General features: G+C 65.2%; 50 protein-coding genes (1 of these 50 running past the window's edge). 15 read left to right on the top strand and 35 right to left on the bottom strand.

Features of this window, described 5'->3' with window-relative positions; genetic code table 11:
• From ASD28_RS03010 to ASD28_RS02975, 8 genes are all read right to left on the bottom strand, one after another.
• Nucleotides 1-2,787: the 5' portion of an NAD-glutamate dehydrogenase domain-containing protein gene (locus ASD28_RS03010; RefSeq protein ID WP_229412376.1), read on the bottom strand. It extends 1,971 nt beyond the left edge of the window; the window shows 2,787 of its 4,758 coding nt (coding positions 1-2,787); it begins with the start codon at nt 2,785-2,787; the stop codon falls past the left edge of the window.
• A 190-nt stretch (nt 2,788-2,977) separates the two neighbouring features.
• Nucleotides 2,978-4,333 carry an N-succinylarginine dihydrolase gene (gene astB / locus ASD28_RS03005; RefSeq protein WP_056123790.1) on the bottom strand — a complete coding sequence of 452 codons (1,356 nt, stop codon included), beginning with the start codon at nt 4,331-4,333 and terminating at the stop codon, nt 2,978-2,980.
• 5 nt (nt 4,334-4,338) lie between these two features.
• Entirely contained in the window at nt 4,339-5,823 is a 1,485-nt protein-coding gene (gene astD, locus ASD28_RS03000) for a succinylglutamate-semialdehyde dehydrogenase (RefSeq protein ID WP_056123787.1), read from the bottom strand.
• Nucleotides 5,816-6,847 (bottom strand): arginine N-succinyltransferase, encoded by a 1,032-nt coding sequence (astA, locus tag ASD28_RS02995; RefSeq protein ID WP_036234611.1) that lies wholly within the window; start codon nt 6,845-6,847, stop codon nt 5,816-5,818. Before astA ends, astD begins: the two co-directional genes overlap by 8 nt.
• Nucleotides 6,848-6,872: 25 nt before the next feature.
• On the bottom strand, nt 6,873-7,913 hold the full coding sequence (locus tag ASD28_RS02990; RefSeq protein WP_056123784.1) for an arginine N-succinyltransferase: 1,041 nt from the start codon (nt 7,911-7,913) through the stop codon (nt 6,873-6,875).
• An 84-nt stretch (nt 7,914-7,997) separates the two neighbouring features.
• On the bottom strand, nt 7,998-9,239 hold the full coding sequence (locus ASD28_RS02985; protein WP_056123781.1) for an acetylornithine/succinyldiaminopimelate transaminase: 1,242 nt from the start codon (nt 9,237-9,239) through the stop codon (nt 7,998-8,000).
• A gap of 193 nt (nt 9,240-9,432) precedes the next feature.
• Nucleotides 9,433-10,371, bottom strand: a complete 939-nt coding sequence (locus tag ASD28_RS02980; RefSeq protein WP_056123779.1) for a GlxA family transcriptional regulator — start codon at nt 10,369-10,371, stop codon at nt 9,433-9,435.
• A gap of 18 nt (nt 10,372-10,389) precedes the next feature.
• Nucleotides 10,390-11,307, bottom strand: a complete 918-nt coding sequence (locus tag ASD28_RS02975) for a DMT family transporter (protein WP_056123777.1) — start codon at nt 11,305-11,307, stop codon at nt 10,390-10,392.
• A gap of 98 nt (nt 11,308-11,405) precedes the next feature.
• On the opposite strand from ASD28_RS02975, the gene ASD28_RS02970 reads away from it, so the two are divergent.
• The 5 genes from ASD28_RS02970 to ASD28_RS02950 all read left to right on the top strand — a co-directional run bounded on the left by ASD28_RS02970 (nt 11,406) and on the right by ASD28_RS02950 (nt 15,050).
• Nucleotides 11,406-11,876, top strand: a complete 471-nt coding sequence (locus ASD28_RS02970; RefSeq protein WP_056123774.1) for a MarR family winged helix-turn-helix transcriptional regulator — start codon at nt 11,406-11,408, stop codon at nt 11,874-11,876.
• A gap of 1 nt (nt 11,877) precedes the next feature.
• On the top strand, nt 11,878-12,159 hold the full coding sequence (locus ASD28_RS02965) for a hypothetical protein (RefSeq protein ID WP_056123771.1): 282 nt from the start codon (nt 11,878-11,880) through the stop codon (nt 12,157-12,159).
• Nucleotides 12,160-12,188: 29 nt separating this feature from the next.
• Nucleotides 12,189-13,025: an HDOD domain-containing protein gene (locus ASD28_RS02960; protein WP_056123767.1), complete on the top strand. Its 837-nt coding sequence runs from the start codon at nt 12,189-12,191 to the stop codon at nt 13,023-13,025.
• 195 nt (nt 13,026-13,220) lie between these two features.
• The gene (locus ASD28_RS02955) at nt 13,221-13,739 is read left to right on the top strand and encodes a porin family protein (RefSeq protein ID WP_056123763.1); all 519 of its coding nucleotides are present in this window, start codon (nt 13,221-13,223) and stop codon (nt 13,737-13,739) included.
• Between the two features lie 348 nt (nt 13,740-14,087).
• Nucleotides 14,088-15,050 (top strand): MerR family transcriptional regulator, encoded by a 963-nt coding sequence (locus ASD28_RS02950; protein ID WP_056123760.1) that lies wholly within the window; start codon nt 14,088-14,090, stop codon nt 15,048-15,050.
• 178 nt (nt 15,051-15,228) lie between these two features.
• Here ASD28_RS02950 and secF read toward each other — a convergent pair whose 3' ends face one another.
• The 5 genes from secF to queA form a co-directional block, all read right to left on the bottom strand.
• Nucleotides 15,229-16,251, bottom strand: a complete 1,023-nt coding sequence (secF, locus tag ASD28_RS02945) for a protein translocase subunit SecF (protein ID WP_056123757.1) — start codon at nt 16,249-16,251, stop codon at nt 15,229-15,231.
• 12 nt (nt 16,252-16,263) lie between these two features.
• A complete protein-coding gene (gene secD, locus ASD28_RS02940) occupies nt 16,264-18,153 on the bottom strand; it encodes a protein translocase subunit SecD (protein WP_056123752.1) in 1,890 nt (629 codons plus the stop codon).
• Nucleotides 18,154-18,208: 55 nt separating this feature from the next.
• Nucleotides 18,209-18,541 carry a preprotein translocase subunit YajC gene (yajC, locus tag ASD28_RS02935; protein WP_056123750.1) on the bottom strand — a complete coding sequence of 111 codons (333 nt, stop codon included), beginning with the start codon at nt 18,539-18,541 and terminating at the stop codon, nt 18,209-18,211.
• Between the two features lie 127 nt (nt 18,542-18,668).
• Complete coding sequence (gene tgt, locus ASD28_RS02930) at nt 18,669-19,808, bottom strand: tRNA guanosine(34) transglycosylase Tgt (protein ID WP_056123746.1); 1,140 nt, start codon at nt 19,806-19,808, stop codon at nt 18,669-18,671.
• A 3-nt stretch (nt 19,809-19,811) separates the two neighbouring features.
• Nucleotides 19,812-20,855, bottom strand: coding sequence for a tRNA preQ1(34) S-adenosylmethionine ribosyltransferase-isomerase QueA (gene queA, locus ASD28_RS02925; RefSeq protein WP_056123744.1), 1,044 nt, complete (start codon nt 20,853-20,855; stop codon nt 19,812-19,814).
• Between the two features lie 149 nt (nt 20,856-21,004).
• On the opposite strand from queA, the gene recG reads away from it, so the two are divergent.
• Nucleotides 21,005-23,089, top strand: a complete 2,085-nt coding sequence (recG, locus tag ASD28_RS02920) for an ATP-dependent DNA helicase RecG (protein WP_056123741.1) — start codon at nt 21,005-21,007, stop codon at nt 23,087-23,089.
• Nucleotides 23,090-23,157: 68 nt separating this feature from the next.
• Here the strand turns inward: recG and ASD28_RS02915 are convergent, their stop codons facing one another.
• Nucleotides 23,158-23,418, bottom strand: coding sequence for a hypothetical protein (locus tag ASD28_RS02915; RefSeq protein WP_056123737.1), 261 nt, complete (start codon nt 23,416-23,418; stop codon nt 23,158-23,160).
• 124 nt (nt 23,419-23,542) lie between these two features.
• Nucleotides 23,543-24,211: a DJ-1/PfpI family protein gene (locus ASD28_RS02910; protein ID WP_056123735.1), complete on the bottom strand. Its 669-nt coding sequence runs from the start codon at nt 24,209-24,211 to the stop codon at nt 23,543-23,545.
• 87 nt (nt 24,212-24,298) lie between these two features.
• Between ASD28_RS02910 and ASD28_RS02905 the strand changes: the two genes are divergently transcribed.
• The gene (locus ASD28_RS02905) at nt 24,299-25,276 is read left to right on the top strand and encodes a GlxA family transcriptional regulator (RefSeq protein WP_056123732.1); all 978 of its coding nucleotides are present in this window, start codon (nt 24,299-24,301) and stop codon (nt 25,274-25,276) included.
• A 42-nt stretch (nt 25,277-25,318) separates the two neighbouring features.
• Here ASD28_RS02905 and ASD28_RS32370 read toward each other — a convergent pair whose 3' ends face one another.
• The 6 genes from ASD28_RS32370 to pyrC form a co-directional block, all read right to left on the bottom strand.
• Nucleotides 25,319-25,771 (bottom strand): hypothetical protein, encoded by a 453-nt coding sequence (locus tag ASD28_RS32370; protein ID WP_200948941.1) that lies wholly within the window; start codon nt 25,769-25,771, stop codon nt 25,319-25,321.
• A gap of 216 nt (nt 25,772-25,987) precedes the next feature.
• Nucleotides 25,988-26,380 (bottom strand): hypothetical protein, encoded by a 393-nt coding sequence (locus ASD28_RS02895; protein WP_056123729.1) that lies wholly within the window; start codon nt 26,378-26,380, stop codon nt 25,988-25,990.
• Nucleotides 26,381-26,520: 140 nt separating this feature from the next.
• Nucleotides 26,521-26,895 carry a 50S ribosome-binding protein YggL gene (locus tag ASD28_RS02890; RefSeq protein WP_056123727.1) on the bottom strand — a complete coding sequence of 125 codons (375 nt, stop codon included), beginning with the start codon at nt 26,893-26,895 and terminating at the stop codon, nt 26,521-26,523.
• Nucleotides 26,896-26,911: 16 nt separating this feature from the next.
• On the bottom strand, nt 26,912-27,910 hold the full coding sequence (locus tag ASD28_RS02885) for a Gfo/Idh/MocA family protein (protein ID WP_056123724.1): 999 nt from the start codon (nt 27,908-27,910) through the stop codon (nt 26,912-26,914).
• Nucleotides 27,900-28,715 carry a DUF3025 domain-containing protein gene (locus ASD28_RS02880; protein WP_056123721.1) on the bottom strand — a complete coding sequence of 272 codons (816 nt, stop codon included), beginning with the start codon at nt 28,713-28,715 and terminating at the stop codon, nt 27,900-27,902. The genes ASD28_RS02885 and ASD28_RS02880 overlap by 11 nt, the downstream gene beginning before the upstream one ends.
• Nucleotides 28,716-28,719: 4 nt before the next feature.
• Complete coding sequence (gene pyrC, locus ASD28_RS02875) at nt 28,720-29,769, bottom strand: dihydroorotase (protein ID WP_056123717.1); 1,050 nt, start codon at nt 29,767-29,769, stop codon at nt 28,720-28,722.
• Nucleotides 29,770-29,893: 124 nt separating this feature from the next.
• Here pyrC and ASD28_RS02870 point away from each other — a divergent pair, with 124 nt between their 5' ends.
• Nucleotides 29,894-30,631 (top strand): sulfite exporter TauE/SafE family protein, encoded by a 738-nt coding sequence (locus ASD28_RS02870; RefSeq protein WP_056123715.1) that lies wholly within the window; start codon nt 29,894-29,896, stop codon nt 30,629-30,631.
• 86 nt (nt 30,632-30,717) lie between these two features.
• Here ASD28_RS02870 and ASD28_RS02865 read toward each other — a convergent pair whose 3' ends face one another.
• Complete coding sequence (locus tag ASD28_RS02865) at nt 30,718-31,443, bottom strand: amino acid ABC transporter ATP-binding protein (RefSeq protein ID WP_056123712.1); 726 nt, start codon at nt 31,441-31,443, stop codon at nt 30,718-30,720.
• A gap of 193 nt (nt 31,444-31,636) precedes the next feature.
• Here ASD28_RS02865 and ASD28_RS02860 point away from each other — a divergent pair, with 193 nt between their 5' ends.
• Together ASD28_RS02860 and ASD28_RS02855 are read left to right on the top strand one after the other, a co-directional pair.
• Nucleotides 31,637-32,908: a dicarboxylate/amino acid:cation symporter gene (locus ASD28_RS02860; RefSeq protein WP_056123711.1), complete on the top strand. Its 1,272-nt coding sequence runs from the start codon at nt 31,637-31,639 to the stop codon at nt 32,906-32,908.
• A 74-nt stretch (nt 32,909-32,982) separates the two neighbouring features.
• Entirely contained in the window at nt 32,983-34,059 is a 1,077-nt protein-coding gene (locus ASD28_RS02855; RefSeq protein WP_056123708.1) for a type II asparaginase, read from the top strand.
• Between the two features lie 50 nt (nt 34,060-34,109).
• On the opposite strand, the gene ASD28_RS02850 is transcribed toward ASD28_RS02855, so the two are convergent.
• Together ASD28_RS02850 and ASD28_RS02845 are read right to left on the bottom strand one after the other, a co-directional pair.
• On the bottom strand, nt 34,110-34,982 hold the full coding sequence (locus ASD28_RS02850; protein WP_056123705.1) for a Kdo hydroxylase family protein: 873 nt from the start codon (nt 34,980-34,982) through the stop codon (nt 34,110-34,112).
• Nucleotides 34,983-34,994: 12 nt separating this feature from the next.
• The gene (locus tag ASD28_RS02845; protein ID WP_056123702.1) at nt 34,995-36,842 is read right to left on the bottom strand and encodes an ABC transporter ATP-binding protein/permease; all 1,848 of its coding nucleotides are present in this window, start codon (nt 36,840-36,842) and stop codon (nt 34,995-34,997) included.
• A gap of 62 nt (nt 36,843-36,904) precedes the next feature.
• Between ASD28_RS02845 and ASD28_RS02840 the strand changes: the two genes are divergently transcribed.
• Entirely contained in the window at nt 36,905-37,339 is a 435-nt protein-coding gene (locus tag ASD28_RS02840) for an acyl-CoA thioesterase (RefSeq protein ID WP_056123699.1), read from the top strand.
• Nucleotides 37,340-37,349: 10 nt separating this feature from the next.
• Nucleotides 37,350-38,927, top strand: coding sequence for an alkaline phosphatase (locus ASD28_RS02835; protein WP_056123696.1), 1,578 nt, complete (start codon nt 37,350-37,352; stop codon nt 38,925-38,927).
• A gap of 156 nt (nt 38,928-39,083) precedes the next feature.
• Here ASD28_RS02835 and ASD28_RS02830 read toward each other — a convergent pair whose 3' ends face one another.
• From ASD28_RS02830 to ASD28_RS02815, 4 genes are all read right to left on the bottom strand, one after another.
• The gene (locus ASD28_RS02830) at nt 39,084-40,763 is read right to left on the bottom strand and encodes a long-chain-fatty-acid--CoA ligase (RefSeq protein WP_056123693.1); all 1,680 of its coding nucleotides are present in this window, start codon (nt 40,761-40,763) and stop codon (nt 39,084-39,086) included.
• A 92-nt stretch (nt 40,764-40,855) separates the two neighbouring features.
• Nucleotides 40,856-42,538: a long-chain-fatty-acid--CoA ligase gene (locus ASD28_RS02825; protein WP_056123690.1), complete on the bottom strand. Its 1,683-nt coding sequence runs from the start codon at nt 42,536-42,538 to the stop codon at nt 40,856-40,858.
• 163 nt (nt 42,539-42,701) lie between these two features.
• Complete coding sequence (locus ASD28_RS02820) at nt 42,702-43,817, bottom strand: aminopeptidase (protein ID WP_056123687.1); 1,116 nt, start codon at nt 43,815-43,817, stop codon at nt 42,702-42,704.
• A gap of 9 nt (nt 43,818-43,826) precedes the next feature.
• Nucleotides 43,827-45,908 carry a molybdopterin-dependent oxidoreductase gene (locus tag ASD28_RS02815; protein WP_056124180.1) on the bottom strand — a complete coding sequence of 694 codons (2,082 nt, stop codon included), beginning with the start codon at nt 45,906-45,908 and terminating at the stop codon, nt 43,827-43,829.
• A 139-nt stretch (nt 45,909-46,047) separates the two neighbouring features.
• Here ASD28_RS02815 and ASD28_RS02810 point away from each other — a divergent pair, with 139 nt between their 5' ends.
• A complete protein-coding gene (locus tag ASD28_RS02810) occupies nt 46,048-47,262 on the top strand; it encodes a M20 aminoacylase family protein (RefSeq protein ID WP_056123684.1) in 1,215 nt (404 codons plus the stop codon).
• Here the strand turns inward: ASD28_RS02810 and ASD28_RS02805 are convergent.
• The 6 genes from ASD28_RS02805 to ASD28_RS02780 all read right to left on the bottom strand — a co-directional run bounded on the left by ASD28_RS02805 (nt 47,228) and on the right by ASD28_RS02780 (nt 51,880).
• Entirely contained in the window at nt 47,228-47,992 is a 765-nt protein-coding gene (locus ASD28_RS02805) for an ABC transporter ATP-binding protein (RefSeq protein WP_056123681.1), read from the bottom strand. The genes ASD28_RS02810 and ASD28_RS02805 overlap by 35 nt on opposite strands.
• Nucleotides 47,982-48,761, bottom strand: a complete 780-nt coding sequence (locus tag ASD28_RS02800; protein ID WP_229412199.1) for an ABC transporter permease — start codon at nt 48,759-48,761, stop codon at nt 47,982-47,984. Before ASD28_RS02800 ends, ASD28_RS02805 begins: the two co-directional genes overlap by 11 nt.
• A gap of 23 nt (nt 48,762-48,784) precedes the next feature.
• Complete coding sequence (locus tag ASD28_RS02795) at nt 48,785-49,195, bottom strand: hypothetical protein (RefSeq protein WP_056123677.1); 411 nt, start codon at nt 49,193-49,195, stop codon at nt 48,785-48,787.
• A complete protein-coding gene (locus ASD28_RS02790; RefSeq protein WP_056123675.1) occupies nt 49,192-49,755 on the bottom strand; it encodes an SCO family protein in 564 nt (187 codons plus the stop codon). The genes ASD28_RS02795 and ASD28_RS02790 overlap by 4 nt, the downstream gene beginning before the upstream one ends.
• On the bottom strand, nt 49,752-50,801 hold the full coding sequence (locus ASD28_RS02785) for an ABC transporter substrate-binding protein (RefSeq protein ID WP_056123669.1): 1,050 nt from the start codon (nt 50,799-50,801) through the stop codon (nt 49,752-49,754). The genes ASD28_RS02790 and ASD28_RS02785 overlap by 4 nt, the downstream gene beginning before the upstream one ends.
• A gap of 179 nt (nt 50,802-50,980) precedes the next feature.
• The gene (locus ASD28_RS02780; RefSeq protein WP_082579096.1) at nt 50,981-51,880 is read right to left on the bottom strand and encodes an NAD(P)-dependent oxidoreductase; all 900 of its coding nucleotides are present in this window, start codon (nt 51,878-51,880) and stop codon (nt 50,981-50,983) included.
• 151 nt (nt 51,881-52,031) lie between these two features.
• Here ASD28_RS02780 and ASD28_RS02775 point away from each other — a divergent pair, with 151 nt between their 5' ends.
• Both ASD28_RS02775 and ASD28_RS02770 read left to right on the top strand, forming a co-directional pair.
• A complete protein-coding gene (locus tag ASD28_RS02775; RefSeq protein ID WP_229412198.1) occupies nt 52,032-52,571 on the top strand; it encodes an acyloxyacyl hydrolase in 540 nt (179 codons plus the stop codon).
• A 100-nt stretch (nt 52,572-52,671) separates the two neighbouring features.
• Entirely contained in the window at nt 52,672-54,117 is a 1,446-nt protein-coding gene (locus ASD28_RS02770) for a DHA2 family efflux MFS transporter permease subunit (RefSeq protein WP_056123662.1), read from the top strand.
• A 6-nt stretch (nt 54,118-54,123) separates the two neighbouring features.
• Here ASD28_RS02770 and ASD28_RS02765 read toward each other — a convergent pair whose 3' ends face one another.
• The gene (locus ASD28_RS02765) at nt 54,124-56,508 is read right to left on the bottom strand and encodes a penicillin acylase family protein (RefSeq protein WP_056123659.1); all 2,385 of its coding nucleotides are present in this window, start codon (nt 56,506-56,508) and stop codon (nt 54,124-54,126) included.
• Nucleotides 56,509-56,735 lie beyond the last annotated feature (227 nt).

Here is a 56,735-nt window from a genome sequence, read left to right as displayed (position 1 = left end):
CTTCGCCGTGATGCCCATCTTCTTGTGGTCGTAGCCGTTCGAACCGCCCGATGCGAACGCGTCGCCCAGCCAGAAGCCGCGCGAGACGGCGATGCTGTTGGCGATGTCGGAGAACGTCGCGGTGCCCTTGTCGGCGGCGACCACGAGGTAAGGGTCGTCCTGGTCGTAGCGCACGGTGTCCGTCGGCGGCACGATCTCGCCGCGCACGCGGTTGTCCGTCACTTCCAGCAGGCTCGCGATGAACAGGCGGTAGACGGCTTCGCCTTCGGCCGCCACGACGTCACGCGCCGCATCCTTCGGCATCTGCTTGCAGACGAAACCGCCCTTCGAGCCGGCCGGCACGATGACGGCGTTCTTGACCATCTGCGCCTTCACGAGGCCCAGCACTTCGGTGCGGTAGTCTTCCATGCGATCGGACCAGCGCAGGCCGCCGCGGGCGACCGGGCCGCCGCGCAGGTGCAAGCCTTCGAAGCGGCGCGAGAACACATAGATCTCGCGGAACGGACGAGGTTCCGGCACGAGCGCCAGGTGGCTCGTGTCGAGCTTGAAGATGATCTTCTCGCCATCGTTTTGATAGTAATTGGTGCGCACTGTCGCCATCACGAGATCGACCAGCGCGGCCATGATTTCCTCGGTGTCGGCGTGGTTGACCCTGGCCAGGTCCGCCTTCAGCGCGGCCAGTTTCGCATCGCCTTCGGCGCGTTCCTCGGCGCTGCGTTTCGGATCGAAGCGCAGCTCGAAACCTTCGACCAGTTCCTTGACGAGGTTCGCGCGCGGGCGCAGCGTCTCGGCCATGTAGCGGGTCGAGAACTTGCTGCCCGCCTGGCGCCAGTAGCTGATGTAGGCGCGCACGAGCTGCACTTCGCGCATGGCCAGGCCGCCTTCGATGGTCAGGCCGTTCAGGCGGCCGTCTTCCGCTTCGTCGTTGAACAGCGCGGCGAACAGTTCGCCCGCGACTTCCGCGACGCCCGGCTTGGCCAGCTTGGCGGCCGAATCCGCGTCGACGATCAGGCCCGTGATGTAGCGGCGCGTGCCGTCGGCCGTGTCGATCCAGAAGCTCTGTTCGCGGTCGATGGCGACGCCGGCGTTCTGCAGCGCCGGCAGGATGCGCGACAGCGACGGCATCGTGTTCGTCGAGTACAGGCGCAGCGACGTGACGCCCGCTTCATCCGTCTCGATGCGGACCGAGACGTGGCCCTGCTGGCCGTTCGCGATGATCGCGCTCACGTCGCGGAAGGCGATTTCGGGCGCGGTCGCGGCCACGTAGTTGACCGGCAGCGTCGGCAGGATCTTGCGCAGCGCGTTGCGGGTCGGGACATCTTCGACCGTGTCGGTCAGCGCCGTGTAGCGGTCATGCCAGCCGTCCAGCACGGACAGCAGCGGTTTCTGGATGTCCGATTCCAGGTCGAGCGGATAGCGCGCGGCCTGGGCGATCAGGTAGACGCGGGCCAGCGGGCCATCGGCGACGAGGGTCTGCGTGCGCACGTCGACGGCGCCCGAGCTTTCCTTCAGTGCCTGCGCCAGCGCCGCGACGACGGCGGCGCTGTAGCGCTCGCGCGGCAGGTAGACGAGGACGTTCAGGTGGCGTTGATAGACGTCGCGGCGGGCGAAGACTTTCGCGCGCGGCTGCTTGTACAGCGAGACGACGGAGCTGCACACCTGGGCAAGCCAGTCCGGATCCGCTTCCAGCGCTTCCGTGCGCGGCAGCGACTCCAGGATCTCGAGGAATTTCTCGGCGCGGAAGCCTTCTTGGCGCACGCCGGCAATCGACAGCACTTTCGCGACGCGGCCGCGTGCGAACGGCAGGCGCGCCAGCGGGGTCGACGTGGCGGCGCGGGTGAACAGGCCGACGAAGCAGTGTTCGCCGATCGTGTTGCCTTGCGTGTCGGTGTCACGCACGCCGATGAAATCCAGCGGCTGGTCGCGGTGCAAGGTGCCGGCCACGTCGGCCTTCACGATCGACAGCGTCTCGTCGCGCTTGGACAGGATCTCGAAGTCGCCCGGGATGTTCTGCAGGCAGGTGCCGTAGACGGGGTGCGACGTATCCTGCAGCACGCCGATGCGGCTCGGGATATCGCGTTCGAGTTCGCGCACGCCCGGCTTGACGAAGTAATAGGCATAGCCGAACGGTTCGAAGCCTTCGTTCTTGGCCCAGTCGAGGAAGGCAGCCACTTCCTGGCCGGACGGCGTGCCCGCATCATGCCCTTTCTCGGCGGCTGCTGCGGCGACGAAAGTCATGCGGTCGGCCATGGCGACGGCGTCGCGGTGCACGATGGCGGCGTCGCGCGCGACCATCTGGATGCGGGCGACGAGTTCGGAGAGCTCGTCCTGCGGCAGGTCTTCCGCCAGCAGGCACAGGACATACGATTCCAGCGGCGCGCCCGCTTCGCCGACGGCGACCACGCGCCCGGCTTCATCGCGGCGCACGGGCAGCACCGTATTCAGCACGCCCGACGCGACGACGCGCTGGCGGCGCAGCGCCATCACGAACGAGTCGACGAGGTAGGGCATGTCCTCGTTCAGGATCAGCAAGGCGGTCGACATGCCGCAGCGCCCGTCCGTGTAGCGATTCTCCGCGATCTGGCAACCGTCGGTCGTGCGCTGCGCCACCTGGGCGAAGGCATCCCACAGGATGGCGGCGAGGTTGCGGGGATCGATGCCGGCGAGGTCGTCCTCGTCCAGGGCGCCGATCCAGGCGCCGATCAGCGCGCCCACTTGTTCCGAGGCGTCCACCGGCTTGTTCTCGTTGACCAGCGCGAGGGTTTGCGTGCGCAGATCGTGAGGCATGTCTTTGTTCATTTTTAGCTTCTCCAAAAGCTGGTTGTTGCGCCGGGTTCGGCACGGCTTGTGGCCACATGTTCCCGGCTGGTACGGACAGGGTTGTCCCGTCCAGATTTCTTGTGCTTCTTCGGGTGTACGTCGAAAAACCTGGACGGTTTTTCGAGGTACACCCTCCCGGAAACGATGCGCTATTAAATCACGAAAGGTGGTAAAGACCGGGCAAGCCGAGGATGCGTTCCAGGTCTTCCAGCGCGGCCGCGCATTCGATGGCCAGCTGCGGGTCCGCCAGGTCCTTCGGCTCCACGCGGTCGCGGTAATGACGCTCGACCCACGGCACGAGGCGCGCGTACAGGTCTTCCGTCATCAGCACGCCCTGGTGCATCGCGGCCGCTTCCTCGTCCGTGAGCACCACGCGCAGGCGCAGGCACGCGGGGCCGCCGCCGTTGCGCATGCTCTGGCGCAGGTCGAATTCGATCAACTCGTCGATCGCGCCGTTTCCCGACCTTCCGGATGCCACCAACTGCTCCAGGTAGCGGGCCACGGTCGCGACCTCGCGGCACTCGTGCGGGACGACGAGCGCCATGCCGCCGTCCGGCTTCGACAGCAGCTGGCTGTTGAACAGGTAGCTGGCGACGGCGTCGGCGACGGGGACGACGCCCGTGTCCACGCGCACGGCGCGCAGGTCGGTGCCGGTAACGCCCAGCGCGCGGCGCAGCGCTTCCAGCGTGGCCGCTTCGTCGGCGAACGCCTGGTCGTGGTAGAACAGCACGTTGCCGTTGCCGACCGCGATCACGTCGTTATGAAACACGCCCTGGTCGATCACGGCCGGATTCTGCGACGCGAATACGGTACGTGCCGCGTCCAGGCCATGCAGGCGGGCGACGGCCTGCGATGCTTCCAGCGTCTGGCGTGCCGGATACTTGGTCGGCGCGGGCGCGGACGGGTCGAACTCGACGCGGCCATACACGAAGAATTCGACGCCGGCCGCGCCGTGGGCGCTGGCGAAGCGCGTGTGGTTGGCGGCGCCCTCGTCGCCGAACGCGGGCGTCGACGGCAGCGGGTCGTGCACGACGAAGCGGTCCGGGTTCGCGAACAGGGCGCGCAGCGTGCGCGTCGCCTGCACGTGTTCTTCCGCGCGGTGCAGCTTGTTGTTCAGGTTCGCGGCGGTGAAGTGCACGCGGCCGTCCGCCGTGTCGGCCGACGGGCTGACGGTGGCGGCGTTCGCGGTCCACATCGGCGATGCGGAGTATGCGCACGCGAGGATCACCGGAGATTCGCGGTACGCCCGTGCCAGCACGTCGGCATCCGTGCCCGTGAAGCCGAGGCGGCGCAGCAGACGGAAGTTCGGACGCGCCTGCGGCGGCAGCAAGCCTTGCGCGAAGCCGCGTGCGGCCAGTGCGCGCATCTTGGCGAGGCCCTGCAGCGCGGCCTGGCGCGGGTTCGACGCGCTCCGCACATTGTTGAACGAGGCGACGTTGCCGAACGAGAGACCGGCGTAGTTGTGCGACGGGCCCACGAGGCCGTCGAAGTTGAATTCGCGTGCGTTGCGCATATCGTTCAGAAGGTGAGACCGGGCGACAGCTTGGCCGGCATGTCCAGTTCAGAGGTTTCGATGGAGGCGACCGGGTACGCGCAGTAGTCGGCCGCATAATAGGCGCTCGGACGGTGGTTGCCGGACTTGCCCACGCCGCCGAACGGCGCGGAGCTGGCGGCGCCCGTCGTCGGACGGTTCCAGTTGACGACGCCGGCTCTAGCCTTGACCGCGAAGCGCTTCCACAAGTCTTCCGACGGCGAGAGGAGTGCCGCGGCGAGGCCGTACTCCGTCGCGTTGGCGGCCGCGATGGCGCGGTCGAAATCGGCCACGCGCACGATCTGCAGCAGCGGTCCGAACCACTCTTCGTCCGGGATGCCCTGCGCATCCGTCACGTCGACGATACCGGCGGTGACGAAGCCCGCGTTCGGGTCGAGCTGGCGCATGCGCAGCAGGACCTTGCCGCCCTGCGCTTCCATCATCTCCTGCGCCTGCACGAGGCGTTTCGCCACGGCGGCCGAGACGACGGGGCCCATGAACGGCTGCGGCTCCGCGTTCGACGGGCCGACGGCCAGCTTGCCCGCCACTTCCACGAGACGGTCGACGATGGCTTGTCCCTGCGGGCCGTCCTGCACGATCAGGCGGCGCGCGCACGTGCAGCGCTGGCCGGCCGAGATGAACGCGGACATCACGGCGTGGTGCACGGCCGCGTCGACGTTCTGCACGTCCCACACGACGAGCGGGTTGTTGCCGCCCATTTCCAGCGCCAGCATCTTGCCCGGCTGGCCGCCGAACTGTTTATGCAACGCGACACCGGTCTGGCTGCTGCCGGTGAACAGGATGCCGTCCACGTCCGGATGCTGCGACAGCGCCACGCCGGTCGCGCGGCCGCCGTTCACGAGGTTCAGCACGCCCTGCGGCAGGCCGGCCTGCTCCCACAGCTGCACGGTACGCACGGCGGTGCGCGGCGCGTATTCGCTCGGCTTGAACACGAGCGTGTTCCCCGCGATCAGCGCCGGTACGATGTGGCCATTCGGCAGGTGGCCGGGGAAGTTGTAGGGTCCGAACACGCCGAACACACCGTGCGGACGGTGGCGCAGCACGGCGTTGCCGTCGGCGACCTTGGCGGCGGTTTCGCCCGTGCGCGCGGCATGCGACTGCACCGAGATGTCGACCTTGTTGGCCATCGTCGTCACTTCCGTGCGGGCTTCCCACAGCGGCTTGCCCACTTCCTCCGCGATGATCGCGGCGAGTTCCTCGTTGTGCTCCTTGAGCAGGTCGCGGAAGCGCTGGCAGATGGCGATGCGTTGTTCGAGCGGCGTGAGCGCCCAGTCTTCGAACGCGGCGCGCGCGGCTTTTACGGCGCGGTCCACATCTTCTGCCGTGGATTCGTTGCTGGTCCAGGTCTGGCGGCCGGTGGACGGGTCGATGGTCTCGAGTTGCGGACCGCTGCCGGCCAGCCATTCACCGCCGATGAAGTTAGCGCAGTTAGAGCTCAATTCTTTAGCCATTGTTTTTCCTTACGTTGAGGGCCAGCGAGCGAATAGGGTCACCCGGCTGGCAATGCAGCAACTGGAGTTCGCGCACGGATAGCGCGACCTTGCGGCCGCCGTCGCAGGCCTGGGTAAGGACCATGCGAAAATCGTCGAGCTTCGTGTTGGAGACGAGCGTGACTTCGCACTCACCTTCCGGTTGGCCTTCCTCGGCCGTGGTCAGCACGCTGTCGCGCACGGCGCGCAGCTCGGCCACGCGGCCCTGCAGCACGGGCCCCGCGTCGAAGATGTCGACGTAGCCCTCGTAGTGCATGCCTTCCTGCTCCAGCAGTTTGCGCGCAGGGAGCGTGGAGCGGTGCACCTGACCGATCACGGCCTGCGCGTCTTCCGGCAGGTACGCGACGTACAGCGGCTGGCGCGGCATGAGCTCCGCGATGAACGACTTCTTGCCGAGCGCCGTCAGGCCGTCGACGTGGTTGAAATCCATCTTGAAGAAGTGGCGGCCGAGTCCCTCGTAGAACGGCGACGTGCCGTCCTCCGCCTGGTAGCCGCGCATCTCCGCGATGATCTTTTCCGTGAACAGGTGCTGGAACTGCGCCATGAACAGGAAGCGGCTCTTCGACAGCCACTTGCCGTTGTAGCCCGTGCGGTACTCCGGCATCAGGAACAGCGAACACAGTTCCGTGGAGCCGGTCAGGTCGTTCGACAGGTACAGCGTGTCCATGCGCGTGAACACGCCCAGTTCGCGGCTGGAGTGCACCAGCGTGCCGATGCGGTAGTTATAAAACGGCTCCGTGAGGCCGACGGCGGCCTTGATGGCGCACACGCCGGCCAGGCGGCCGTTGGACGTGTCTTCCATCACGAACATGTAGTCGCGTTCCTCGGGCGGGATCGTCTGCGCGAACGATGCCACCGCGGTCTCGACGCGCTCGCCCAGCATGGCGCGGTCCGGCTTCAGCGTGGTCATGCCGCTGCCGACCTGGCGTGCCATCTCGATCAGCGGATCGATGTCGTTCAGGGTGATTGCGCGGATTACGAGCATGGGTTCCTCATGGTTTTCCAAAGCGTCAGATGCGTACGCAGATGACGCTGTCGCCGGTCGCGACGCCTAACGCCTCGCGTGCCGCGGGCGGCAGGCAGATGGCGTCGGAACTCTCGGCCGGGTCGCACGGCAGCACGATCGCGCGGAACTTGCGTTCGCTGCTGGCCACCGCGTAATTCACCATCGCGGCCTTGCCGCCGCGCGTGGGCGGCTGCAGTTCGGCGTTCGCGACCTTCTTCACCATCGAGCCGGAGAACGACCGCAGCGCGTGCTTGTGCGCCTGCAGGATCGGACCGCCGTCGAAGATGTCGATGTATTCGTCGGCCTCGAAGCCCTCTTCCGTCAGCAGGTCGAACGCGAGTTCGCCGCTTGGGTGGATCTGGCCCATCACGGCCTGCGCGGGGCCGGGCAGCAGCGGCACGTACACGGGGTAGTGCGGCATCAGCTCGACGATCAAGGTGCGGTTACGGGCGCCGCCGATCGTGCGCTCCGCATCGAGGAAATCCATCTTGAAGAACTTGCGGCCCAGCGCATCCCAGAACGGCGACTGGCCACCCGCGTCGGTGACGCCGGCCAGCGGCACGAAGAAACGGTCGCCGAAGCGGTGCGGCGCCAGCACGGCGTACAGCAGACGGGCGCGCGACAGCAGCGCGGACTCGCGGCCGGCAGTATCCTGATTGCGAATGTAGAAGCCGGACAGCTGCGAATACGCCGTCAGCTCCGAGCACAGGGTCAGCGCGTGCACGCTGTGGCTGATGTTCAGGTCGCGCGAGACCTGCTGGATCACATCGTTGCGGAACGCGAAATAAGTGCCGTTCGAACCGGCCGACGCGTGGATCGCGGCGGTGCCGACCAGCGCGCGGCTGTCGACGTCTTCGAGCACGAACAGGTAGGACTCTTCGCTGGGGATGTCGACGTGGGCGGCGAACGACGCCACCGAACGCTCCACGAACGCGGCGATTTTCTCGCGCGTGCGCGGCAGGGTGTGCACTCCCGGCGTGGACGCGGCAAGCAGCGTCTCGAGGGCGCCGACATCCGCTGGTTCTACCGGACGAACTACGTACATGGATTCTCCCGACAAAGGCATCGAACTCACGGAGCCGGCCGGATTGGGGGTGCCCCCCCTTCCGGCCGGGTGGTGCTGGCAGTATCAGCCGGCGAGGAACGCGTCGGCGGCCTGGCGCATGATGCGGTCGGCTTCCGCGATCTGCTCGTCGGAGACGACCAGCGCCGGTGCCAGGCGGACGACGTCCGGGCCGGCGATCAGCAGCATCAGGCCGAGCTTTTCCGCGACCTTCGTGTAGTCCTTCGACTTGCCCTTGTAGCCGTCGGCCATCGGCAGGCCGAGCAGCAGGCCCTTGCCGCGCGGCCTGGTGAACAGCTTCGGGTAGTCGGCGGCCAGCTTCTCCAGGTTCGCGACGATCTTGCTGCTCGCCTCGCGCACGCGCGCCAGGAAGGCCGGCTGGTTGATCTGCTCGATCACGGCCAGCGCCACCGACGTCGCCAGCGGGTTGCCGCCGTACGTGGTGCCGTGGCTGCCGACGGCCAGGTACTGGGCGATCTCGTTGGTGGTCAGCATGGCGCCGATCGGGTAGCCGTTGCCCAGGGCCTTGGCCGACGTCAGCACGTCCGGGGTCACGCCCACGTTCATGTAGTCGTAGAAGGTACCGGTACGGCCCACGCCCGACTGCACTTCGTCGAAGATCAGCAGGGCGCCGGTCTTGTCGCACAGCTCGCGCAGCGTCTTGAGGAATTCGATGTCGCCCGGGATCACGCCACCTTCGCCCTGGATCGGCTCGACGATCACGGCCGCGACGTCATCGCCGATGGCGGCGCGTGCCGACTCGATGTCGTTGTAGTTGATGTGGTTGATTTCCGGGGGCAGCGGCTCGAAGCCTTCGGTGTACTTCGACTGGCCGCCGACCGACACGGTGAACAGCGTGCGGCCGTGGAACGAGGAATAGCACGACACGATGCGCGACTTGTGCGGGCCAAACTTGCCGTGCGCGTACTTGCGCGCCAGCTTCAGGGCGGCTTCGTTGGCTTCCGCGCCCGAGTTGGCGAAGAAGCAGCGGTCGGCGAACGTGGCCTCGATCAGGGCCGACGCCAGGCGCAGGACCGGCTCGTTCGTGTAGCCGTTGCCGACGTGCCAGAGCGTATTGGCCTGGCGGGTCAGCGCCTCGACGACGACCGGGTTGCAATGACCCAGGCTGCTGACGGCGATGCCGGAGGTGAAGTCGAGGTAATGCTTGCCGTCCTGGTCCCAGACGTCCAGGCCCGACGCGCGCACGGGCACCATCGCGGCGGGTGCGTAGGTCGGGACGAGCACCTCGTCGAAAGTCTGGCGTGTGACAGGCCGCGTGGCGACACCCGAGTCGAGCTTAGCATTCATGACGTTTTCCTCATCCAAATAAAAGATTGCGCGGACTCCAGCAGCCGCGCCGAGCGACTCATTATAGAGAAGCCAATCCTTGCCGTTCTTTCCAAACTGCGACAGGCATTTTCATTTTTGGACGAGCAACAAAAAACCGGGGTCAGAGCCCGATTTTTGGAAATTGCCCAAAATCGGGCTCTGACCCCGGTGTTTACTGGCTCAGTTTGCGCTGGCGTTCTTCGCGCGGCGTATTCCCGAACAGCGCCCCGAAAGCGGTAGAAAAGTGCGACCCGGACGAGAAACCACACATCAGCCCCACCTGCACAATGGAGTAATTGGTGTCGCGCAGCAGTTGGCGCGCCCGTTGCAGGCGCAGTTCGAGGTAGTAGCGCGACGGCAGGCTGCCCAGGTATTGCTTGAATAGCCGCTCCAGCTGGCGGCGGGACACGCCCGCCAGCTGGGCGATGTCGTCGGTCGACAGCGGTTCCTCGATGTTCGCTTCCATCAGGGTGACGGCTTCCGTCAGCTTGGGCTGCAGCACGCCGAAGCGCGCCTGCAGCGCGACGCGCTGGCGTTCGTCCGGGCCGCGCACGCGGTCCACGCACAGGATTTCCTTCACCTGCGCCTGGACCGTCGCGCCGAACAGCAGGTCGACGAGGGTCAGCGCGAAGTCGATGCTGGCCGCACCGCCGCAGGACGTCAGGCGCGCGCCGTCGATCTCGTACAGGTGCGGGCTCAGCAGGGCCTGGTCGGCGCGCATGTCGACGTCGGGATACAGCGACCACGGCAACGCGGCGCGCGCACCGTTCAGCGCGCCCGCCTCCGCCAGCCACAGCACACCCGCGCCGACGCCGCCCCAGCACGGCGCCGCCCGGCAGCGGGAGACGACCGTACGCAGGTTGGCGGGACGCAAGCCGGCCTCGGCCTCGTCGGCGACGAGGAGCACGAGGTGCCAATGGCGCTGGTCGGCCGCGAATTTGTCGGGGGTGCGCACGTCCACGTGCAGGCGCTCCGGCCCCAGCACCTTGGCCGCGAGGCGCAGCGGCTGCACGAGGCCGGACCACGTCAGCGAATCCGGCTCGCCCGCATGCACGAGCAGCACGCGCAGCGGCGCCTCCTGCGCGAGGCGGGATAATTCAAGCTGCTGCATTGGGACGAACAGGGATCATCACTCGGGGGCGAGCGCGGCGGCCGGCCGGCTTTCGGCATTCCATTGACTGACTATCATACCGGAGATCAACAAAGCCGCGCCGAGCCAGCCCCGGCCGCCCATCGCCTCGCCCAGCCAGAAATACGCGAAAAACGCGGCGCCGCCGGGCTCGAACGCATAGATGACGGCCGCCTCGTTGGCACTCGTGCGCGCCTGGCCCCAGGCCTGCATCGAGATGATGGCGGCCGTGCACAGCACGCCCAGGTAGGCGAAGTTCGGCGCATAGTGAAGCAGCCCGTGGCCGATGTAGGCCCAGTAGTTGGCGGCATCGGACGCGACGTCGATGCTGCCCCGCGGTACCTCGCGCGCGAACAGCCACAGCGCCGCGCACAAGGCGACGGTGCCGATCTGCGCGGCCGTCACCGTCATCAGACGGACGGCGCGCCGCGTATACACCTCCATGACCTTGATGTAGGCGCCGAACGTGAGCGCGGCCAGCAGCGCGAGCGTGTCGCCGCGGCCCCAGCCGCCCCCGCCGTCCCAGCACAGTGCCGCGAGCCCCGCGATCGCGAGCAGCAGCGCGATGACGATGCGGCGCTCCGGCAGGCGTCCGCCGAGCAGGCCCAGCAACGGCACGACGAGCACGTTCAGGCCGCAGATGAAGGCGTTGCGGTTCGAGGTCGTCAGCGCGAGACCTTCCACCTGGAACAGGTAGCAGAAGAACAGCAGCAAGCCGAGTATGCCGCCCAGCATCAGGTCCGTGCGGCGTGCGCGCCACAGGAACGGTGACAAGAGCGCCGTCGCGATGGCGAAACGGGTCAAAATAATCCAGACGGGAGAAAAATAGGCCGTCAGTTCCTTCATCGCAGGAAATGTCGTCCCCCACACGAGGACGACGACGACGAGGGCGAGGATGCCGCGCAGATGCTGGGTCATGAAACGTGAAATAAATTCTGGCAAGATTGCTATGGTACCGGACCCGGCCACAACGACGAAGACTGGGGCCGGCCCGCGCTGGCGGCTATAATCGTTTCATGGGTGAACGATATCTGAAGAGTGTGCGCCTGCTGGCCGAGTGCCTGCAAGGGTTCGAGCGTTTCGTCGCCGAACCGGTGCGCCGGCATGGGCTGACGCATCCGCAATTCGACATCATCGCCACCCTCGGCAACACGCCCGGCATGACCTACAAGGAACTGGGCGAGCGAACCCTGATCACGAAGGGGACGCTGACCGGCGTCATCGACCGCCTCGAACAGAAGGGACTCGTGGAACGCGCGCGCAATTGCGACGACAAGCGCTCGTTCCTCGTGCGCCTGACGGCGGACGGGGAGTCCCTGTTCCGCAACGTGTTTCCGGCCGTGGTCGCACACGGCAAGCAGCTGTTCGCCGATTATGGCGACGGCGATTTCGAACAACTTGACCACGCGCTGCGCCGGCTGCGCACCCGGCTCGATGCGCCGGGCCTGGTCACACCGGGCGGGCATGTTCCCGCCGACGAAGGATGATATGAATACAGCACTACTGGAAGGCAAAAAACCGCCTCATTTCGACAAGCACATCATCGGCAACCTGCTGCTGGACGTGGCATCGCCCGCCGAAGTGCGCGAGGAACCGATGGTGATCGGCGTGCGCAACGATGACGGCGAGATCTACCGCCTGATCGGCGCCGCCACCCTGAACAGCTTCATGAACGCGGTCGAGGAATTGTTCGACCTCGGCCTCGTCGACGAGCTGCAGGACACCGAGGAACCGAAAGACGGCTGCGACGCCATTTTCAGCGAGCCTTGACGAAGTTCCTGGGGGTATAATTTTTTCCCATGGACAGAATCGACGCCCTCAAGAGCATTGCCGCGCAGGCCGGGCGCGGCGACCTCCACTTCCCTACCCACGTCGACGCGACGCTCAAGCTGCAGCGCACGCTGACCGACCCGGAATGCCACATCGACGAAGCGGCGCGTCTCGTGCAGACGGAGCCGTTGCTGGCCGCCCGCACCGTCGCCATCGCCAACTCGGCCGCCTATAACCGCTTCGGCAACGACGTCACCAACGTCAAGGCGGCCGTGCAGCGCGTCGGCTTCCGCACGCTGGGCGCGCTCGCCGCCGCCGTCATCGTGCGCCAGTTGGCGAGCGAAATCCACGACCCCGAGTTGCGCGCCAAGGCCGATCAACTGTGGCTGCACTCGACCCACGTGGCCGCGCTGTCGCAGGTCATCGCGCGGCGTGTGTCGTTCGTCGATCCGGAAACGGCGATGTTCGCCGGCATCGTGCACGAAGTCGGCGGCTTTTACCTGCTGTCGCGCGCGGCCGAGTTTCCGGGCCTGCTGGACGGCGGCGCCGACGAATGGATCGAGCATGGCGAGACGGCCATCGGCCGCGGCGTCCTGCTCAAGCTGGGCGTGCCCGCCCCCGTGATGGGCGCCATCGAGGCGCTGTGGAACGGCATGCGCGCGCTGCCGCCGGAAACGCTGGGCGACACGCTGCTGCTGGCGAACGACCTGTCGCCCGTCGCATCGCCGCTACTGGAACGCGATATTGGCGTGTCCGGCATCCAGGTGGGCGCCACCATCGACTTCGCCGTCGGCGAAGGCACGCTGAAAACCATCCTCCAGGAATCGGAGGATGAAGTGCACAGCCTGACGGCCGCGCTGGCCTGATTCCCGATCCTCACCTCGACACCGGCCGCTGCATGCGGCCGGTGTCGTTCGTACATATGTGACTTTCGAGTCACTTACTTTCATCTTGTTACATTCCTTACCGTTTGAGAACTTCTCTTAGGGAAACATGGTGCTATCTTGGCCATATTGCGATTCACGACGAATCGCGAGCCCGAGAACACCAAGGAGTGAACCATGAAGAAACTGCTGCTCGCACTGATCGCCACCTCCGCCGTCGCCGGCGTCGCACAAGCCCAGACCACCACGCCGCACGCCTACGTCGGCATCGGTGCCGCCACCGCGGACAACAAGTCGACCGACGACTACCACACGAACGCCAAGATCTACGGCGGCTATGAATTCGACCAGAACTGGGGCGTCGAAGCCGGCTACACGAACTTCGACAAGCAGGACACGTCCCTCGGCAACGTGAAAGGTTCCGGCACCTATGTCGCCGGCAAGTACAGCATGCCGCTGGGCGAGCGCTTCACCGGCTACGGCAAGCTGGGCGTGTCGTACAACGAGCGCAAGTACAGCAGCAGCACCCTGGGTCAGGTCAACAGCTACGACACCGGCCTGTACGGCGGCGTCGGCGTCGAGTACAAGCTGAACCAGAACCTGGCCCTGAACGCCGAATACGAACGCTACGGCAAGGACAAGGCATTCGGCGCCAAGGCCGATGTCTACACCGTCGGCCTGAAATACGGCTTCTGATTCCCCTCCCCGGACCCGGCAACGGGTCTGCTGCACCGGCGTCGTCCCTGCGCAAGCATGGACGACGTTTTTTTATGGCATCCAGATAAAAAAATGCCCACTCCGGGGAGTGGGCAAAGTCCAAAACTAGGGATGTCCTGAAAGAGACGAGTCCATCTTAGTTCCCACGGCGCGTGCACTCTGTGCGTGAACTCACATTTGTTAAATATTTTGACTAATTCGTGCCCAAGCGCAAAGGACGGCTCAACCAGCTTGGTAGCTCCACACTGACAATGTAAATGTAATTCCGGTAACGTCCAATCCTTGAACCGATATAATCGCAGCTTTCCGGTTCAGCTTCGGTTCATCATGGATGCAATAGACGAACAACCCCAGGACAATGCCAGTGACTTGACCTACCGCAGCGGCGTAGCGGCCCGCCTGGCGGGCCTTTCGGTGGAAACCCTGCGCGTGTGGGAACGGCGCTACGACCTGTCGGGCACGCGCCGCTCGGCCAGCGGCCAACGCCTGTACACGGCAGACCAGGTGCAACGCCTGAGTCTGCTGAAACAACTGGTCGACCGCGGCCATCCCATCGGCCAGCTGGCCCATTTGTCTACGGACGAATTGCGCAGGCTGGGCGGCGGCGCGCCGCGCGACGGCGTGCTTGTGCGGCCCATCGACGTCGTCGTCATCGGCCTGGGCCTCGCGCGCCGGATCGCCGCGAGCCCGCACGACACCCTGCTGCTGAACGTGCAGGCCAGTTGCTCGCGTTTCGAACCCGCCGACTGCCTCGGGCCGGACCTGCGCACCGAGGTGCTGCTGGTGGAATTGTCCGAACTCGACGAACAGGCGATCCCGATGATCGAAGCGGCGAGCAGCGCCCTGCACGCGGCGGCCGTCGTCGTGCTGTACCGCTTCAGTCCGAGCGCGGCCATCCGCGCGCTGCGGGCGCAGGGCTGGCTCGTGGCGCGCGTGCCATCCGAGATGGGTGAACTGGTGCCGTTGTGCCAGCAGGCGCTGGAAGGACAGCATCTGCCGCCCCGCGCCGCGCACAGCCCGTCCGCGGGGCCGCGCTTCGACGAAGAGACGCTGGCCGGCATCACGGGCGCGAGCAGCACGCTGGCCTGCGAATGCCCGCGCCACATGGCGGAACTGCTGCTGATGGTGGGCAGCTTCGAGCGCTACAGCGCCCAGTGCGCGTCGCGCAACAGCGCGGATGCGCAAGTCCACCTGGATCTGCACCAGTCCGCCGGCCAGGCCCGCATGATCCTCGAGGCGGCGCTGGAGCGGCTGGCGCGCGCGGAAGGGATCCCGCTGCCGCCGGCCTAAAAAAAACCCGCTCCTTGCGGGAGCGGGTGAAGTCCAAAACTAGGGATGTCCTGAAAGAGACGAGTCCATCTTACGGCCGCCTTGTGTCAGCGCTCTGTGCGCTGTTTCACACAAAGTAAAAAACAAAAGCCGCCACGGCCAGGCCGGGCGGCTTTTGCTGTCATGGAGACCAGCGAACTTACACGACGGCGCCGTCGGTTTCGTCCTTGGCCTTGATCGGCTTGATCAGGTCTTCGCGCTTGACGCCCAACCACATGGCAATGGCGGCCGCGACGAACACGGACGAGTAGATACCGAACAGGATACCGATTGTCAGCGCGATCGCGAAGTAGTGCAGCGTCTGGCCGCCGAAGAACAGCATCGACAGGACCATCATCTCGGTACAGCCGTGGGTGATGATCGTACGCGAGATCGTGCTCGTGATCGCGTGGTCGATGACCTGGGTCACGGACAGCTTGCGCTCCTTGCGGAAGGTCTCGCGGATCCGGTCGAAGATCACGACCGATTCGTTCACGGAGTAGCCCAGCACGGCCAGCACGGCGGCCAGCACGGTCAGCGAGAATTCCCACTGGAAGAAGGCGAAGAAGCCCAGGATGATGACGACGTCGTGCAGGTTGGCGACGATCGCCGCGACGGCGAATTTCCATTCGAAGCGCACGGCCAGGTAGATCATCACGCCGACGACGACCATGATCAGGGCGTTCAGGCCGTTCTGCGCCAGTTCGTCGCCGACCTGCGGGCCGACGAATTCCACGCGCTGCTGGCTCAAGACTTCCGCGCCGGCCGCGTTGACGCAGCTGGTGCGGGCGACGTTCTCGCCCTTGTCGGTGGTGATTTGCACCTGCTTCGGCGTGCCGGATTCGGCGGCGCACAGCGCGTTGAACACGGTGGCCGACGTGCCCGAACCGGCGACGTCCTTGCGGATCGGCAGGCGCAGCATGATGTCCTGCGCGGTACCGAAGCTCGTCACTTCCGGCTGCTCGTAACCCAGTTTTTCCAGCGTGTGGCGGATCTTTTCCTGCTCGGCCGCGTGCGGGTAGCGCAGTTCCATCACGGTACCGCCCGTGAACTCGACCGAGAAGTGCAGGTGCTTGGTCACCAGGAAGAACACCGCGGCGACGAAGGTCAGCGCCGAGATCACGTTGAAGATCAACGCGTGGCGCATGAACGGGATGTCCCGTTTAATCTTGAAAAATTCCATGGTCTACCCCGATTATCCTTTCTTGACGGCCGCCTTGGCCGCGGCGGCATCCGCGTTCCACACGGTGCCGATGGCGATCTTGCCGAGCTTCTTCTTGCGGCCGTACCACAGGTTCACGACGCCGCGCGACAGGAACACGGCCGAGAACATCGACGTCAGGATGCCCAGGCAGTGCACGACGGCGAAGCCGCGCACGGCGCCCGAACCGAACACCAGCAGCGCCAGGCCGACGATCAGGGTCGTCACGTTCGAGTCGAGAATGGTCGCCCACGCATGGCTGAAGCCGGCCGAGATGGCCGCCTGCGGTGTGTTACCCGCACGCAGTTCTTCGCGGATGCGCTCGTTGATCAGCACGTTGGCGTCGATCGCCATGCCCAGTGCCAGCGCGATTGCCGCGATACCCGGCAGGGTCAGCGTCGCGCCCAGCATCGACAGCAGCGCGAGCAGGAACAGCAGGTTGCACGCCAGCGCCACGACGCTGAAGAAGCCGAACAGCTGGTAGTAGATCACCATGAAGATCGCGATCGCCACGAAGCCCCACAGCGTGGAGTGCAGGCCCTTCGCGATGTTCTCGGCGCCCAGTTGCGGACCGACGACGCGTTCCTCGACGAATTCCATCGGGGCCGACAGCGCGCCGGAGCGCAGCAGCAGCGCCAGCTCGGCGGCGGCCTGCGGGCTGGCCATGCCGGTGGTCTGGAAGTTCGAACCGAATTCGCTCTGGATGGTCGCGACCTGCAGCACGTTGTACTTGCCTTTTTCCTTCAGCAGCGTGGCCATGCGCTTGCCGACGCGCTCGCGGGTCATCGCGCGCATCTTGCGGCCGCCGTCGGCGTTCAGCTCGATGTTCACGGCCGGACGCTGGTTCTGGTCGAAGCCGGCGACGGCGTTGATGACCGAATCGCCGCTCACGAGGACGTCCTTCGACACGACGACCGGCGCGCCGGCGCCTTCGGTGAACAGTTCCGAATTCAGCGGGATCGCGGCGGACAGCTCGGTGCCCGGGGTGACGGTATCGTCGGTCACGCGGAATTCCAGCGTGGCGGTACGGCCGATGATGTCCTTCGCGTGGGCGACGTCCTGCACGCCCGGCAGCTGGACGACGATGCGGTCGCGGCCCTGTTGCTGGATCACGGGCTCGCTCACGCCCAGTTCGTTGATACGTTTGCTCAGCGCGCTGATGTTCTGCTTGACGCCCTCTTCCACCACGCGTTGCAGCGCGGCCGGCTTCAAGGTGACGACCAGCTTCAGGTCGGAGCCGTCGGCGGCGTCGGAGAACGCCAGGTCGGCGTTCTGCGCGGCCAGCACGTTGCGCGCCTGCGTACGGGTGGCTTCGTCGCGGAACTTGATCTCGACATTGTTGCCGACGCGGTCGATGCCGGCGTGGCGGATGTTCTTGTCGCGCAGCTCGCTGCGGACGCTGGACAGGACGCCCTTGATGCGGGTTTCCTCCACGGCCTTCGCATCCACCTGCAGCAGGAAGTGCACGCCGCCGCGCAGGTCGAGGCCCAGGTTCAGCGGCTTGGCGTTGATGGCCTGCATCCAGGCCGGCGTGTTCTTGACCAGGTTGACGGTGACGATGTAGTCGGGGTCGGCCGGGTCACGGTTCAGGTCGCGCTCCAGCGCCGCCTTGGCCTTGAACTGGATATCGGGGGTCGCGAAGCGCGCGCGCACGGAAGCGCTGTCGCCCGAACCTTCCAGACCCACGGCGTCGGCAGGAATACCGTCGCGCTTGAGCGCTTCGGCAACCCGGGTGGCCGTGTCGCTGTTGACCTTGACGGTCGCCTTGGAGGTCGTCACCTGCAGTGCCGGCGAGTCGACGAAATAGTTGGGCGCCGTGTACAGCAGGCCAACGAGTACTGTCGCGAGGATCAGTATGTACTTCCAGAGGGGGTAACGATTCATGATGTTCCAGCGTTCAGGATCGGGCGGAAAGCGCGGCGCGGGCCGCGCGGCCGGATTACAGGGACTTCAGCGTGCCCTTCGGCAGCAGTGCGGTCACGGCGTTCTTTTGCACGACCACTTCGGTGCCGGCCGACACTTCGACGGTCACGTACGTGTCGGTGACCTTGGTCACGCGGCCCAGCATGCCGCCGACGGTGATGACTTCGTCGCCCTTGGCCAGCGCGTCCATCATGGTTTTCAGTTCTTTCTGGCGCTTCTGCTGCGGACGGATCATGAGGAAGTACATGACCACGAACATCAGGATCAGCGGGGCGAACGTGGTGAGGTTACCCATCAGACCCGGATCGGCTGCACCGGCGGTTTGCGCGTAAGCGTTGGAAATGAACACAAGGACTCCGATTATGAGATGAAAAAACAAGCGCTGTATTCTAGCACCGGCAAACTGGCAACAGCCAATTCCCCCGATGTGGGAACTGGCATGCCGAAATGCAAGATATTATCGGAAATTTAATTGTTTACACGCCGCGGGCGCGGTCCGCGTTGAACTGCAGGCGGAAGGCGTGGAACCGATCCGCATCGATGGCGTCGCGGATCTCCTGCATGAGGTTCAGGTAGTAATGCAGGTTGTGGATGGTGTTCAGGCGCGCGCCCAGGATCTCCTTGGAGCGGTGCAGGTGGTGCAGGTAGGCGCGCGAGAAATTCTTGCAGCAGTAGCACGAGCACGACTCGTCCAAAGGCGACTGGTCGTCCTTGTAGCGGGCGTTCTTGATCTTGAGGTCGCCGAAGCGGGTGAACAGCCAGCCGTTGCGCGCGTTCCGGGTCGGCATCACGCAGTCGAACATGTCGACGCCGTTCGCCACGCCTTCCACGAGATCTTCCGGCGTGCCCACGCCCATCAGGTAGTGCGGCTTGTGTTCCGGCAGGCGCGGGCCGACGTGCTGCAGCACGCGCATCATGTCTTCCTTCGGCTCACCCACCGACAGGCCGCCGATGGCCAGGCCCGGGAAGTCGATCTCTTCCAGGCCGGCGAGGGATTCGTCGCGCAGGCGCTCGTACATGCCGCCCTGGACGATGCCGAACAGCGCGTTCGGGTTCTCGCCCTGGTTAAATTCGTTCATCGAACGCTGGGCCCAGCGCAGCGACATGCGCATCGACTTGGCCGCTTCCTCGGCGGTGGCCGGACGGCCGTCGATCTCGTACGGCGTGCACTCGTCGAACTGCATCACGATGTCCGAGTTCAGCGAGCGCTGGATCTGCATCGAGATTTCCGGCGACAGGAACAGGCGCGAGCCGTCGATCGGGGACGCGAACTTCACGCCCTCTTCCGTGATCTTGCGCATCGCGCCCAGCGAAAACACCTGGAAGCCGCCGGAGTCGGTGAGGATCGGCTTGTCCCAGCCCATGAAGCCGTGCAGGCCGCCGAACTTGTCCATGACGTCCGTGCCCGGGCGCAGCCACAGGTGGAACGTGTTGCCGAGGATGATCTGCGAGCCCACTTCCTTCAGCTCGTTCGGCGCCATCGCCTTGACGGAGCCATAGGTCCCGACGGGCATGAAGATCGGCGTCTCGATGGTGCCGTGGTTCAGTTTTAAACGGCCGCGGCGGGCGTGCGACAGGCCGCTCGTGTCTTTTTTAAGAAGGGTAAATTCGAGCATGGTTCAATTCTTGTTTGCGCGTGAGTGCGTCGTCAGCAGCATCGCGTCGCCATAGCTGAAGAAGCGGTATTCGCTGGCGATCGCGTGCGCGTACGCGGCGCGGATCTCGTCGTAGCCGGCAAAGGCCGAGACGAGCATCATCAGCGTCGACTTGGGCAGGTGGAAGTTCGTGATCAGCCGGGTGACCGTCTTGAACAGGTAACCCGGGGTGATGAACAGGTTGGTGTCGCCGCTGCCGGCCGCGAGGGCGCCCGACTGCGACGCCGACTCCAGCGCGCGCAGCGACGTCGTGCCGACGGCGACGACGTCACGGCCCGCGTCCTGCGCGGCGCGCACGGCGTCGACGGTCTCTTGCGGGATCGTGTACCACTCGCTGTGCATCTTGTGCTCGGCGAGATTCTCCACGCGCACCGGCTGGAACGTGCCGGCGCCGACATGCAAGGTCACGTATGCGATGCGCACGCCTTTCGCCGCGACCTTGTCGAGCAGCGCCTGGTCGAAATGCAGGCCGGCGGTCGGCGCGGCGACGGCGCCCGGCGCCGATGAATAGACCGTCTGGTAACGCTGCTCGTCGAAATCGTCGGCGTCATGCTCGATGTACGGCGGCAGCGGCAGGCGGCCGTGGGCCTCGATCAGCTCGAACACGTCGCCGTCGAAGTGCAGCGTGAAGAACTCGCCGGCACGCTCGCCGACGCCGACCTCGAACGCGTCCGCGAGGCGGATGCGCGAGCCGGGCTTCGGCGACTTCGACGCGCGCACCTGCGCAAGCACCGTGCGCGGGTCGAGCACGCGCTCGACGAGCACTTCGACCTGGCCGCCGGTGTCCTTCTGGCCGAAGAAGCGCGCCTTCAGCACCCGGGTGTTGTTCATCACGAGCGTGTCGCCGGCCTGCAATTGGTCGACGATGTCGGAGAATTGTCGGTCGGTGATGCGGTCGCCGTCCAGATGCAGCAGGCGCGATGCGCTGCGGTCGGGCAGCGGCACCTGGGCGATGCGCTCGGGGGGCAGGTCGAAATCGAAGTCGGAGAGGGAGTACGTTTTGCTCATCTGGGAAAAACTCGTCGAGCCGCCTTACAATATGGGCTACAGCGTGCGGCGAACCCATTATTTTACACCCGGATTCCGGCCGGCGGGCGCAGGCCATAACCGTTATGCCCAAATCCTGATAAGCCGACAACACGCGCCAACGAACCGCCATGCCAGCCACGAACGCCAAACCGGCGGCCAAAGCCGCAGCCAAACAAGCACCGAAAAGCATCGAGAGCAAGCTCGCCAAGCTCGGCCTGCGCACGGACATGGACCTCGTCCTGCACCTGCCGATGCGCTACGAGGACGAGACGCAGATCGTCCCCATCCGCGAAGCCTCCCTGCGCGGCGGCCACGTGTCGCAGGTCGAAGGCGTCGTCACGAAGAACGAGATCGCCTATAAACCGCGGCGCCAGCTGCTCGTGACCATCGCCGACGAGACGTCCGACATCCAGTTGCGCTTCATGAATTTCTACGGCAGCCAGGTGAAACAGCTGGCCGAGGGCACGCGCGTGCGCGCCCGCAGCGAGGTCCGGCATGGCTTCTTCGGCGCCGAGATGGTCCATCCGGTTTATAAAATCGTCAACGAGGGCGCCCCGCTCCCCAACGCCCTCACGCCCGTGTACCCGGCCGGCGAAGGCCTGTCGCAGACGATATTGCGGCGCGCGATCGCCGACGCGATGAAGCGCGTGGACTGGACCGACACCGTGCCGCGCGCCGTGCGCGAAAAGCTGAACCTGGCCGAGTTCCAGCCTGCCGTGCGCCTGCTGCACTACCCGCCGCCGGACGTCGACGAGCACGCGCTGACGGAACGCAGCCACCCCGCGTGGACGCGCGTGAAGTTCGACGAACTGCTCGCGCAGCAGCTGTCGCTGAAACGCGCGCAGCAGGCACGCCGCGAAAAAGGGGCGCCTGTGCTCGGCGCGGTCGGCGCGTTGTCCGCGTCGTTCCTGGAAGCCCTGCCGTTCAAGCTGACCAATGCGCAGCAGCGCGTGGTCGAAGAGATCCGCCGCGACCTGCGCGAGGATTACCCGATGCAGCGCCTGCTGCAGGGCGACGTCGGCAGCGGCAAGACCGTCGTCGCGGCCCTCGCCGCCGCGCAGGCCATCGACAGCGGCTACCAGGCCGCGCTGATGGCGCCGACGGAGATCCTGGCCGAGCAGCACTTCCGCAAGATCGCCGCGTGGATGGAACCGCTGGGCGTGAAGGTCGCGTGGCTGACGGGCAGCCTGAAAAAGAAGGAGAAGACGGCGGCCAGCGAGATGACGGAATCGGGCGAAGCGCAGCTCGTGATCGGCACGCACGCCCTGATCCAGGACACCGTGCAGTTCGCGAAGCTGGGCCTCGTGCTCGTCGACGAACAGCACCGCTTCGGCGTCGGCCAGCGCCTCACCCTGCGCAACAAGGGGTCCGACGGCCTCGTCCCGCACCAGTTGATGATGTCGGCGACGCCGATCCCGCGCACGCTGGCGATGACGTACTACGCTGACCTGGAAGTCTCCGTCATCGACGAACTCCCGCCGGGCCGCACGCCCATCGTCACGCGCGCCATCGACCAGAACCGGCGCGACGAAGTGATCGAGCGCGTGCACGCGGCCGCGCAGGAAGGCCGGCAGGCGTACTGGGTCTGTCCGCTGATCGAGGAATCGGAAGCGCTGCAGCTGCAGACGGCCACCGAGACCTACGAGACGCTCGCGCAAGCCCTGCCCGACCTCGTCGTCGGCCTCGTGCACGGCCGCATGAAGCCGGCGGAAAAGCAGGTGATCATGGACGCGTTTTCCGCGGGCGAGGTGCACGTGCTCGTGGCGACGACGGTGATCGAGGTGGGCGTGGACGTGCCCAATGCATCACTGATGGTGATCGAGCACGCCGAGCGCTTCGGCCTGTCGCAGCTGCACCAGTTGCGCGGCCGCGTGGGCCGGGGTTCGGCCGCGAGCGTGTGCCTGCTGCTGTATCAGAGCCCGCTGGGGCCCGTCGCCAAGCAGCGGTTGATGACGATGCGCGAGACGACCGACGGCTTCGAGATCGCGCGGCGCGACCTGGAAATCCGCGGACCCGGCGAATTCCTCGGCGCGCGCCAGTCCGGCCAGGCGATGCTGCGCTTCGCGAACCTGGAGACGGACCAGTGGATCGTCGAGCAGGCGCGCGACGTGGCGGCGTGGCTGCTGGAGTCGGATCGGCCGGAAGCCGAGGCCATCGTGGATGCGCACCTGCAGCGGTGGCTGGGCGGGCGCGAGGAGTTCTTGAAGGTATAAAGGCGGGCTCGAGGAGCCCGCCCTACAGCCGTTGATACGTAGGGTGGGCACCCCGTGCCCACCATGCATCACTTCGTCGCAGCCGGCGCCGTGGTATCGGCCGCCGCATCCTTCGCGGTTTCCTTGGTCGCCGCTTTCTTCGCGTGCTTGGCCTTCTTCACGTGCTTCGTGGTCTTTTTCGCTTCCTGCTTCTCGTGCGTCGCTTCGGCCTTGGCGACGGCCGGCGGCGTGGCCGAATCCGGCGTGGTCGTCTGGGCCGGAGCCGGGGTCTGGGCGAAAGCAGCGGTGGCGAACAGGCCGGCGATCAGGGTGGCGACGATTTTTTTCATGATGAAGAGTCCTCGGTAGTTTTGGGTTTCTGCGACCACGTTTGCGCGTCGCTTGTGTCTGAAAACGGCCGGGGACGCTCCCCTGTTGACGCGATTTACAAATGCTTACGCGCCTGACAATCTCTTACAGCCCGGCCGTTTGCGCCAGCGCCGCCTCGACCCGCGCCAGCCGCGGCGCCACCATCTCGCGGTAGCGCGCCACGAGCTCGGCGCCGGCGCCCTGCGGCGAGCCGGCATCTAACGGCGGCTGCGGATCGTATTCGAGCGCCAACTGGATCATGCGCGCGACGTCGTCGCCGGCCAGTTCGGCCGCCAGCGCGAGGCCGAAGTCGATCCCCGCGGTCACGCCGCCGCCCGAGATCCGGTTACGGTCGCGCACGATCCGCTCCGCGACGGGTACGGCGCCGAAGCGCGTCAGGAACGGCAACCAGATCCAGTGGCATGCGGAGCGGTAGCCGTCGAGCAGCCCGGCCGCGCCCAGCACGAGCGAGCCGTTGCACACGGACGTGACATAGCGCGCGCGCTCTCCCTGGCGGCGCAGGAAGGCCAGCGTGTGGGCATCGCCGAACAGGTCTTCGATGCCGAAGCCGCCCGGTACGCACAGCACATCCAGCTGCGGGCAGTCGGCGAAGGTAGTCGTGGGGTTGATGGTGAAGCCGACGTCGGTCGGCACCGGATCGCGCGTCTTCCACACGAGGTGTACCTGGGCGCCGGGGACGCGGCTCAGGATCTGGGCGGGACCGGTCAGGTCGAGCTGGGTCACGCGGGGGAACAGCAAAAATCCGATGTTCATGTCGGGCTCCGTTGTGGATGAAGGATGACCCCATTCTAGAAAGCGGCTAGCATTGGCAGCAATGTCAAACTTGTGTCGATTCCTGCCATGCCCTCATCATCACGCCAGGTGGCGCTGATCACGTTCGACGACGTCCAGGTGCTCGACGTTACCGGCCCCGCCGCCGTGTTCGGCGCCGCCAACGACGCCGCCGGCTACACCTTTTATCGCGTGCACATCCTGTCACCGCAAGGCGGCCCCGTGACGAGCAACTGCGGCCTCGCCGTCGTCACCAAGCCGCTGGCCAGCGTGAAGCCGGGCGCGATGGACACGGTGCTGGTCGCCGGCTCCAGCCGCCGCAGCCTGCAGGCGCTCACGCAGGACCGGGACGCGCAAGCGTGGCTGCAGCGCGCCTGCGCCCGCGCGCGCCGCTACGGGTCCGTGTGCACGGGCGCGTTCGCGCTGGCCGCGTGCGGCCTGCTGGACGGCAAGCGCGTCGCCACGCATTGGGAAGCGACGGACATCCTCGGGCGCAGGCATCCCGGCGTCGACGTCGATGCGAATGCGCTGTACGTGGAGGACGGCCGCGTGTGGACGTCGGCCGGCGTCACCACCGGCATCGACATGTGCCTGGCGCTCGTCGCGCGCGACCTGGGCGACGCCGTCGCCAACGCGATCGCGCGCCGGCTCGTGCTGTATGCGCGCCGGCCCGGCTACCAGTCGCAGTTCAGCACCGTGCTGGCGGCGCAGGAAAAGGCGGACAGCCCGTTCGCGCGTCTCGTCGACTGGATCCGCACGCACCTGGACGGAGAACTCGACGTGGCCAGCCTGGCGGAGCGCGCGGGCATGTCGCCGCGCACCTTCCACCGCCGCTTCACGGACGCGCTGGGCGAGACGCCGGCACGCTTCGTCGAGACGCTGCGCCTCGACCATGCGCGCACGCTGCTGCAGACGTCGATGGCGCTGAAGACGGTAGCCACGCAAACCGGGTATGCGACGGCGGGCCAGTTGTCGAAAGCATTCGCGCGCCGGTTCGGCGTCAGTCCGGGGCTGTTCCGTGCGATGCACGCAGAACACGCGGAATAAAAAAGCCCGCATCGCGCGGGCTTCGTGAGGAGAGCTGCAGAGTTACTGGGTGACCGGTGCAGCAGGTGCGGCTTCCGGTGCGGGGGTCGCCGGCGTGGCAGGATCAGCCGGGGTGGCCGGCGTGGCCGGAGTGGCCGGGGTCGCCGAGGAATCCGACGTGCCCGCGGTACCCGAGCTGCCCATTGCCGGAGCGGCCGGGGTGGCTGGAGTTGCCGCTTCAGCCGGTGCCGTCGTGGCGGCCGTGTCTTCTTTCACGGCATGCTTCGTCTTGGCTTTCGCATGCTTGGCGCTGGCCTTTGCTTCTTTGGCATGGGTCTTCGCCGTCTTCGCATCGGCGTGCGCTTCCTTCACGTCGGCTTGCGCTGCCTTCGTCTCCGTCTTCGTTGCCTTCACATCGGCGTTGTTGACCAGCACTGCTTGCTTGGGAGCAGGTGCCTGGGCGAAAGCTGCGGTGGCGAACAGGCCGGCGATCAGGGTAGCGATGGTTTTTTTCATGATGAAGGGTCCTCTCGGTTGTCGGTCAATGTGCACATCGTTGTGTGTGACTTCTCCCATCAACGAGCCCGCCTGTCCGTCTGTTGACGAACTTTACAATCGGTTACGTGCCTGACAGATGCTTACAGGACGTGCAAGGATTATTGCTTTTTGGCGCAGCCTGCAATAACGAAAAAGCCCGCATCGCGCGGGCTTCTTGACGGCGTAACGAACCGGCTACTTGGTTACGGCGGCGACGGTCGTCGCTTTGTGCTCGGCTTTCACTTCAGCCTTGTGCTCGGCCTTCGCATGCTTGGCTTCCGCCTTCGCTTCCTTCACGTCGGCCTTGGCTTCTTTCTTGACTTCCTTGGCGTCCGCCTTGGCTTCCTTCACGTTGGCCTTGGCATCGGCCTTGGCTTCCTTCACGTCGGCCTTGGCTTCTTTCTTCGCTTCCTTGACGTCGGCTTTCGCGGCGGCCTTGGTTTCCTTCACTTCAGCCTTGGCATCCTGCTTCTCCTGCTTGGCTTCGACCTTGGCCGCGGCCGGCGTGGTGGCGGCAGGCGCGGGCGCCTGGGCGAAGGCAGCGGTTGCGAACAGGCCGGCGATCAGGGTAGCAATGGTCTTTTTCATGATGAAGGGTCCTCAGAGTTTTTGGGGTCGGTGCAGGTCGTTTTGCGCTGCACTTGTCCCTAAAACGGCGCGGCCGGCCCGCCTGTTGACGGGCTTTACAATCCGTTACCGCGCTGACAGATCCTTACAACTCGACCGTATCAGAACCCGTAGCCGTGCCACGCATCCTTGAAGTCCTTGGCGCGCGCGTCGACGACTTCCGGCCGCGCACGCAGCCACGCGATCACGGCTTCGCGGTCTTCTTCCGACGGCGAGCCGCGCTCGATGCGGGCAATGACGCCTTCCGTCTCGCTGAACGGCTCGCGGCCGCCGAAGCCGCCGCCCAGCAGGCCGCGTTCTTCCAGCGCGCCGAAGAAGTCGTTGATGAAGTCGTGATACGGCTCGCCGCGCATCGGGTTGTGGAAGACGAGTTCGACGTCGAAGCAGTGTTCCTGGAATTCGCCGACGCGCAGCTTCTTGCGCTGGCGCGGCTTCAGGCGCCGCATGCGGCTGGTCGAACGGGGATCGCGTTTCATTCTTTCTCCTTGGTAGTTAGCCACTCATCTGTGTCGAATCGGCGTCATAGGTCAGGCCGATCTGGCGCCGGATCTCGTCCATCACGCCCATCAGCGCCAGCGTGTCCGCATGCGTCATGCCGGGACTCTCGATCAGGCCCGCGCGCCAGCAGCGCTGCGCCTCGATGACTTCGTGCACGTAGCCGTTGCCGATGTACGGCGTGGGCACGGTACGCGCGATGCCGTCGGCGCGCACCACCGTCACCGTCTGCGTGCGGTAGAACATCGTGTTCATGCGGACGTGGCCACGTTCGCCGGCAATCGTCAGCTCGCTCGGCAGGCGCGCCCGAAGCGAGCAGCTGCACACGGACATGCCGCCGCTGCGATGGCGCAGCAGGATGCCCATCTGCTCGTCGACGCCGGTCGGGCCGATGTCGGCATGGGCCAGCACGGTGTCCACGGGCCCCAGCAGCGCCACGGCGATCGACAGCGGATAGATGCCCAGGTCGAGCAGCGCGCCGCCGCCCAGTACCGGGTTGAACAAACGGTGTTCCGGTCCGAATTCGGCCTTGAAGCCGAGGTCCGCGTTCACCTGGCGCACGGTGCCGATCTCGCCCGAGTCGACGATGCGGCGCACCTCGGCCAGCGCGGGCAGGAAGCGCGTCCACATCGCCTCCATCAGGAACAGATTCTTGTCGCGCGCGAGTTGCACGAGTTCCTCGGCCTGCCGGCGATTCACCGTGAACGCCTTTTCGCACAGGACGCCCTTGCCGGCTTCCAGTGCCAAACGCACGTTCTCGTAATGCATGGGGTGCGGCGTGCCGACGTAGACGAGGTCCACGTCGGGCGCATGCACGAGGTCTTCGTACGATGCGTACGCCGTGCCGCCGAACTCGCGGGTGAACCAATCGGCGCTGGCCAGGTTGCGCGAACCGACGCCGGCGAGCCGCGCGTCCGGCGTGTCTTTCAATGCGGAGGCAAAGGCCTTGGCAATCTTGCCCGTGCCAAGGATGCCCCAACGTACCTTATCGGTCATGGTGTCCTCCTTCGTTGGTGCTGGCCGGCCTTTTGGGCCGGAACACGGTGTGGTCGAGATAAAAGGCTTCGTCCTGGTCCGGCCACCAGCCCGGCACGCCCAGCACGGGCAGCGGGGTGAAGCCGGCCGTGGACAGGCCCTCGGCCGCTATCGTCTTGGACACCGCGCCATCGATCCAGTCGCGGCGTCCCTCGCGGTCGAGCGCAAAAAAATCGTCGCAGGCGAACACGACGCGCACATGGGCCGTGATCGCCTTGCGCGGCGCGACGAGCTTTTCCATTAGCGCGTGCCCGAACAGCCACAGTTCGGCATCGCGTCCGAACATGGTCCGCTTGTCGAACAGGGCCGAGCGCCACTGGTGTGCGCGCAAGTCGTCGACGAGCGCGTGGCCGGCGGCGTCAGTGCGCACGACGAGCAGCGCCGCGTTCTCGTCAAAAATGGTGGCGGCGTCGCGCGCCGGTCCGCGCGACTTGCCGACGCCCGCCTGCGCGATCTGCGCGGCCTGCAGCGCGTTCAGTTCCCGCTTGATGCGCGGGAAGGTCTGCCACACGAGGCCGTTGAAAAAATCGTGCAGGTTCGCGCGCGTGGGCACGCATCCCGTGGCGCCGATGTAGGCTTCGTACGCCACGCCCTCCGGCAGGTCGGCCTGGGGCACGAAGCGGATCGGCTCGCCGTCCACGTTGACGAGGCCGAGCCGCGCCGCGTTCGCGTTGAACCCATCGATGAACGGCCCGGCGGGCAGACTGTCGAAAGCGGGACGGACCGTGTCGTACCACGGCCGCGTCCAGTCGATCTCGGGGAACATCCCGTTACAGCATCTTCCAGCCGATCTGTTCGCCCGCGTTCAGCGGGACGAGTTCCTGCTCGCCCATCGGCACCGTCGCCGGCAGGCTCCACGCCTCGCGCTTCAGGGTGATCGTGCCCTCGTTCACCGGCAGGCCGTAGAAGGCCGGGCCGTTCAGGCTCGCGAACGCTTCCAGTTTATCCAGCGCGCCGGCCTGTTCGAAGGCGGTGGCGTACAGTTCCATCGCGTGCAACGCGGTGTAGCAGCCGGCGCAGCCGCAGCTGGCCTCCTTCGTGTGGATGGCGTGCGGCGCGGAGTCGGTGCCGAGGAAGAAGCGCTCGTCGCCGCTCGTCGCAGCCGTCATCAGCGCCAGGCGGTGTTCTTCGCGCTTCAGCACGGGCAGGCAGTAATAATGCGGGCGGATGCCGCCCTTGAAGATCTCGTTGCGGTTGTACAGCAGGTGGTGCGCGGTGATCGTCGCGGCGATCGGGCCTTCGGCCTCGGCCACGTACTCGGCCGCGTCCTTCGTCGTGATGTGCTCGAACACGATCGGCAGTTCCGGGAAATCCTTGCGCAGCGGGCGCATCACGCGCTCGATGAACACGGCTTCGCGGTCGAACAGGTCGATGTGCTGGTCCGTGACTTCGCCGTGCGTCAGCAGCGGCATGTCCAGTTCCTGCATCACTTCCAGTGTTTTATAGCACTTGCGCAGGTCGGTCACGCCGGCGGCGGAATTCGTCGTGGCGCCGGCCGGGTACAGCTTCACGCCGTGGATGAAGCCGGTGTCGCGCGCGCGGCGGATCTCGTCCGGTTCGGTGTTATCAGTGAGATACAACGTCATCAGCGGCTCGAACGACATGCCTTGCGGCAGCGCGGCCAGGATGCGCGCACGGTATTCGGCGGCCAGCGCGGCCGTCGTGACGGGCGGCTTCAGGTTCGGCATGACGATGGCGCGGGCGAACTGGCGCGCGCTGTGCGGCAGCACGCTGGCCATGGCCGCGCCGTCGCGCAGGTGCAGGTGCCAGTCGTCGGGGCGGGTGATGGTGAGGGTGTCGGGGGATTCGATGATGGACATGGCGGCTCTCGGATTGCGAACCCCGACATTTTACTAGGAGGTCAAGTTGCCGGCACGCGTTGTTTGCTACGCACGATACATTGCAATACAGAACGAAATCACCCGTTAGGGCTAAAATCGCGGCATGACGTTCGATCTGCTCACGCTCGCCCAGCTGGCGCTCATCATCGTGTTCGGTTACACGGTGCTGGGGCTGACCGGGTTCGGCTCGTCCGTGACGGCGATGCCGCTGCTCGTGCTGTTCATGCCGCTGCGCATGGCGGTGCCGCTGATGCTCATCTTCGACTTTGTCTCGAACGTGCTGCTGGGCGTGAAGAACCGCCGCCACATCGACAAGCGCGAAGCGCTGCGCCTCATCCCGTTCATGGCGGTCGGGATGGCCGTCGGCGTGCTCGCGCTCGTGCGCGCGCCCGAGCGCACCTTGCTGGTCGTGCTCGGCCTGTTCATCCTGGGCTATTCGGCCTGGAGCCTGTTCGCGCGCCGCAAGCTGCCGCCGTTTGCGCCCGCGTGGGCAGTGCCGTTCGGCGTCGTGGGCGGCATCTTCACGGCGCTGTTCGGCACCGGCGGACCGTTCTACACGATCTTCCTCACGAGCCGCCTGGACGACAAGCTGGCCTTGCGCGCCACCCTCAGCGGCGTGCTGTTCTTCAGCGCCATCTCGCGCCTCGTGCTGTTTACAGGCGCGGGCCTGTACAACCAGCCGGCGCTGCCGCTGCTGGCCATCGTGCTGCTGCCGTTCGCGCTCGGCGGGCTGTATGTCGGCAACCGGTTGCACCAGTGGCTGCCGGCGGAGCGGATCAAGCAGGCGGTGTGGGTCGTGCTGATCACCGGTGGGGTCAGTTTAGTATTGCGTAACCTCTAGCCACGTCGTTCCCGCGCAGGCGGGAACCCATGTTGAGCATCCCTGGTCAGCTCAGTATGGGTCCCCGCTTTCGCGAGGACGACGGTCTAGTGAATGATCCGGGCCAGGAACTCCCGCGCTCTCTCCGACTGCGGCGCCTCGAAAAACGCCTCCCCGGCGCTGTCCTCGACGATCCGCCCCTCGTCCATGAACACGACACGGTCCGCCACGCGGCGCGCAAATCCCATCTCGTGCGTCACGACCATCATCGTCATGCCGTCCTGCGCCAGGCCCGTCATCACGTCCAGCACTTCGCCCACCATTTCCGGATCGAGCGCGGACGTGGGCTCGTCGAACAGCATCGCGACCGGGTCCATCGCGAGCGCCCGCGCGATCGCCACGCGCTGCTGCTGGCCGCCCGAGAGCTGGGCCGGGAATTTGTCCTGGTGCGCCAGCAGGCCCACGCGGTCCAGGTATTCGAGGCCGTTCGCCGTGGCCTGGTCGCGCGAACGTTTGAGCACCTTGACCTGTGCGAGCGTCAGGTTGTCGCGGACGGACAGGTGCGGGAACAGCTCGAAATTCTGGAACACCATGCCGATGCGCGCGCGCAGCGCCGGCAGGCGCGTGGCCGGGTCGCCGACGGACGTGCCGTCCACCCTGATCGTCCCCTGCTGGAAGGCCTCCAGGCCGTTGACGGTCTTGATGAGCGTCGACTTGCCGGAACCGGACGGCCCGCACACGACCACCACGTCGCCGCGCGCGACGCGTGTCGTGCAGTCGCGCAGAACCTGGACAGGGCCGTACCACTTGCTGACGTTGTCGATTTCGATCATCTGTATTGTCGTCTTTTCGTTGTCCCGGGCGTGCTTGACAGTACCATCAACGCCTAGGATACTGCCGGGACTTGTCAATATCGCAGCACCAGGCACCCGGCAACTCCCTGATCTTGCACGAGATTGTGCCACGGCAGCGGAACAGGACGGACGATCTCCCCTGCTCCGCCATCCGCCACCCTAGAGGAAGCTTATGAACAAAAGAAACCGCCTCACCACCTGGATCCTCGTGGGCCTGGCGCTCGGCATCGCCGCCGGCTACATCGCGCACACGAATCTCGCCGATCCCAAAGGCTTCGCCGACACGATGTCGCTGGTCACCACGCTGTTCCTCCGCCTGATCAAGATGATCATCGCTCCGCTCGTGTTCTCCACGCTGGTGGTGGGCATCGCCAAGATGGGCGACGCCGCGGAAGTCGGCCGCATCGGCATCAAGGCGCTGGGCTGGTTCATCATCGCTTCCCTCCTGTCGCTCACGCTGGGTCTCATCCTCGTGAACCTGTTCCGCCCGGGCGACGCGATGGCGTTGTCCGGCACCCTGCCGGCGGCCGGCGCCTCGTCGGGCATCACCGCTTCCGGCCTCACGCTGAAGGACTTCATCACCCACCTCGTGCCGACGTCGATCTTCGACGGCATGGCCAGGAACGAGATCCTGCAGATCGTGATCTTCTCGATCTTCTTCGGCACCGGCGCCGCCGCCATCGGCGATCGCGCCGCGCCGATGATCGCCGCCATCGACGGCGCCACGCACGTGATGCTGAAAGTGACGGGCTATGTGATGAACTTCGCACCGTTCGCCGTGTTCGCGGCCGTCGCGGGCGTCGTCGCCACGAGCGGTGTCGGCGTGCTCGGCACCTACGGCAAGTTCATGGGCGAGTTCTACCTCGGCATCGCGCTGCTGTGGTGCATCCTGATCGCGATCGGCATGTTGTTCGTCGGCCCGCGCCTGTTCAAGCTCCTCGGCCTGCTGCGCGAGCCGACCATCCTCGCGTTCACCTGCGCGTCGTCGGAAGCCGCGTATCCGAAGACGCTGGAAGGCCTGGAGCGCTTCGGCGTCAAGAACCGCCTGGCCGCGTTCGTGCTGCCGATCGGTTACTCGTTCAACCTGGACGGCTCGATGATGTATTGCACCTTCGCCTCGGTCTTCATCGCCCAGGCCTACGGCATCGAGCTGGCGCTGTCCACGCAGATGACCATGATGCTCGTGCTGATGCTGACGTCGAAGGGCATGGCCGGCGTGCCGCGCGCGTCGCTCGTCGTCATCGCCGCCACGCTGAACCAGTTTCATATTCCCGAAGCCGGCCTGCTGCTGCTGCTCGGTATCGACCACTTCCTCGACATGGGCCGCTCGGCCACGAACGTGATCGGCAACGGCATCGCCACCGCGGTCGTCGCGAAGTGGGAGGGGGATCTCACCGATCCTGCGCTTGCCGACAAGGATATCGCCACAGCGCCCTTGCGCTGACCGGCACCCCGAACCAGGCTCCTCCCAAGGAGCCTTTTTTTTGCCTTCCAAAAATTGTTAAAAAAGGAGATCGTATGTTCTTAAAACTTGTACGCACGTGGTTCGCACTGTGCCTCATGACGCTGCTGGCCGCATCCGCGCAAGCCCAGACGGCGGCCCGCCTGCCCAACGTGGTGATCCTCGCCACCGGCGGCACGATCGCCGGCACCGGCGCCACCAGCACGACGACGGTCGGCTACACGGCCGCCAAGGTCGGCGTCGATGACCTGATCAAGGCCGTCCCGGAACTGAAGCAGGTCGCCAACGTGACCGGCGAACAGGTGTTCCAGATCGCCAGCGAAAACATGAGCAACGAGCACTGGCTCACGCTGGCGAAGCGCGTCAACACGCTGCTGGCCAAGCCTGACGTGGACGGCATCGTCATCACGCACGGCACCGACACGATCGAGGAAACCGCCTACTTCCTCGACCTCGTCGTGAAGAGCAAGAAGCCGGTCGTGGTGGTGGGCGCGATGCGTCCGTCGACCGCGATCTCGGCCGACGGCCCGATCAACCTGTACAACGCCGTGCTGACGGCCGGCAGTCCCGACGCCGTCGGCAAGGGCGTGCTCGTCGTGCTGAACGACCAGATCAACGCCGCGCGCGACGTCAGCAAGACCAACACGACGACCACCGACACGTTCAAGGCGACGGAACTGGGCCTGCTGGGCTACGTGGTGGGCAACAAGGCGCACTTCTACCGCGCCTCGACCCGCAAGCACACGGTCGACACGGAATTCGACGTGAGCAACCTGTCCGCGCTGCCGCAGGTCGACATCGCCTACACCTACGCTAACGTGGGCCCGACCGCCGTCAACGCGCTGGTCGCCGCCGGCGCCAAGGGCCTGATCCACGCGGGTGTCGGTGACGGCAGCCTGCCGAACAAGGTGCGCCCGGCGCTGTCGGCCGCACGCGAAAAAGGCGTGATCATCGTGCGCGCGAGCCGCGTGGGCCAGGGCATCGTGGCACGCAATGGCGAAGCGAATGACGACCAGCTGGACTTCGTCGTGGCCGATACCTTGAATCCGCAGAAGGCGCGCATCCTGCTGATGCTGGCGCTCACGAAGACGAACAGCACCAAGGAGATTCAGCGGATGTTCTATACGTACTGATCGACGTCCCAACGACAAAACGGCCGCATCGCGCGGCCGTTTTTCATTTGTCACACCAGCGCATGTCCCTGCATCCGTGTGAGAATCGCCAACGGACTCGCCTCCTTGTCGTACTGGTGCATGGGCGACAGCTGCAGCGTGTGCTCCATCATGTACTGCCCCGCCATCACGGCGTGCGAGGTCTGGTCCGAGAAGCACACCCACGCGCAGCCCGGCGGGAAGTTGAAGGTGACCTGCGGCGCGTTCTTCTGGTAATCGAGGTCGGACTTCATCGCATCGTGCAGCTGCAGCATGATGTGGTCGTATTCGCTGCGCAGCGACTTCGTCACGTGCAGCGCGTTCAGCACCTTCGCCTGCCATGCCGAATACGGTTTGACCTTCGGCAGGAAGCGGCGCGCGACGTCCTCGAACGGTTCGCCCACGCGCCACACGCGCGGCTCGCCTTCCAGGTTCACGTTGGTGAACACGCGCAGCAGGCGCTCGCCGTAGTTGGGGCGCGACGGGAACGAGTCCACGTGCATGCGGCGATCGTCGGCGCGCCACGACTGCACGCGGTTTTCCACCACCGACGGCCGGAAGCTCGTCGCGCCGCGGCGCAGGTGTTCGCCGTAGCGCGGCACCAGGTTCGCGAGCAGGCCTTCCGCCTCGGCGCGGAAGCGCCCGATCATCCCGGCCATCAGCGCCTTCGTCGCATCGTCGCCGACGACGCCTTTCAGGTCGCCGCTCGTGGACAGGCTGATGTTGCGGATCTTGGGGTCGCGGATGTCTTCGCGGAACAGCGCCAGCTCTTCCTTCTGCGGCGCGAAGCCGTGCTGCGCGAAGTTCGGGAAGTACAGCACCTTGCCCGCTTCCAGCGCGGCGATCCAGGCCGGGTTGCCGTGGCCGACGTCGGCCATGTCGATCTCGACGATCTGTTTTTCCATCCTGTTCAATCCTTAATCTTGTACCACTTCGACCGGCGGTGAGGCGAGATCCTCGTCCTGCCTTGCCTGCTGGCGGTCCCACATCTGCCTGTACAGGCCATCCGCCGCGATCAGCGCGGCATGCGTGCCCCGTTCGACGATGCGGCCGTGGTCGAGCACGAGGATCTGGTGGGCGTCCGCGATGGTCGACAGGCGGTGCGCGATGACGAGCGTCGTTCTCTGCTTCGCGATTTCCTTCAGCTGCGCCTGGATCGCCTGCTCCGACTTCGAATCGAGCGCCGACGTGGCCTCGTCGAAGATCAGGATCGCGGGATTCTTCAGCAGGGTGCGCGCGATGGCCACCCGCTGCTTCTCGCCGCCCGACAGTTTGAGGCCGCGTTCGCCCACCATTGTCGCATAGCCGTCCGGCAGGGTTTCGATGAAGTCGTGGATCGACGCCGCGCGCGCCGCCGCCACGATGTCCGCGCGGCTCGCGCCCGGACGGCCGTAGGCGATGTTGTATTCGATGGTGTCGTTGAACAGCACCGTGTCCTGCGGGACGATGCCGATCGCGTGGCGCAGCGAATCCTGGGTCACGTTCTTCACGTCTTGCCCGTCGATGCGGATGGCGCCCTGCTGCACGTCGTAAAAGCGGAACAGCAGGCGCGACAAGGTCGACTTGCCCGAACCGCTGTGGCCCACGACGGCCGTCGTCGTGCCGGGCGGGATCGTGAAGTCGACGTCGAACAGGATTTGCCGTTTCGGGTCGTAGCTGAATTCCACGTGCGAGAACTCGACCTTGGCTCCGTGCGTGACCAGCGGCTTCGCATCGGGCGAATCGGCCACTTCGCGGTTCTGCTCGAGGAGGCCGAACAACCGCTCCATGTCCGCGAGACTCTGCTTGATCTCGCGGTAGATCACGCCGAGGAAGTTCAACGGGATGTACAGCTGGATCATGAACGAGTTCACGAGCACGAGGTCGCCCAGGGTCATCGTCTTGTCGATCACGCCCTGCGTCGCGCGCCACAGGATCGCCGTGACGGCCGCCGCGATGATCAGCGACTGGCCCGTGTTCAGGAACGACAGCGACGTCTGCGAGCGCACGGCGGCCTGCTCGTACTTCTGCAGGCCTTCGTCGTAGCGCTTCGCCTCGTAGTCCTCGTTGCCGAAGTATTTCACCGTCTCGTAGTTGATCAGCGAATCGATGGCCTTCGTGTTCGCCTTCGAATCCAGCTCGTTCATCGTGCGGCGGAAGTGCGTGCGCCATTCCGTCACGGTGACGGTGAACGTGATGTAGGTGACGAGCGCGATCGCGGTGATGCCCGCGAACCAGGCGTCGTAATGCGTGCCGAGGTAGCCCAGCACCAGCGTGATCTCGACCAGCGTCGGCAGGATCGAGAACAGTGAGTACGACACGAGCGAGCTGACGCCGCGCGTGCCGCGCTCGATGTCGCGCGTCATGCCGCCCGTCTGGCGGTTCAGGTGGAAGCGCAGCGACAGCGCATGCAGGTGCCGGAACACTTTCAGCGCGATCGTGCGCACGGCGCGCTGCGTCACGCGCGCGAATAAAAATTCGCGCAGCTCGGTGAACAGCGTGGTCGAAAAACGCAGTGCGCCGTACGCGACCAGCGCGCCGAGCGGCAGCACGAGCAGCGCGTGCGGATCGGTCGGGCTGATCGTCAGCGCGTCGATGAGCTTTTTCAGCACGAGCGGCACGCCCACGTTGGCCATCTTGGCGCCGACGAGGCAGATCAGTGCGGCCAGCACGCGCCATTTATAGACCCATAAATAGGGCAGCAAGGTGCCGATCGTGGCCCAGTCGTTCCGTTTCGCGTTCGGATCGGGCTGGGGCGGCAGGGAGTTCGGAGAAGAGCGTCGCATGGCGGGGCTTGTCGATTTATGGTTCAATTCAAGACGATTGTAGCTTCTACCGAAAATTCAAGATGACCCAGCCCGAAAATACCACCCCGTCCATCACCCGCCTGCCTGAAGGAAAGATGCCCGTGCTGCGGATGATGCCCGCCCCGTCCGATGCCAACGTCTACGGGGACGTGTTCGGCGGCTGGATCATGGCCCAGGTCGACGTGGCCGGCTCGCTGCCGGCCGTGCGCCGCGCGAACGGCCGCGTTGCCACCATCGCCGTGAATTCCTTCGTGTTCAAGAATCCCGTGTTCGTCGGCGACCTGCTGTCGTTCTACGCCGACATCGTCAAGGTCGGCAATACGTCGATCACCGTCTACGTCGAGGTCTATGCGGAGCGCAACCGCCTGCAGACGGACGTCGTCAAGGTGACGGAAGCGACGCTGACCTATGTCGCCACGGGCCCGGACCGCAAGCCGCGCCAGTTGCCGCCGCTCGAATCGCTGATCGCGCAATAAGCATCAATCGATGACCTGGCCGCGCCGCCTGTTCCTGCTGAACGCCGCGCGGCTCGCAGCGGCATCGTCGTCGCTGCTGCTCGCCAAACCATCGAACGCGGCCGGCTATCCGTTCAGCCTCGGCGTCGCGTCGGGCGCGCCCCTGCCCGACTCCGTGATCCTGTGGACGCGCGTCGCACCCGATCCGCTCGAGGCGGCCAGGACGCCGCCGCTCGCCCTCACCTTGCGCTGGGAAGTGGCGCACGACGGCGCCTTCCGCAAGATCGCCGCGAAGGGCACCGCCGTCGCGACACCGGAACTGGCGCACAGCGTGCGCGTGGACGTGCGCGGCCTGGAACCGGGACGCTGGTACTGGTACCGCTTCATGCTGGGCGACGCCGTCAGCCCCGTCGGCCGCACGCGCACGGCGCCGGCGCCGGACAGCATGCCGGCCCGCCTGAAACTCGCCGTCGCATCGTGCCAGCACTGGGAGTTCGGCAGCTATGCGGCGCACCGCTACCTCGCGCAGGCGAACCTGGACCTCGTCGCCTTCCTCGGCGATTACATCTACGAATGGGGCGCGTACCGCCTGCAGCATCCGGCGCCGGGCGTGCGGATCGTGCGCCAGGACGAGTCGTTCACGCTGGCCGACTACCGCCGCCGCTACGCGCAATACAAGACGGACCCGGACCTGCAGGCCGCGCACCTGATCGCGCCGTGGATCGTCACGTGGGACGACCACGAGGTCGCGAACGACTACGCGGCGGACCGCGACGAGCGCCTGTCGCCGACCTTCGTGCAACGGCGCGCGGCCGCCTACCAGGCTTTTTACGAACATATGCCGCTGCGGCTGCCGCCACCGAGGAGCTACGCGAGCGTGCGCATGTTCCAGCGCTACGACTGGGGACGCCTCGCGCGCTTCCACGTGCTGGACGACCGCCAGTACCGCGCGTGGGAAGCGTGCTCGCATCCGGGCATCGGCGGCTCGAATTCCGTGACGCCGCGCGCCTGCCCTGCCCTGCTCGATCCACGCCGCAGCATGCTCGGGCCCGAGCAGGAAGCATGGCTGAAGACGGGGCTGGCATCATCGAAGGCGCGCTGGAACATCCTCGCGCAGCAGACCTTGATGGCGCAGTCGTCGCAAATCCCCGTCACGCCGCAGGACGGCGGCCGCTTCTGGACGGATGGCTGGGATGGTTATCCGGCCGCGCGCCGGCGCCTGCTCGACACGCTCGTGGACACGCGCGCCGCGAACCCGCTCGTGCTGGGCGGCGACGTGCACACGTTCTACGCGACGGAGCTGCGGCGCGATTTCAACCGGCCCGTGTCGACCGCGAATCCAGTCGTCGCGACGGAATTCGTCGGCACGTCGGTCACGTCGAATTCGCGCCCGCAGCTGCGCACGTCGCAATACGTGGCGATGAACCCGCACCTCCGGTACGGGCGCAGCGACAAGCGGGGGTACATGCTGATGGAGATTACCCCCGGCGAGACGCGCACGCATTTCATGGGGCTGGACGAGGTGCGCGATCCGAAGACCGTCCAGCGGGAGCTGGCGGCCTTCCGGGTCGAGGATGGGAAACCTGGGGTGGAGATCACGGCGGTCTAGAACGTGTTTCTTGCCGCTGCATTAAAAACCGTCATTCCCGCGCACGCGGGAATCCAAGCTGAGGCGCCGGCGTCGCAACGTTAGAAATGCTGCGGCGCTTCAGGTATCGCGATTACTGATGTTCAGCATGGGTCCCCGCCTCCGCGGGGACGACGGTTAGGCAGTCTGCTTCTCATCCCGCAGCTCGCGCCGCAGGATCTTGCCGACGTTCGTCTTGGGCAGGCTGTCGCGGAACTCGACGTACTTCGGCCGCTTGTAGCCCGTCAGCTGTTCCTTGCAGAAGGCCAGCAGGTCGTCCTTGGTCAGCGTCTTGTCCTTCTTGACGACGTACAACTTGACGGCCTCGCCCGAATGCTGGTCCGGCACGCCCACGCACGCCACTTCCAGCACGCCCGGATGCGAGGCGACGACGTCTTCCACTTCGTTCGGGTACACGTTGAAGCCCGAGACGAGGATCATGTCCTTCTTGCGGTCGACGATCTTCACGGCGCCGGTGGCGTTCATCACGCCGATGTCGCCGGTCTTGAAGAAGCCGTCCGCCGTCATGACCTTCGCCGTCTCGTCCGGACGCTGCCAGTAGCCGGCCATCACCTGCGGGCCGCGCACGGCGATCTCGCCGGCCGTGCCGAACGGGACTTCGTTGTCGGATTCGTCGACGATGCGCAGCTCCGTCGACGGCAGCGCAAAGCCGATCGTGCCCGTGAATTCGGTGATGTCGCAACGGTTGGCGGCGACCACCGGCGACGTCTCCGACAGGCCGTAGCCTTCGACGATCGGCGCGCCCGTCACCGCGAGCCATTTGTCGGCGACGGCCTTCTGCACGGCCATGCCGCCGCCCGGGCACACCTTCAGGCCCGAGAAATCCAGGCTCGCGAACTCCGGATGGTTCAGCAGGCCGTTGTACAGCGTGTTCACGGCCGGGAAGACGTGCATGCGGTATTTCTTGAGCTCCTTGATGAAGCCGCCGATGTCGCGCGGGTTCGGGATCAGGAGGTTCGTGCCGCCCGCGCGCAGGCCCATCAGGGCGCACACGGTCAGCGCATAGATGTGGTACAGCGGCAGCGCGCACACGAACAGCGGCGTCTCGCCGGCCGGGATCTTGGCCAGGGTCGGCGCGAACCACGCTTCGTTCTGCAGCACGTTGGCGATCACGTTCCTGTGCTTCAGCACCGCGCCCTTCGACACGCCCGTCGTGCCGCCCGTGTACTGCAGGAAGGCGACGTCTTCATGGCCGCACTCGACCGGCTTGCGCGACAGGCGCGCGCCTTCGGCCAGCATGCGCTTGAACGGCACGGCGGACGGCAGCGACCACGCCGGCACCATCTTCTTGACGGTGCGGACGACGAAGTTGACGAGCAGGCCCTTCACGCCCAGCAGGTCGCCCATGGTGGCGACGATGACGTGCTTGAGCTTCGTGTTGTGCGCGACTTCGGCGACGGTGTGCGCGAAGTTCTCCAGCACGACGATGGCCTCCGCGCCCGAATCGTTCAGCTGGTGCTGCAGCTCGCGCGCCGTGTACAGCGGGTTGACGTTGACGATGGTGTAGCCGGCGCGCAGGATGGCGGCCATCGCCACCGGATACTGCAGCACGTTCGGCAGCATGATCGCCACGCGCGCGCCCGGCGCCAGGCCCTTCTGCTGCAGCCACGCGGCCATCGCGCCGGACAGCCTGTCCAGCTCCGCGAACGTCATGGACTTGCCCATGCACGCAAAGGCGTCGCGGTTGGCGTACTTGCGGAAGGAATCCTCCAGCAGGTGCGTGAGGGAGCGGTACTGCGTCCAGTCGATTTCCGCAGGCACGCCCGCCTCGTACGACTTCAGCCAGAATTTGTCCATGTCATTGCCTCGCTAGTTCTCAATTATATAAATCGTATGCGCAAAAAAACCGCCCGGCAAAAGGGCGGTTCGTACCGCGCTGTGCGCCAGGGCTACGCCGCCTGCTTTTCCTCGCGCAGCGCGCGGCGCAGGATCTTGCCGACGTTCGTCTTCGGCAGCTCGGTGCGGAATTCGATGTACTTGGGCCTCTTGTAGCCGGTGAATTCGCGCTTGCAGTAGTCCATCAGCTGCTCGGCCGTCAGGCTCGCATCCTTGCGCACGACGAACACCTTCACGGCCTCGCCGGAATGCTCGTCCGGCACGCCGACCACCGCGCATTCCAGCACGCCCGGATGCGCCGCGATCACCGCTTCCAGTTCGTTCGGGTACACGTTGAAGCCCGACACGAGGATCATGTCCTTCTTGCGGTCGACGATCTTCACGTACCCGTTGTCGTCCATGATGCCGACGTCGCCCGACTTGAAGAAGCCGTCCGCCGTCATGACCTTCGCCGTCTCGTCCGGACGGTTCCAGTAGCCGGCCATCACCTGCGGACCGCGGATCGCGATCTCGCCGATGCTGCCCACCGGCAGCGGGCGGCCGTCGTCGTCGACGATGGCGATGTCCGTCGACGGCACCGGCAGGCCGATCGTGCCGGTAAAGCCGGGGACGTCGCAGCGGTTGCACGTGGCCACGGGCGACGTCTCCGACAGGCCGTAGCCCTCGATGATGTTAGTGCCCGTGAGCGACTTCCACTTGTCGTTGACGGCCTGCTGCACGGCCATGCCGCCGCCGTTGGAAACCTTCAGCGCGCTGAAGTCGACGTCCTTGAAATCGGGGTGGTTCACCAGCGCGTTGTACAAGGTGTTCACCGCGGGGAGCATGTTGATGCGGTACTTCTTGAGTTCCTTGATGAAGCCCGGGATGTCGCGCGGGTTCGGGATCAGGATGTTCAGCGCGCCCACGCGCATGCCCCACAGCGCGCACGCCGTCAGCGCGAAGATGTGGTACAGCGGCAGTGCGCACACGATGGTCGGGAATTCGACGAGCGGCGGCTGGCTCATCGCCGGCTTCGACCACGCCTCCGTCTGCAGGATGTTGGCGATGACGTTGCGGTGCGTGAGCGTCGCACCCTTCGACACGCCCGTCGTGCCGCCCGTGTACTGCAGGAAGGCGACGTCGGAATTCTTCAGCTGCGCCGGCTGGAACGGCATCCTGGCGCCCTGCGCCAGCGCGTCCTTGAAGCGCACCATGTGCGGGATCGTAAAGTCCGGCACCATCTTCTTGACGGTGCGGACGACGAAGTTGACGAGCATGCCCTTGGCACCGCCCAGCAGCTCGCCCATGCTGGCCACGACGACGTGGCGCACCAACGTTTTACTCAATACCTGCTCGACCGTGTGCGCGAAGTTCTCGAGCACGATGATGGCTTCGCTGCCCGAATCCTTCAGCTGGTGTTCCAGCTCGCGCGGCGTGTACAGCGGATTGACGTTGACGACCGTATAGCCCGCGCGCAGGATGGCGGCCAGCGCCACCGGATACTGCAGCACGTTCGGCATCATCACCGCCACGCGCGCCCCCGGCTTCATCCCGCGGCTCTGCAGCCAGGCCGCCAGGCGCTTCGACATATTGTCCAGTTCCCCGTAGGTGAGGAACTTGTCCATGCAGACGTACGCGTTGTTCGCCGCATACTTGCGGAACGATTCCTCCAGCATTTGCACCAGCGAACCATACTGGTCGGGATCGATTTCCGCCGGCACGCCGGGCGGGTAAGCCTTGAGCCAAATCTTGTCCATCGGTGCCTCTGTCTCCAGTATCGTTATCGTTCTGAGCGCGGCCCAAAAAAAATCGCACGGTCGTGCTGATATTATTAAGCAAGATGCTATCGGGCAGCGCGCGTCGACGCAAGCACTTTTGCGCTTTTCGAACAACGACTCTATCGACGTTTGATCAAAATGGCTACGGGCGTATTTCGCTGCGCTGCACCATCAACGGCGCCGTCACGAGCGGCGGCACCAGCGCATTCAGCACACGGTGGCGGTCGGAACGGTCCATGTCGGCCAGTTTTTTGACGGCTTGGTAGAATTTCGGGAAGCTGCCCTCGCGTTGCAATAGCGCACGGAACGCGGGCACGAAATCCTCGTACGTTGCGATCGATGCCAGGTGGGCGTTCGACAACGGCTGCTCGAAGAACCGATCATACCCTGCATACCCGCCCCAATTGCCCTTCAGTACCTGGTATTCGTCCTTCAAGTCCTGGAACAAACGCGCCTTGACGGCCCGCTTCTGCGCATCGCTGCGGTCGACGAGCGCGTAATTCTGCTCGAGCGCCTTGCGGTACTTCATCAGCAAACCGAGGAAATCCTTCTTGCGGCTCCGGTAGCGCGCATAAGCATCGCGCATCTGCTGGTTGCCGAAGCGCTCCATCCAGCGTTCGACGCCGACTTCTTCCACCGTCGACGCGAACGCTTCGTTGAATTGCGAATCGCCCTGCACGTACACGATCTGGTGCGCCAGTTCGTGGAAGATCATGCGCGCCAGTTCGCCATCCGGGTAATTGATGAACGTGGAGATCAGCGGATCGCTGAACCAGCCCAAGGTCGAATACGCGGCCACGCCGCCCACCTCGACGTCGTCGCCCGCATCGCGCAATTCCTTCGCGTACGACTCCGCGGCGGCTTTGTCGTAATAGCCGCGGTAGTTCACGCAGCCTGCCACGGGGAAGCACCACTGCAGGGGCCGCAGCGACAGCTCGGGGGTCGCAACGACGTTCCACAGCACGTATTGCCGCTTCAGCGCCGCGTAGTTTTTGTAACTGTTGTTGTCGGGTAAAGCCATTTCGGCAACTGCGAAGCGGCGGATCTGGCGCGCCGTCTCGAGGCGATGGCGCAGTTTGGTACTGGTGCCGGGGTCGGCGATCCAGTCATCGATCGGACGGGCGTCCGACAGGAGTTCAAGCTGCCCTTGGGCCGCCTGGGTGTAGTAGTTCAGCGTCGAGCAGCTGGCCAGCAGCCCCGCTGCCGTGCCTGCGATCAGCACGGGGCGGAACCACGGGGTAATCCGTGTGAGTTTCATATTTCCAGATCATGGTGCGGCCTTTTCAACCTGCACCAGCGTGTCGTAAAAGGTGGGCGCCCGGCCCATGTCGGTCAGGCGCTGACTGGTGACTTCGTTGGCGTTCTTGCCGTCGCTGGCGAGCTTCTTCCACCAGACCGACAAGCCGACGACGAGGCCGGCCCGCGCTTTGGCGGTGACCCGGGCGCGCGCGACGAACGCGCCCCGGTCGTTGAAGATGCGCACCATCTCGCCGTCCGCGATACCCCTTGAGGCAGCGTCGGCGGGATGGATGTCCAGGTGCGGTTCACCTTCCGTTGCGCGGAGGCTCTGGACATTGACAAAGGTTGAGTTGAGGAAGTTCCTGGCCGGCGGAGAAATCATCGCCAACGGATATTTCTCTGCCAGTTCGGGGTTGGAGGCGACCGATTCATAGTTCGGGATATAGGTCGGCAGCGGATCGAGGCCATCGGCCTGCATCGATGCCGAATAAAACTCGCACTTGCCGGACGGCGTCGGAAAGCCGCCTTCGGCGAACGGCGCGACCGGCATGTTCAGCTTTTGCCAGCCCGTGCGCTTCAGCGACGACCAGTCGAAGTGCACGGCGCGTTCGTGTTTCTTGTCGAACGCTTGCGCGGCCAGTTCGTCGTCCGTCTCGTCGAAGATCGGGTCGTTCATGCCCATGCGCTTGGCGATCAGGCGGAAGATTTCCGTGTTCGGCTTCGATTCGCCCAACGGCGCGATCGCCGCATTATTCGCCATCATGTACAAATGGCCATACGCGAGGTGCGCGTCGACGTGTTCCAGCTGCGTGGTGGCCGGCAGCAGGATGTCCGCGTAGTCGGCGGTGTCGGTCTGGAAGTGTTCCAGCACCACCGTGAACAAATCCTCGCGCTCGAAGCCGCGCTGCACCTGCGCCGAATCCGGCGCGATCGCGAGCGGGTTCGAGTTGTACACGATGACCGCGTCGATCTTCGGGCCGAAATCCGGCGAGGCGTCGCGCTGCAGGTCGGCGCCGATCGTGTTCATGTTGATCGTGCGCGGCAGCTTGCCGCGCAACAGGTCCGGGCGTTGCAGGACGGTTTTATTGGCCGGGAACGTGCCCGACGTCGACAGCTGCACGCCGCCCGCCGCGTGGCGCCACGCGCCCACGAGCGCCGGCAGGCAAGCGATGGTGCGCACGGCCATGCCGCCGCCATGCACGCGCTGCAGGCCGTAGTTCATGCGGATCGCGACCGGTTCGCCCGCGCGCGCCGTGCGTCCGTACGCGCGCGCGAGGTCGACGACTTCTTCCACCGTGATGCCGCAGGTTGCAGCCGTGCGCTCCGGCGTCCAGTCGGCCACCCGGTCCTTCAGTTGCGCGAAGCCGAACGTGTGCTTCTCGATGTAGTCGTGGTCGAGCAGGTTCTCTTTCACCAGCACGTGCATCATGCCCAGCGCCAGCGCGGCGTCCGTGCCTGGCATCAGCGCGATGTGCTGGTGGCATTTTTCGGCGGTCAGCGAGCGATACGGATCGATGGCGATCAGTTTCGCGCCGCGGCGCTTGGCTTCCTGCAAACGCATCCACAAATGCAGGTTCGACGCGATGGGATTGCCGCCCCAGATCAAGACCAGCTTCGCATCCTGGAACTGTTCGGTATCCGTGCCGATCGAACCACCGATCGTGTATTTGTAGCCCGTGGCGCCGGCGTTCGCGCACACGGTGCGGTCGAGCAGGGAAGCACCGAGCGTGTTGAAGAAACGCATGGCCATCGCCTCGCCCTGCACAAGGCCCATCGTGCCGCAATAGCTGTACGGCAGGATCGCCTGCGGGTCGCGCGCGGCAATAGGTTGCAGGCGGTGCGCGATCTCGTCGAGCGCCTGCTCCCACGTGATGCGTTCGAACTTGCCTTCTCCCTTTTTGCCGACGCGGCGCATCGGGTACAGCAGACGATCGGGGTGGTAGGTGCGTTCGACGTAGCGCGAGACCTTCGTGCACAGCACCCCGGCCGTCGTCGGATGATCCGGATCGCCCTTGACCTCCGTGGCCACGCCGTCCTCCACGGTCACGAGCAACGCGCAGGTATCGGGGCAGTCATGCGGACAGGCGCCGCGGACGATGGTCTTGGTCATCGGATTCATCCAGAAAAACGTCGATAAACCAGTACTTTATACGATTCCGGTGGCAGCCGTCGGGGCTCTGGCCTTCCGCATGATGGAAGGGCTACAATAGTTCAAAACATGCATGCCTATCAGGCATGAGGAGAGATCAATGAGACTGGTAGAACCCATACTCGCTTACCAATCCGAGCTCGAAACGATCCGGCGCGACATCCACGCCCATCCCGAACTCTGCTACGAAGAACAACGCACGGCCGACGTGGTGGCCGCGCGCCTCACCGAATGGGGCATCCCCGTCGTGCGCGGGCTGGGCGTGACGGGTGTCGTCGGCATCATCAAGAACGGCACCTCGGACCGCGCCATCGGCCTGCGCGCCGACATGGACGCCCTGCCGATGCAGGAACTCAACACATTTGATCACGCGTCGCGCCACGCCGGCAAGATGCATGCTTGTGGTCATGACGGGCACACAACGATGCTGTTGGGTGCAGCCCACTATCTGTCGCAGAACCGCAACTTCGACGGCACCGTCTACCTGATCTTCCAACCGGCCGAAGAAGGCGGCGCCGGCGCGCGCCGCATGATGGACGACGGCCTGTTCGAACGTTTTCCGATGGACGCCGTGTACGGCATGCACAACTGGCCGGGCATCAAGGCGGGCAGCTTCGGCGTCGTCGCGGGGCCGATGATGGCATCCAGTAACGAGTTCCGCGTCGTCGTCAAGGGCAAGGGCGCGCACGCCGCGCAGCCGCACCGCGGCATCGATCCGGTGATGGTCGCCGTGCAGATCGCGCAAGCGTGGCAAACGATCATCTCACGCGAAAAGAACCCGCTCGATACGGCCGTCCTGTCAATCACGCAGATCCACGCCGGCAGCGCCACCAACGTCATCCCCGACGAAGCCGTCATGATCGGCACCGTGCGCACATTCTCGACGGATGTGCTGGACCTGATCGAGCGGCGCATGAACGAACTCGCGAACGGGCTGGCCGCGGGCTTCGGCGCCACCATCGACTTCTCGTTCAAGCGCAACTACCCGCCCCTGATCAACCATCCGGAACAGACGGCGTTCGCGATCGAGGCGATGCGCGCGGTGGTGGGTGCGGACAATGTCGATACAAACGTCGAGCCGACGATGGGCGCCGAGGACTTCGCGTTCATGTTGCAGGAAAAGCCGGGCTGCTATGTCTTCATCGGCAACGGCGACGGCGATCATCGAAGCCACGGGCACGGCCTCGGACCGTGCCAGCTGCACAACGGCAGCTACGACTTCAACGACCACCTGCTGCCCATCGGCGCGAGCTTCTGGGCGCGATTGGTCGAGATGAGCCTTACAGCCCAAGCTCCTTCAACACGGCTTCCTTGAGGTCCTGCGCGTCAAGGCTGGACATCTTGCGCGGATGCGGGATGTTCACCTCGAACGTGGCCTGGATCGTCGTCGGCCGCGGCGACAGCACGACGATGCGGTCCGCCAGGTGCACGGCTTCCTCGACGTCGTGCGTGATCAGCAGCACCGTGTGGCGCTCCTCTTCCAGGATGCGCAGCAGCTCCATGCGCATCTTGAGGTTCATGAGCGCGTCCAGCGCGGAGAACGGCTCGTCCATGTAGAGGATCTCGGGTTTCATGACGAGCGCCCGCGCGATCTCCACGCGTTTCAGCATGCCGCCCGACAGCTCGTGCGAATAGCTTTTTTCGAAACCTTTCAATCCCACCATCGCCGTGTAGTGGTCGGCGAGTTCCGCCTTCTCGGCCTCGCTGATGCCGTCCAGGCCGAACATCAGGTTCTGCTGCACCGTCAGCCACGGGAACACGGAGCCGTGCTGGGAAATGAGGATGCCCTTCGGGCTCGGACCATGCCGCACCTGGCCATCGATGACGACACGGCCCTCGTCCGGTTGATCGAAGCCGCACAGCATCTTCATCAACGTGGATTTGCCGCAGCCGGACGGCCCGACGATGGCGACGAATTCACCGTCGCGGATCGTGAGGCTGATGCCGCCGACGACCGGCAACGTGCCCTTGCGTGTCTCGAAGCTTCTACGGATGTCGTCGACGACGATCTTGTCCGCGACCTTGTAGTTCACCTTAGCGTCCATAGCGCCACCTTACCGATTTGAGACGTTCCAGGAGACGGGTGATCCCGTCCAGCATGAGGCCGATGATGCCGATGATGATCATGGCGGCGATGACCAGGTCGTAGCGGTTGCCCGCGTTACGCGAATCCATGATCAGGTAGCCGAGGCCCGAGCGCAGCGCGATCATTTCCGCCGCCACGACGACCAGCCACGCGACACCCAGCGTGATGCGCATGCCGACGATGATCTCGGGCAGCACCGCGGGAATGATCACCTGGCGATACAGCTTGGCGCGCGAGACGCCGAAGTTTTCCGCCGCGCGCAGGTAGCGCCGCTCGATCGTGTGTACGCCGGCCGCGGTCTGCACGATCATCGGGAACACGGACGCGATGAAGATCAGGAAAATCGGCGACGCGTTACCCACGCCGAACCACAGGATCGCGAGCGGAATCCACGCGATCGGAGAGATCGGACGCAGCAGCTGGAACAGCGGATTCAGCGTGACCCAGGCGCCCTCCATGCGGCCGATCCACAGGCCCAGCGGAATGGCGACGGCGATCGCCAGCAAGAAGCCGGTGCCGACGCGCATCAGCGAGGAACCGATGTGGTCCCACAGCGTACCGTCCTGCACGAGTTCCCACGTGCCCGTGACGACCTGCCCCGGCGTCGGGAAGATCGCGCTCCTGGTCTGGACGACGACGATCCACCAGACCGCGATCAATAACGCCAGCACGACCGCCGGCGCGATGATCCGCGCCCGCTTCCGTGCAAAAAAACTCTTCTTTTTCACAGCTTCTTGTCTCCCTCTTATGGTTACAACCAATGTTGTGCGCGCCACACAAGCCGCCGCCAGCCCGCATCCGGCGCCGGCTCGACGACGATGCGCATCTGGCCGCTCGCGTGCGCCGTGCATTCGAACTGCACGTCCCCCGCGACGCCGAACGGCATCCTGAAACTCTGCCCCGGCATGATCAAGACGGGCCCGAACGTCTGCGGCACGTTGTCGAGATTCTTCAGCACGAGGATGTCCTTCACGCCCAGCGTGAGCCGGATCGACGTCGGCAGGATCTCGACCTTGTCGCCCGCCGCGCGCCGCGCGTACGTCCCGGCGGGAATCTCGAACAGCTGCTCGCGCGAGCTTGCGGGAATCGGCGCGAACATGGCCCACAGCGCCGCGCTGGCGAGTATCACCGCGGCCGGCAGCAGGATGCGGGAACGCGTCATTGATTCAGCAAGACGCGCACGTCGTGCGCGACATCATCCACCGCGCGGCCGTACGGGCTCAATGCGCGCAGCTTGCCGGACCGGTCGATCAGGTAGACGAAGGACGAATGATTGAAACCGTAATTCGCACCGCTACCCGTCCTCGTGGACGTGACGCCGTATTCCTTGCGCACCTCGGCCAACTGCGCGTCAAGGCCGGTCGCGCCCACGAACGTCGGATCGAACGCCGTCAGATAGGCGCGCATGCGCTCCGCCGTGTCGCGCGCCGGATCGACGGTCACGTACACGACCTGGAAATCCTTGCCCTGCGCGCCCAGCTTCGTTTTCACGGCCGCCAGTTCGGCGAGTGTCGTCGGGCAGACGGCCGGGCAGGACGTGAAGCCGAAGCCCAGCGCCACGACCTTCCCGCGGTAATCGGACAATTTAAGAGGCTTGCCGGTCGAACCCTGCAACGTGAAATCGGGCGCCATGCGGGGCGGCGAGAATTCCCCGGATTTCAATGCATCCGCGCTCGCGGCCAATGGCAAGGCAAACAGCAGTGCTGCGGCGAGGCGTTTCATAGCGTGACGGTGACGGGGCGGACGGCCTTGAAGAAGCTTTCGTCCACGTACTGGTTGAACTGGACGGGCTTCTTCAGCGTGCCCGCATCCAGCGACATCTGCATCAATTCGTCGAATTCCTTCGGGATGATGCGCAGGTCGCCATACGTGACGCGGTCGCTCGGATTCGTCATCACGAATTTCAGGATCTTCGGATCCTGGTTGAAGTACTTCCTGGTGGCCGCGATCGCGATCGCCTTGTCGCGGTGCGCGGCATCCGCATCCATCCAGCTGCCGGCCGCCTGGACGTAGTTGACGAGGTCCTGCACGGCGGCGCGGTTATTCGCGATCAGGTCTTCGCGCACGGTGAGCACGCAGCAGATGTAATTCGGCCATTCGTCGCGCGTCATGCGCAGCGGCGTCGCGTAGCCGGCCATCTGCGCGGAGGCGCCGAACGGCTCGCCCGTGCAATAGGCATCGATGGCTTTCGCATACAGCGCGGCCGGCATGTCCGGCGGGGGCATCTCGACCAGTTCGACGTCCTTGATGTTCATGCCCTCTTCCGCCAGCATCTTGCGCAGGAAGAGCAGGTCGACGGCGAAACGGCTCGGAATGGCGACGCGCTTGCCCTGCAGGTCGCGGAATTTTTTATAGCCGGCATCCGTGCGCACCATGATGACGGCACCGGAGCGGTGGCCCAGCGACACGACCTTGACGGGGATATTGCTGGACACGAGGTCCATGACCATCGGCGCCAGCACGTAGGCGGCCTGGATGCGGCCCGACATCAGCGATTCCTTCAGTTCGGGGAAGCCGCTGTATTTGCTGTACTCGAAGCCGAGCGGGTTCGCTGGCTTAGTTGCGGCATCCTTCGCGGCGATCTCGGCCTCCTTGGCCGCACACGCGACGGGCAGGGTCAGGTTACAGGTCACCGGCAAGCCGCCGACGACCAGTGATGCGCTTTTCTTCTCCGAAGAACACGCCGCCAAAGCGGACGGCAACGCCATTGCCGACGCCAGTTTCAACAGCTGCCGCCGCGTGCGGAAGCCGTTTCCCAGATTATCCATGCTGCCCCTGTATTGGGTTCGTTATGTGCGGCAAGGGTAGAGAAGTTTGAGGCCCGGGGCAACAGGCTGTTGCGGCGGGCCATCTACTCCATTGTCTCCGTGATATTACGTAACGATGTAATACCTCTGGGAATTATACGAGGTTGTACTGATAGCGCAAACAGGTAGCGAATAAATACTTATGGCATACGGTCCGGCGCGGTGCCCAGCCGCTTGCCGGGATTCATCCGCTCCAGCGCGATGAGGCCGGCCGCATGGTCGGCGGACGGGATGTCGCCTGCGATGCTCTCGAACTGCCGCGTCACGAGTTCCGTCACGGGCAAGGTGACGCCGGCGCCACTGGCTGCCGCCAGGATGTTGCGCTGATCCTTCAGCTGCGTCTTGACCTGGCCGCCGGGCATGAAGTTCCGCTCCAGCATGCGCTGGCCGTGCACTTCCAGCACGCGGCTGCCGGCGAAGCCGCCGCGGATCGCCTCGCGCACGGCGGCCGGATCGGCCCCGGCCGCTTCCGCCAGCAGCAGCGCTTCCGCCACAACATTGATCGTCGCACCGACGATCAACTGGTTGCACAGCTTGGCCACCTGGCCGCTGCCGACGGGGCCGACGGCTTTCGGCGAGCCCATCACGCGCAGCACGGGCTCGGCTTGGGCGTAGTCGGCCGCATCGGCGCCGGCCATGATCGCGAGCTGCCCCGCTTCCGCGCCACCCACGCCGCCGGACACGGGCGCATCGACGAAGCGGCCGCCGGCCTGGCGCAGGCGGGTGGCAAAATCCACGGCTTCGTCCTGGCGCGTGAAGCTCATGTCGATCCACAACGTGTCGTGTGCGAGTGCCGGCAGGGCATCATCGATGACCTGGCCGACGATCGGGCCCGCTTCGAGGATCGAGATCACGATGTCGGCACCGCGCACGGCGTCGTGCAGGTCGGCATGCGGTTCGGCGCCGGTGTCGCGCAGCGCCTCGGCCTTGGCGGCCGTGCGGTTCCACACGCGCAGGGGATAGCCGGCCTGGGCCAGCCGGGTCGCCATCGGCTTGCCCATCAGGCCGATGCCGAGAAATGCCACAGTCGGTAACGTCATTGCTTCCTCTCGATGATTCATTGTCCGTATTTTAACAATTGATAGGTCGACTACGTCCTTTCAACGACCTCGTTACAATAGCGGTTTGGCCGTGACCATTTTGCGTGCACGGCTCTCATTCACAGCAAAGGCAATGTTCTCCATGAAAAAAATGATGCGTTCCCTGGCGGCCGTGGCCGCGTTGTCGGCCGCGACGGCGGCCCATGCCGCCGACGGTTATTTCGATTCCTCGTCGGTGGAAGTCGGCGGCGGCGAACACGTGCAGGTCGTCCGTCTCGCGGTCCAGAAAGACTGGAACAAATCCTGGCTGCCGACCAGCGGCTACCACCTGAACGGCTACTGGGACGCGAACGTCGCCTACTGGCGCGCCAACCAGTGGCTCGACCAGCAGGGCAACACGAAGGACCTGGCAGTCGTCGGCATCACGCCGGTGTTCCGCTGGGAAGCCGACAATAAGCTGGGCTTCTACGCCGACGCCGGCATCGGCGCCGCCGTCTTCTCGAGCGTGTACCGCAATACGCACCGCCAGCTGTCGACCGCGTTCGAATTCGCCGACCACGTGGGCGTCGGCTATGTCTTCGCCAACAAATGGGAGCTGGGCGCGCGCCTGCAGCACTACTCGAACGGCGGCATCAAGAAACCGAACGGCGGCGTGAACCTGCTGCTGCTGAAGGCGGCGTACCACTATTAAGATCAAACCGGGGTCAGAGCCCGAATTTAAGCAATTGCCCAAAATCGGGCTCTGACCCCGGTTGCGACCCGGTTATCGGATTTGTGTGAGAATCCATCCGATGACCGATACCGACACCATCAAACGCTATCTGCCGTGGCTGGTGGCGACCGCGCTGTTCATGGAGCAGCTCGACGCCACCATCGTCAACACCGCCGTCCCCAGCATCGCGGCCAGCCTGCAGGTCACACCGCTCAGCCTCAAATCCGTCGTCACGAGTTACATCCTCAGCCTCGCCGTGGGCATTCCCGTGAGCGGGTGGATGGCCGACCGTTTCGGCACCCGCCGCGTGTTCTTCACGGCGATCGCGATCTTCACGGTGGCGTCCGTGCTGTGCGGCCTGTCGCTGAACGCCCCGATGATGGTCGCGGCCCGCCTGCTGCAAGGCCTCGGCGGTGCGATGATGATGCCGGTGGGCCGGTTATCCATCATCCGCACGTTTCCCAAGAACGAGTTGCTGGGCGCGATGAACTTCGTGATCCTGCCGGCGCTGATCGGCCCGCTGCTGGGCCCGACCGTCGGCGGCCTGATCGTGCACTGGGTTTCCTGGCGCTTTATTTTCTTCGTCAACGTGCCGGTTGGCCTGCTCGCGCTGTACCTCGTCTGGCGCCATATGCCGGATTACCACGGCGCCGAGCCGCGTCCGCTGGACGTGATCGGGCTGATCCTGTTCAGCTCGGGGACGGCGATCCTGTCCTGGCTGCTGGAAGTATTCGGCGAGCACACGCTCGACCCGATGACGGCCGGCCTAATGCTGGCGCTCTCGATCTCCCTGCTGGCCGCGTATGCCTGGCACGCGAACGAGGCCCAGTTCCCGCTGCTGCGCCTGGCGTTGTTCAAGGTACGCACGTTCCGCATCTCGGTGCTGGGCGGCTTCATCACGCGCCTGGGCATCGGCGGCCTGCCCTTCCTGCTGCCGCTGCTGTACCAGCTGGGCCTCAAGCTCGCGCCGTGGCAATCGGGCCTGCTCATGATGCCGACCGCCGCCGCCGCGATGGGCATGAAACTGATCGCGCCGAAAGTCCTCGCGCGCTTCGGCTACCGGCAAGTGCTCATGTTCAACACGATCTGCATCGGCCTGACGATCGGGCTGTTCGCGCTGGTCGGCCCGTCCACGCCGTGGTACGCCATCGCCGGCATCGGCTTGCTGCAGGGCTTTTTCAATTCGCTGCAATTCTCGAGCATGAACACGCTCGCGTATGCCGACGTGGAATCGAAGGACTCCAGCATGGCCAGCACGATCGCCTCGTCGTTCCAGCAGCTGTCGATGAGCTTCGGCCTCGCCGCCGGTTCGATCGTGACGGCGTGGTTCCTGGGCCGCGTGCCGCAGACGGACCAGGTGATGGTCACCAAGGCGCTGCACCACGCGTTCATCGCCCTGTCCGTCATGACGATGCTGTCGTCCCTCGTCTTTGCGCGCTTGCGCCGCGGAGATGGCGAGAGCATCACGCAAAGCAAGACAGCGACGGCCGTGGCGCAGGATCCAGCGCCGCTGTCCCAAGCCTGACGCGGATTACTCGGTCAGCGTTGTGGTCTTGCGGTTCGGGTCGGCATTGATGCCGGCCTCCGTGAACGGGATGGACGGCCATTCCTTGCGCGAATACAGCGGCAACTGGTCCGCGTAGTACGGCGACTTCGGGTCCGTCGACTGGCCATAGACGAGCATCGCCTGGGCGACCGGGCCGGCATCGTCGAACGTCACCGTCTGCACATAGCTCGTGCCCCAATAGACGTTGTTGTAGCCGGTGGCCGTGAGGCCAGTGCTCATCCGCAGCGAGTTGTACGAACCGTCGATGTCGCCCACGCCGCCGTGCAAGGGCGTGCGCACGCCGTTGCGCGTCTCGCCCTGGTAATCGCCCAGCTTCGCGTCGAGCGGGATGTTCAGCGACTGCAAGGTCTGCGCCGCCGTCTTCAGCGCGGCGAACATCGCGGGCAGCGCGGCCGGCGCGACGCCGTTGGGCGTGTGGACGGGGTCGGCCGGGTCCAGCGGCACCTTCCACTTGTTGGGGATCTGCGAGGCCGCGGTCCAGAATTCGCGGAACAGGACGGCGCCCCGGCTGTCGAGGTTCGCATGGCGGTCCCACGCACCCAGCACCGTGCACGCCTGGACCAGCGTCGCATCGTTCGCCGGACAGGCCGCCAGCAGTTCCGGCAGCACGAGCTCGGCAGCGTAGATGCGGTCGGCGAACACGAGCGTCTGCAGGTCGGACAGCTGGAATTTATGACCTTGCTGCGCCAGCTCCTCGAACTGGATGAAGCCGATCCGCGTGCGCAGGCGCTGCTCGACGCCCGTCTTGCCGTACAGCGGCGAATAGCCCAGCGGCGCCGGCCCCGTCAGCAGGGAACGGGCGTTGGTCAGCCAGTAGCTGTCGTTCGAATTGCCGACGTAGTCCGTGCGCAGCATCGATGGCGCATTGACCGGCGAGAAAATGCCGGCAGGCGCACTGGCATCCTGGCCCCAGCCGCACGCACTGCGCGAACCGTCGAACAACACGAGAGCCGGCAGCAAGAGGCAGTTGCCGGCGAATTTATCCGACGTGACGCGCGGGACGACGCTTGCGTCCGCATACAGCGCATTGCCGGCGCGATCGGCCGCGATCGTATTCACCCACGGCAGGCCAACGACGGTGTCCAGCGACGATTTGAGGGTCTGCACGCTCGTCGCGGTGCCGATGCCCAGCCATTGTTCGAGCATGCGGGTATTGCCGCGGTTCGGGTCCGCAAGGACATAGGCCGTCGTGCTATTCCACATCAGCCCCGCCTCCGGTTTCACGATGACGGCGCCCTGCTTGCTGAAGTAAAAGGTCTTGGTACGCTTCGTCGTCGTGCCGTCCGCCATCAGGATGTCGACGGATACAGTCTTCGACGTCATCTTGTTCTTCTCGCCGTCGATCAGATAGGTCGTGCCCGTCGAGTCGCCCGCATCGAGGGCCAGCTTGAAGGTCGTGAAGTGCGTGGCGGCCGTGACGGTGTGCGACCACGCGACATCCTTGTTGAACCCGATGACGACGACCGGCAAGCCGCCCAGCACGACACCCATCGCGTCATAGCGGCCGGGCACGGTGAGATGGGCTTGGTAGAAGCGGTCGGTACTCGTCCAGGGGAAATGTGGATTGCCGAGCAGGAGGCCGCGTCCACTGGCGGACAAATCCTTGCCGACGGCCAGCGCATTGCTGCCGAAGCCCTGGTGCACGACCTTGTCCAGGCGCGCGAGGAGAAAGGCGGGGTCGAGCTTGTTTTGTTGACGCGACCGGGATGCCACCGTCGCGGTCGCATCGCGAGCGCCCGCGACGACCTCCTTCGCGAACACTTCGCCCGATGCGTGCAGCGCTTTCTCGGCCAGGACCAGAACCATATCCTCGACTGTCATCGGCTTGACCCACTTCGCGTCCTTGCACGCGGCCGGATAATTGCCGGCATTGTCCTTCAGGTAGCGGTTGTAGCCGGCGACATAGCCCTCGAGCAGATCACGCGGTTCCTTGGCGCCTGCCGCATAGCCGGCGCGCAGCTGGTCGACGTCGAGATAGCCCTTGAAGAAGAAATCGCTGTCTTCGTTTTTCAGGTCCATGAATCCGCTGGCGGCACCGTATTCATCGCCCTTACGCGCCGTGGCACGGGCTTCGCCGCCGAAATACAGTGAACGCTCGCCACGTACGGTCAATAGAGAATCGGCAAACATGCACAGGTTGTCCTGCGCGTAGGCATACGCGAGGCCATAGCCCAAGCTACGGAAGTCGGCCGCTTTGACGTGGACGACGCCGTGGGTCGTGCGGGTGATGTCGGCGCTGAACCGGGGTGGCGGTGCGGGCGTGGAAGGCGAAGTGTCGCTGTCGTGATGGCTGCAGGCGGTGAGAATGGCGCCCAGGACAATTGCAGGAAAAACACGATGGAAGTGCATAGTGCTCCTTGAATGTAGAGAAAGCGAATCGGGCTATCGAAGCTAGCGGTTTTTGCTTTTGCTACAACTGTTGGAACACAAGCTTATCAGGTTTCGTTTTTTCCGATTCAAATATCCGTTTTCGAGGCGCTGAAAAGCAAAAAGCCCGCTCAGTGCATACTGAGCGGGCTTTTCTAATAACTAGCCTGACGATAACCTACTTTCACACTGGTTGCAGCACTATCATC

The sequence above is a fragment of the Massilia sp. Root133 genome, assembly GCF_001426525.1.
In the GTDB taxonomy this organism is placed as follows: Bacteria; Pseudomonadota; Gammaproteobacteria; order Burkholderiales; family Burkholderiaceae_D; genus Telluria; species Telluria orientalis.
Note: the sequence above shows the minus strand (reverse complement) of the source record. Positions and strands in the feature narration are given on the sequence as shown.

Coding starts and splice junctions, on each gene's coding strand:
- astB (WP_056123790.1), bottom strand. CDS start 4,333: ATGCGCAACGCACGCGAATTCAACTTCGACGGCCTCGTGGGCCCGTCG.
- ASD28_RS02775 (WP_229412198.1), top strand. CDS start 52,032: ATGATGCGTTCCCTGGCGGCCGTGGCCGCGTTGTCGGCCGCGACGGCG.
- ASD28_RS02830 (WP_056123693.1), bottom strand. CDS start 40,763: ATGGACAAATTCTGGCTGAAGTCGTACGAGGCGGGCGTGCCTGCGGAA.
- ASD28_RS02890 (WP_056123727.1), bottom strand. CDS start 26,895: ATGAAACGCGATCCCCGTTCGACCAGCCGCATGCGGCGCCTGAAGCCG.
- ASD28_RS02880 (WP_056123721.1), bottom strand. CDS start 28,715: ATGTTCCCCGAGATCGACTGGACGCGGCCGTGGTACGACACGGTCCGT.
- queA (WP_056123744.1), bottom strand. CDS start 20,855: ATGAGCAAAACGTACTCCCTCTCCGACTTCGATTTCGACCTGCCCCCC.
- recG (WP_056123741.1), top strand. CDS start 21,005: ATGCCAGCCACGAACGCCAAACCGGCGGCCAAAGCCGCAGCCAAACAA.
- ASD28_RS02840 (WP_056123699.1), top strand. CDS start 36,905: ATGACCCAGCCCGAAAATACCACCCCGTCCATCACCCGCCTGCCTGAA.
- ASD28_RS02850 (WP_056123705.1), bottom strand. CDS start 34,982: ATGGAAAAACAGATCGTCGAGATCGACATGGCCGACGTCGGCCACGGC.
- ASD28_RS32370 (WP_200948941.1), bottom strand. CDS start 25,771: ATGAAAAAAACCATCGCTACCCTGATCGCCGGCCTGTTCGCCACCGCA.
- ASD28_RS02955 (WP_056123763.1), top strand. CDS start 13,221: ATGAAGAAACTGCTGCTCGCACTGATCGCCACCTCCGCCGTCGCCGGC.
- ASD28_RS02965 (WP_056123771.1), top strand. CDS start 11,878: ATGAATACAGCACTACTGGAAGGCAAAAAACCGCCTCATTTCGACAAG.
- ASD28_RS02870 (WP_056123715.1), top strand. CDS start 29,894: ATGACGTTCGATCTGCTCACGCTCGCCCAGCTGGCGCTCATCATCGTG.
- secD (WP_056123752.1), bottom strand. CDS start 18,153: ATGAATCGTTACCCCCTCTGGAAGTACATACTGATCCTCGCGACAGTA.
- ASD28_RS02810 (WP_056123684.1), top strand. CDS start 46,048: ATGAGACTGGTAGAACCCATACTCGCTTACCAATCCGAGCTCGAAACG.
- ASD28_RS02950 (WP_056123760.1), top strand. CDS start 14,088: ATGGATGCAATAGACGAACAACCCCAGGACAATGCCAGTGACTTGACC.
- ASD28_RS02860 (WP_056123711.1), top strand. CDS start 31,637: ATGAACAAAAGAAACCGCCTCACCACCTGGATCCTCGTGGGCCTGGCG.
- ASD28_RS02765 (WP_056123659.1), bottom strand. CDS start 56,508: ATGCACTTCCATCGTGTTTTTCCTGCAATTGTCCTGGGCGCCATTCTC.
- ASD28_RS02785 (WP_056123669.1), bottom strand. CDS start 50,801: ATGGATAATCTGGGAAACGGCTTCCGCACGCGGCGGCAGCTGTTGAAA.
- ASD28_RS02980 (WP_056123779.1), bottom strand. CDS start 10,371: ATGCAGCAGCTTGAATTATCCCGCCTCGCGCAGGAGGCGCCGCTGCGC.
- ASD28_RS02905 (WP_056123732.1), top strand. CDS start 24,299: ATGCCCTCATCATCACGCCAGGTGGCGCTGATCACGTTCGACGACGTC.
- astD (WP_056123787.1), bottom strand. CDS start 5,823: ATGGCTAAAGAATTGAGCTCTAACTGCGCTAACTTCATCGGCGGTGAA.
- ASD28_RS02915 (WP_056123737.1), bottom strand. CDS start 23,418: ATGAAAAAAATCGTCGCCACCCTGATCGCCGGCCTGTTCGCCACCGCT.
- ASD28_RS02885 (WP_056123724.1), bottom strand. CDS start 27,910: ATGACCGATAAGGTACGTTGGGGCATCCTTGGCACGGGCAAGATTGCC.
- astA (WP_036234611.1), bottom strand. CDS start 6,847: ATGCTCGTAATCCGCGCAATCACCCTGAACGACATCGATCCGCTGATC.
- ASD28_RS02855 (WP_056123708.1), top strand. CDS start 32,983: ATGTTCTTAAAACTTGTACGCACGTGGTTCGCACTGTGCCTCATGACG.
- pyrC (WP_056123717.1), bottom strand. CDS start 29,769: ATGTCCATCATCGAATCCCCCGACACCCTCACCATCACCCGCCCCGAC.
- tgt (WP_056123746.1), bottom strand. CDS start 19,808: ATGCTCGAATTTACCCTTCTTAAAAAAGACACGAGCGGCCTGTCGCAC.
- ASD28_RS02770 (WP_056123662.1), top strand. CDS start 52,672: ATGACCGATACCGACACCATCAAACGCTATCTGCCGTGGCTGGTGGCG.
- ASD28_RS02990 (WP_056123784.1), bottom strand. CDS start 7,913: ATGTACGTAGTTCGTCCGGTAGAACCAGCGGATGTCGGCGCCCTCGAG.
- ASD28_RS02820 (WP_056123687.1), bottom strand. CDS start 43,817: ATGAAACTCACACGGATTACCCCGTGGTTCCGCCCCGTGCTGATCGCA.
- ASD28_RS02805 (WP_056123681.1), bottom strand. CDS start 47,992: ATGGACGCTAAGGTGAACTACAAGGTCGCGGACAAGATCGTCGTCGAC.
- ASD28_RS02895 (WP_056123729.1), bottom strand. CDS start 26,380: ATGAAAAAGACCATTGCTACCCTGATCGCCGGCCTGTTCGCAACCGCT.
- ASD28_RS02975 (WP_056123777.1), bottom strand. CDS start 11,307: ATGACCCAGCATCTGCGCGGCATCCTCGCCCTCGTCGTCGTCGTCCTC.
- ASD28_RS02960 (WP_056123767.1), top strand. CDS start 12,189: ATGGACAGAATCGACGCCCTCAAGAGCATTGCCGCGCAGGCCGGGCGC.
- ASD28_RS02910 (WP_056123735.1), bottom strand. CDS start 24,211: ATGAACATCGGATTTTTGCTGTTCCCCCGCGTGACCCAGCTCGACCTG.
- ASD28_RS02795 (WP_056123677.1), bottom strand. CDS start 49,195: ATGACGCGTTCCCGCATCCTGCTGCCGGCCGCGGTGATACTCGCCAGC.
- ASD28_RS02970 (WP_056123774.1), top strand. CDS start 11,406: ATGGGTGAACGATATCTGAAGAGTGTGCGCCTGCTGGCCGAGTGCCTG.
- ASD28_RS02865 (WP_056123712.1), bottom strand. CDS start 31,443: ATGATCGAAATCGACAACGTCAGCAAGTGGTACGGCCCTGTCCAGGTT.
- ASD28_RS02985 (WP_056123781.1), bottom strand. CDS start 9,239: ATGAATGCTAAGCTCGACTCGGGTGTCGCCACGCGGCCTGTCACACGC.
- secF (WP_056123757.1), bottom strand. CDS start 16,251: ATGGAATTTTTCAAGATTAAACGGGACATCCCGTTCATGCGCCACGCG.
- ASD28_RS02790 (WP_056123675.1), bottom strand. CDS start 49,755: ATGAAACGCCTCGCCGCAGCACTGCTGTTTGCCTTGCCATTGGCCGCG.
- ASD28_RS02815 (WP_056124180.1), bottom strand. CDS start 45,908: ATGACCAAGACCATCGTCCGCGGCGCCTGTCCGCATGACTGCCCCGAT.
- ASD28_RS02825 (WP_056123690.1), bottom strand. CDS start 42,538: ATGGACAAGATTTGGCTCAAGGCTTACCCGCCCGGCGTGCCGGCGGAA.
- ASD28_RS02780 (WP_082579096.1), bottom strand. CDS start 51,880: ATGACGTTACCGACTGTGGCATTTCTCGGCATCGGCCTGATGGGCAAG.
- ASD28_RS02845 (WP_056123702.1), bottom strand. CDS start 36,842: ATGCGACGCTCTTCTCCGAACTCCCTGCCGCCCCAGCCCGATCCGAAC.
- ASD28_RS02835 (WP_056123696.1), top strand. CDS start 37,350: ATGACCTGGCCGCGCCGCCTGTTCCTGCTGAACGCCGCGCGGCTCGCA.